Origin of the sequence: Streptomyces caeruleatus (genome assembly GCF_001514235.1) — a bacterium.
GTDB classification, from domain to species: domain Bacteria; phylum Actinomycetota; class Actinomycetes; order Streptomycetales; family Streptomycetaceae; genus Streptomyces; species Streptomyces caeruleatus.
This window is the reverse complement of record NZ_KQ948924.1, coordinates 418,989-476,659: the sequence shown is the minus strand read 5'-3', so window position 1 is coordinate 476,659 and position 57,671 is coordinate 418,989. Positions and strand designations below refer to the sequence as shown.

The following is a 57,671-nucleotide window of genomic DNA, read 5'->3' as shown; positions in this document are numbered from 1 at the left end:
CCGCCGTCATCGCGGGCCACCGCAGCCCGCCCGGACGCGGCTCGACACGCGAGGCATACGGCGCCGGACGGAACTCCGGGTCGTAGAAGCAGCCGGTGCCGTACGTGCGGTCGAACGCCCCGCACGAGGCCGCGACCGACCCGGCCGTCGGCTTCCTGCCCTTGCGCACCCACGAGTCCAGGGCCGCGACAGAGGCGGCGTACTCGGCGTCGCTCAGCTCACTGTGCTCGCTCTCCCGCGTGAACGTCTGCACCAGGTGCCCGTCCCGCCGAGCCCCGCGCACCGTCTCCCGGTAGGCCGCCTCGTGCTCCACGAACGCCGTCGGGTCGTCGATGGCGTGCAGGGTCAGCACCGGGATCGAGACCTTGCCGGTGAGATCGCTGTCGTAGGACAGATCACGTACGGCAGTGGGGTCGGCGGCGAAACGCTCGACGCCGGCGTTGAGCGCCTCGTCGTCATGGGACCCGGAGTAGCGGACACCCTGGTTGCCGAACGGGTTCCGGCCGCCGAGGCGGTCGTGCACGATGTCCCGGAACGTGAACGTCGCGAACCGCAGATGCGACTCCAGCGTGCGCTCCGGGAGCCGCGTGACCGCCAGGATGTCGGCCAGGTTGCGCTGCTGGAGCGCGGTCCGCTCCCGCGGCGCCGACGCGTAGCCCGTGCACTCCTGCAGCCGGGCGCGCAGTCCGGCCGACGTCATGGTCGAGCCGGCCCGCAGGCCCTGCCACAACGGGTACCGCGGCTCGGTCGGGCGGGGGTGGTTGCCGCAGTAGTACTGGTAGACGACGCGCAGGTCGACGCGGTAGTCGTAGCCCCGCGAGCCACCGCCGAGGACCCCGTTGGTGAGCAGCGCCCCGTCGTAGGCCCCCTTCTGCCGGCCATACGTCTCCACGACCTTCGCGGCGACGTTCCCGCCCCACGACTGACCGTGTACATACGTCCGCCGCGGCTCGCCGAACTCCTCGACGAACAGCCGGCGCACGCTCTCCGTGTCCGCCGCCGCCATCCGCGTCCCGTAGCCGCCGCGACGGTACGAGGAACCCGCCCAGGCGTAGCCCTCCTTCACCATCACCGACCAGCGGCCCAGATCGTCGAGGCTGCGGGCGGGGTCGGACTCGGCGCCGAGGTCGGGGCCGCCGTGGGCGTGCACGACGAGGGAGCCGTTCCAGTCGGCGGGCACGGCTATCGCGTAGTAGGCGCCGTCGGTGTCGCGGCCGGTGTAGCAAGTCGCCTTGCCCGCAAGGTCGGTGGGGCATCCGGCGCGCGCCGGTGCGGCCGTCTCCCCGCGGGCGTTCGACGCGCCGACGAGGAAACCGACGGCGAGGGCTCCGGCAAGGACGGCGGTGAGCGTCGTACGCCGCCGTGCGGCCGAGGGGAGAGACCTGCGGATGAGTGTGGGGGTTCTCGTCCAGTCCAAGACGCTGCTCCTCGTCCCTCTCGTCGGCGCGTCGTCGAGCCGTGCGCCGTGATGCTAGGGAGGGACGGGGTGAGGAACCACGATCTGATCGTTGTGTTCATAGTGTTCGCGGGCCGCAGTCCGGAGCCGTTGCCTCAGCGCGGCTCGCTGAGCGCCGGCGCCTTCCCGTGTTCCGGCAGCCCGTTGCTCAGGTCCTCGATTAGGAGACGCTTGGCGATGGTGTGGACGGCGGCGCGCAGGTCGGTGCCCGGCGGGCGGCCGATGTCGTCGTGGACCTGTCGCTCCAGCCAGGTGGCCCACGCCTTGCCGATGACCTGGGCCTCGCGGGTGCCCGCCGCGGTGTGGGAGAGGAGCGACCCGTCGCGGGTCAGAAAACCCTCGGCGGCCATCCGGTCGAAGACCGGCAGCAGCACCTCCGGCGGCATGTGCCGCCGGGCCGCGATCAGACCGAGGCTCGCGTGGCCGACCAGGCGGGTCAGCAGCTCGACCTGCATCACCGCCCAGGCGCCCGCCACGTCGAGTCGGGTGTCCGAGTCCGCGATGATCCGCCGTCCCGTCTCGGGACTCGCACTGCCGATGATCTTGCCGACGGACGCCTCCAGCACCCGCTGCGCGTTGGCGTCGTGCGGCGACGCGAAGCCGTCACCCATGTCGGTGGACGCCATACGCGCACTGTCGCGCAGCGGGACCTGCTTGAGGAACAGGGCGACCACGAAGCCGACGGCCGCGACCGGGACCGTCCACAGGAAGACGGTCTGGAGCGTGTCGGTGTACGCCTCGACGATCGGTGCGGCCGCCTCGGGCGGCAGCCGGTGCAGCCCCTCCGGGTTGGTCGCCGCCCGGGTGAGCGCGGCCGGGTCCAGACCGGTGTCCGTTCGCGCGGCCGCCGCCACGCCGTCCGCGAGCCGGGGGGTGAGCGTGTTCGTGTAGATCGTGCCGAAGACAGCCGTACCGAACGAACTGCCCAGCGTACGGAAGAACGTGACGCCGGAGGTCGCCGTGCCGAGGTCGGCGTAGTCGACGGTGTTCTGCACGGCGATCGTCAGGACCTGCATGCACAGGCCAATGCCGGTGCCGAGCACGAACATGTACAGCGACTCGAGACCGGACCCGGACGACGGCCCCATCAGGGACATCAGATACAGCCCGACCGCCATCACCAGGGAGCCGACGATCGGGAAGATCCGGTACTTGCCGGTCTTGCTGACCACGTTGCCGCTGAACACCGACGCGATAAGCAGCCCCGCCACCATCGGCAGCGTCCGCACCCCGGAGAGCGTGGCCGAGTCGCCGTCGACGTACTGGAGATAGGTCGGCAGATACGTCATCGCGCCGAGCATGGCGAAGCCGACGATGAAGCTGAGGACGGAGCAGACCGCGAAGACGGGGTTGGCGAACAGCCGCATCGGCAGCATGGGTTCCCGCGCCCGTGTCTCCGCCCAGCAGAACAGGCCCAGCGCCACCGCGCCGCCGACGAAGAGCCCGATGACGACGCCGGAGCCCCAGGCGTACTCGTTGCCGCCCCAACTCGTCGCCAGGATCAGCGCGCTGGCGCCGACCGCGACGAGCGCGATGCCCAGGTAGTCGATGACCGGCCGGGCCGCCGACTTCACGACCGGGATGGTCCGGGCGGCCGCGACGACCACCAGGATCGCGATCGGGACGTTGACGTAGAACGCCCAGCGCCAGGTGAGGTGGTCGGTGAACAGGCCGCCGAGCAGCGGCCCGATCACCGTCGCCACGCCGAACACCGCGCCGATCGCGCCCTGGTACTTGCCGCGTTCGCGGAGCGGGATGACGTCCGCGATCAACGCCATCGCCGTCACCATCAGACCGCCGGCGCCCACGCCCTGCATCGCCCGCCAGAGGATCAGCAGCGTCATGTTGGAGGCCAGACCGCACAGGAACGAACCCGTGATGAACACGATCGCGGAGACCTGGAAGACCACCTTGCGGCCGAACATGTCGCCGAACTTGCCGACCAGGACCGTCGCCACGGTCTCCGCCAGCAGATAGGACGTCACCACCCACGACATGTGCTCGGCACCGCCCAGGTCCGACACGATCGTCGGCAGCGCCGTACCCACGATCGTCTGGTCGAGGGCCGCGAGCAGCATCCCCAGCATGATCGTCACGAAGACGACATTGCGCCGACGCCGGTCCAGGACGGGCGGCTGGGAGGCGGCGGACGGGACGGATTCCTCGGCGAGCGTCACGGGGCCACGATCACAGCGGCGGGCCGGTGCCGCATGCGGGAACGGTCCGGCCGGGTGTCGTACGGCCGCGTACGACCGGGTTACGCCGTACCGCCCTGGCCGTACCGGCCCTCGCCGTACCACCCCTCGCCTCAACGGCCTCTCGCCCTACCGGCCCTTCGGCATCACCGGTCCCTCGGATTCCGCCGCAGCAGATACGTGTCCATGATCCAGCCCTTGCGCTCCCGGGCCTCGGCGCGCAGCCGCTCGATACGGGGCGCGGCCTCGGCGATCGGGCCCGAGACGAGGATCTCGTCCGGAGTGCCGACGTAGGCGCCCCAGTAGATGTCGACGTCCTGGTCGGCGTACCGCCGGAAGGTCTGCTGGGCGTCGAGCATCACGACGACGTCGTCCACCCCGTCCGGGAACCCCTCGGCCAGTCGCCGCCCGGTGGTGATCTGCACGGGCCGCGCGACCCGGTTGAGCCCCGTCCGATGCCGGGCGGCCAGCGCGGAGACGCTGCTGATGCCGGGCACGACGTCGTACTCGAACGCCACCGCCCCCCGGTCCAGGACCTCCTCCAGGATCCCGAGCGTGCTGTCGTACAACGCCGGATCGCCCCACACCAGGAACGCGCCGGTCTCGTCCTCGCCCAGCTCCTCGGCGATCAGCCGCTCGTAGATCCCGGCCCGCGCACTGCGCCAGTCCGCCACGGCACCCGCGTACGCCCCACCCCCGGCCGACCGGTCCCGCTCGGGATCCCGTGCCTCGACGACCCGGTACGACCCCTGCGGCAGATGCGTGTCCAGCATGTCCCGGCGCAGCCGCGTGAGGTCCGACTTCACCTCGCCCTTGTCGAGGACGAAGAACACGTCCGTACTCCGCAGCGCCCCGACCGCCTGGAGAGTCAGCTGCTCGGGGTCGCCCGCCCCGATCCCGACGACATGAATCTTTCGCACGCCCCGAGTCTGCCCCACGCCACTGACAACGCCCTAGGGGGTGTTTTGAAGTCCCGCACAGCACCCGCGGCGCCCGGCACGCAGCCTCGCCGCACCGGCCAAAGACCCAAGCGGCTCCGCTACGAGGGCCTAGGCTCCTCCGCGCAGCCTGGGCGCCGACCCCCGCGCGTCCACGGCCTCGCCGCTCTCCTCCACGACCCCGGCCAGCTCTCGCGCCCATCCGACCAGCCCCGCGACATCCATCCCGTACGGCCGTGACGCCCCGGCACCGGACGCCCACTCCTCCACGGCCCCGGCACCCCGCCGCAGCAGCCTCGCCCCACCCGTCACATTGCCCCGGGCCGAGTGCGTGAGGCCCACCGCGAGCTGGGCCAGCCCGCGCCACAGCGCCCGCTCCCGCTCCGGCCCCGACTTCCAGGCGTCCTCGAAGACCTCGTGAGCGTGGAACGGCTTCCCCGCGTCCAGCAGCTCCTGCGCCTCGGTGACGCTCTGCTCCGGGGTGCGCAGGACGCCCTCGGGCTGGCGGTCGACGCCGTCCGCGCCGTACGGCAACGGGCGCCCGAGGCCGTCCCGGGGTCGCGCGTTGCGCGCCCGCCCCTCGCTGTCGCGGTCCCGTGCGTCGGTCTGCCGTCCTGACGATGCGTTGCCCATACACCGATTGTCCATCGCCCCGTCCCTCGCCGGACGCCCCCCTCGGAGCGGTCGTCGCCGTGAGGTAAAGTGCTCTTCGCGTGATCACGCGGTTCACCGCGTGAGTCGCATCGGGACGTGGCGCAGCTTGGTAGCGCACTTGACTGGGGGTCAAGGGGTCGCAGGTTCAAATCCTGTCGTCCCGACTGGAGACAGTCGCAGGTCAGGGCCGGTTTCGGAGGTGTCCGAAACCGGCCCTTGATCATTCCTGGGGACCAGTTGGGGACCGGCGCCCTTGACCCAGGTCAGCGGGTCACGACGATCGGGCTCGGCAGCGAGCGTGGTGCGCGGAGCACGCTGAGGTGTGCGGAGAGCGCCGCCCCGGCGGCCGTGATCTTGTGTACGTCCGGGTGCAGGTAGCGCTGGGTGGTGGTCAGGGAGCCGTGGCCGGCGATGCGTCGCAGGACGTGTACCTGGACTCCGGCGTCGGCGAACCAGGTCAGTCCGGTGTGCCGGAGGTCGTGGCGGCGTAGGTGCTCGTAGCCGAGGTTGGTGACCACGTCGTCCCAGTGTGTGGCGTCGCGTAGGACGGCGGTGGAGATGCGTCCGCCGCGCGGGCCGGTGAACAGGCGGGGCATCGGGATTCGGGCCGGCGGACAGGACGCGCTGGGCGACGAGGGGACGGATCTCCTCGACGATGGGGACTTTGCGGGCCCGCTTGCCCTTGGTGCCCTTGTCGGTCAGCCCGCCGGGTGCGGGAGTGGTCTGGCGCCGCACGGTCCAGATCCACTGGGTGGTGTCGATGTCCCCGACACGGCAGCCTGAGACCTCGCCGATCCGTGCGGCGGTGCACGCGGCGAAGACGACCACGTCTCCCCAGCCGCGGTACTGGTCGTGGGAGGCAGTAACGAGCGCATTGGCCAGGACGACGAGGGTCTCCCAGTCGGGCAGGGCCAGCGCTCGTGGGTCGAGGAGTTCGTCCTCGGCCTGCTTGTAGAGCTTCTGCCAGCCGGTCACCCGGGCGGGGTTGACCTTGATGATGCCGTCACGGACTGCCTGCTCCATGACGCGGACCAGGACGGCGATGGTGTTCTTCACCGTGGAGCGGCTGTGCTCGTCGGCGATCCAGTTCTGCACGGTGCGGTCGACGACACCATTGGTGATCATCCGCACCGCGAGGTGGCCCAGGGCGGGGACCACGCGCATCCGCCACCCCGCCAGGTAGGGGTCCAGCGTTTTCAACTCCAGGCCGCGCAGGGCGAGTGCCATGTTCGCTTCGCCGTATTCGGCGAGCTTCATGGTGGCCAGCGACGGGCTCAGGCCGGCCTGTGCGGCCTCGATGATGGTCTGGAGCCATTCCTGAGCCTCTTCTTCGCTGTCCTTTCCCTCGGACAGTGACTGGCGGCGCTTGCTGGTCGGATCGGTCCACCGCACACGCGCCCGATACGGAGTGGGGCGGTCAGGACGGTACTCGATATCGGTCGAGAGTCGGACACCGACAGGAATGTTGATCTTATCGGCCATTAAGTCCCTTGCTCGGGACGGTACGTCGGTGGCGCAGCCATTCCTCGACGTCAAGGGCGCTGTACATGACGACGCGTTCCGAGACCGTGACGAACGGTGGCCCCTGGGGTGGCTGGGTGGTGCGCCAGCGGCGCAGGGTAGAGGCGTCGACTCTCAGGCAGGCAGCGAGGTCACTGGTTGAATACCAGGCGCTGGTGAGGAGAAGCGCTTGGATATCAGGTGAGACGGCGTGATTGTGAGCGGCTGCAGGGTTCGCTGGTGCCTCCTTCTCGCGATGCGGTTCGGCGTTGGCAATGGCGGCTATTGGTTCATTGGGCAAGTGCGGCTGTTCTCCGGGGAGTACGGAACACTAGACGGATCTGCGGAAGAGTCCAGAGACGGACAGCACAGTTCGCGAACGGAGAACGCGCGGCGAAATTTCGGCAGGCAGCGGCGACGCGCCTTCATCATCGCTTCGATCTGTGGTTGTGCTCGGGTGCGGACGTTGGTGCATTAATCGTCTCTGGAAACGCCGGTTTGGCTAACCGGCGTTTCCGGGCTATGTTGCCGCCGCGTCGGATGGCAGTAGACGGGACTTCCGTCACACCAAAAAGCCGAGGTCACGGACCCACTGCGGGCTTGACGAGCCCGGCCCTCATGGGTGCGGTGATGTTGCTGGGAACGCCTCTTGCCTTGGCTGATCCGTCTTTCTGGGCCTTTCACGCTCGCGCCCGCTTACGCAGTCGATTCGCCCCACCCGCTCCCCAGTGCTGCTCATACTCCCCAGATTCTCCCCAGGGAATGGTCCCGAGCGTGGTCGGTGGGGCGTGCTAAAGGTTGTCCCGCAATTGATCTCCGGCCTCAGCATCGATCGGGCAGGCGGGCATCGGTGTCCACTCTGCGGACCTGCGGTGGCCTGCGAGAGCGGATCGTTGCCATGATCACCTGGTGAACGATGACGAGCGCACTTACCCCTCGAAGGTGGCCGACGACCGTGCGTCGCTCACCTCGTTCCTCGACTACCAGCGGGCGACCCTGGCCCTGAAGTGCGCGGGCCTGACCAGCGAGCAGCTGAAGCAGAAGGCGATCCCGACCTCGGGGCTCACGCTCCTGGGCCTGGTGCGGCACGTGGCCTCCGTTGAGCGGAGCTGGTTCCGCTGGATCATGAACGTCGAGGACGTCAAGATGCCTTGGCCCGGCAAGATCGACGGCACGTTCGCCGAGTTTCATGTCGAGGACGCCGACGTCGGTGAGGCGTTCACGGTCTGGCGCGAGGAGTGCGCCCGTGCCCGCGCTGTCGCCTCATCCTTCAACTCCCTCGACGACACCGTCGAATTCCGTGGCGAGATCATCTCGCTCCGCTACGTCCTCACCCACATGATCGAGGAGTACGCACGCCACAACGGCCACGCTGACCTGCTGCGCGAAGCGATCGACGGAACCGTCGGCGAGTAGTCAGGGGAGCGTCACGGGCCCCACCTCACGAGCACCACGAGATGATCACATCATGGTTGCTGTGATCACGGCGTCGGAGCCCTCCTGGATAGCTCCGTTCGCCGGGCTGAGTCCGCGTCAGTTCGGCAAGCTCGTCACCGCGTTGTGGCGCGAAGGTGCGGACCCGGTGCACAAGGGCCGGCCGTGCAGCCTGCCGCTGGAGGACCGGGTCCTGCTGGTCGCCGCGTACTGGCGTACCAACCTCACACTGCGGCAGCTGGCACCGCTGTTCGGGGTGTCGAAGTCGGCCGCTGACCGCATCGTCGACCACCTCGGCCCCGCGCTCGCGCTCCAGCAGTGAAAGCGGTTCCGCAAGGGCACCGTGTTGATCGTGGACGGCACCCTGGTCCCCACCCGTGACCACACTATCGCCGAGCAGTCGAAGACATCTCATGTCGTTGAGAGGTCAAGTCCGCGCTCAGGCGGCGAGGGGCAAGGGGCTGGGAAGGCTCGGTCGGGGTCGTATGTCGTTCGGTTCTGCAGGCAGTGGTAGAGGCAGCCCAGGAGCTTGTTGAACAGGTTCCGCAGTGCGGCGGTGTGGCGTTCTCCACCAGCTCGTCGCCTGTCGTAATGGGCGCGTGGAGCGTCAGTGCGGAGTGTGGCAAAGGCCCACATGTAGCCAACGCCGGCAAGTCGTTGGTTCTTGACGGTCCGGGCCACGACGACGTGGCTGCGGCCTGACGCCCGTGTCACGGGTGCCGCGCCGGCGTATGCCTTGACCGCCCTCGCGTCCGCGAACCGGGAGCGGTCGTCGCCGATCTCGGCCAACACTCGAGCCCCGGAGAGCACGGACAGACCCGGGAAGCTGGTGATGATGTCGGCGTCCGGGTGCGCGAGGAACGCTTCCTCTGTCGCCGCCGCGAGGTCGGTGCCACTGCTGCAGGCAGCGTTGACCTGCTGAATGAGTGCCGATGTCTGGTGCCCCATGGCCTTTTCGACCAGGGGCAGTTGGTGGAGGTGTTCCGCGCGGAAGATCTCCCGGAGCCGTTCAACCTCCGTATCAATGCCGCGACGCAGGCGACCCGCTCGTGTGAGGAGTGCGCGCAGCTGGCTGCGGGTGAGTCTGGCCGCGGCGGCCGGGGTGGGGGCGGCCGCAAGAACCGCGCGTGCGTGTGCGGAGTCGAGTCCCACTTTGCCCGATCCGTGGAAGGCGGTGAGGGCGGCCGGGTAGTACTCGCGCAGGTGGGAGCGGAGCCGGTTGACCATCTGCTGTCGATCCCAGATCGCGTCCTGGTGGGCGCGGGCGAGGACGGCGATGGCCTGCCCGGCTTCGCTGTCTGTGGGCAGTGGGCAGTGGGCGATGGGCGTGCCGGTCGGTGCGGAGAATGTTGGCCAGTACCCGCGCGTCAGCGGCGTCGGACTTGGCCCGGGAGACGCTGCCGCGGTCGCGGTAGCGCGCGGCGGCCAAGGGGTTGATCGCATAGACCTTGCGGCCGGTGGCTCGCAGAGAGGCGACCAGCAGCCCACGGGGAGTCTCGATGGCGATCGGGATCAGGTTCTCGACGTTGTCGCCATGGCGGGCCAGTAGTTCCAGCAGGGCGTGGAAGCCGGCGCAGTCGTCGCTGATCCGCAACTTGGCCAACTGGCTGCCGTCCTGGTCGACCAGGGCTATGTCGTGGTGCCCCTCCGCCCAGTCGATGCCGCAGAAAATCGCGCTCAACCTTTCTACCTCCGTCTCGTCGTACACGTCGCTTCCGGGCGGAGCACGCGGCGCTCCCATAGAAATGCTCGGGGCACGCCATCTCATGAGCCGTTCGTGTCTCCAGCGACCGGCAGGGACCTCGGTCTGCTGGAGAGCTCTGGGCTCGCGAACTGCTGAGAGGTCGGCCCCTGCCGGCGGGCTGGCACATGAAACCTGATCCGCTCCTGCCGGGCGGGACCGGTCTTAGACAAGAGATCAAAGGTCCCGGAACTACCGAAGGTCTCCGCCCGGTAGGGCAGGCGCGAGGCAGAGCCGGTCTGACCACGGGGATCTCGTCCCGGAAGTGAGGCAGGCTTCCACCTCGCTCGGCAGCCCTTGCGCTCACGCGCGCAGGCTCACCGATGAGCTATTAGAACTACCGGTACTCGACCAATCACCAGGTGGTCATGGATGCCGACACCCGTCTGGTCGTCGCCGTCGGCCGACCGCTACCCGGCAACCGCAACGACTGCAAGGCATGGGAACTGTCCGGGGCGAAAGCCGCCGCCGGCATGACCACCGTCATCCCGGACGGCGGCTACCGGGGCACTGGCCTGGTCATCCCACACCGCCGAGAGAAGGGCCAGAGCGAACTCCCGGCCTGGAAGGAGGAACACAACGCCTCCCACCGCAAAGTCCGCGCCCGCGTCGAGCACGCCTGTGGTGTGGAAGAAGCCTCAACTTCCGGATTAGGGACGGTATTTGCTCTGCCTGCGCAGAGCCGGACCGGGTGGCCCCGGCCCCTGGGGTCCCCGCGGGAGGCGGCCATGGCGTGGCGGCCGGAAAGCTGGACACGGCATTGCGCACAGCTCGGCAGGGCTCGTACGGCCCGGCCTTCGCGGGCGGGCTCTGGTAAGCCGGGTAGCTTTCCGGTCTGCCGGAAGGCTCGTAGCCGCATGGCACGATTCGGGCCATGCCCCGCAGCAACAACGACAAATACCCTCTGTTTTACGTGGCCGACGGATCCTGGCCCGAGGTGGTCCTCGCGCCCACCGCCCCGCTGAGCGCACACTGCGGCCTGCTGCTCGCCCGTGACCTGGACCGGACGATGCGATCGTGCGAGCTGTCCCTGCGGGGCCTCGCCGAGGTGGCGCATGTCGCCCACTCCACCGTCGCCCGCGTCCTCAACGGCGAGGTCCTCCCGGACATCGGCACCCTCACCCGCCTGGAGGACGCCCTCGACTCACAACTCTGGCCGGGACCAGTCGCAGTCCGGGCGGCCGCTGCGGGCGGGACGGCGTTTTCGGGGACGCCGTGACCGTCTGTGCCGTGCGGACAGGGCTTGCAGCCAGGGCGATGCGGAGGGCGGTGCGAACCCGCCTGGGACGTCCCGGCCGGAGGGGGCGCGGGGAAGTCACCGGGAAGGGGTGCCGTAGTGGACGGCTCCGGTGGCCGGCTGCCTGTGACCACCCCCGAGGCCGTGGATCCGGGAAAGCTCTGAGGCAGCCGTTCGCCGCGAGCGTCGGCGAAATACCGGTGTCCAGGAGCGTCAAGGAGGTGGCTTTGCAGATGGTTCCACACGCTGTCCGTGGTCGTTTCCCACGTTCCTGATCAACAGCTGGATCATGCTTGGAGGCTGGGAATACCTGGGGGCCCCTGGCTCAGGGCTGCGTGACGCCGCGGCCATGGTCGGTGGCGTACTCGGCGAACACTTCCGCCGGTGACCCTCCCGTATGGAGGAAACGCTGGTCAAGGATCGTGGAGAGGTCTTTCAGTGCGCCGGCCAGCAGGTCACCAGCCAGTCGTACCTCGGCCAGTGATGCTGCCTGTCCGTGCTCGGCGAGTACGGCGGCGTAACCGACGATGGCAGCCAGTGACGAGTTGTCGTCGCCGTCATGGAAGTAGTACGCCTCGGCGTACTGGGTGAAGTCGATGCGGACGCGTACGACCTCAGTGGCCAGGCTGTCCAGTAGCAGGGCTCCCGCCGTGGAGTCGAGCTGACCGGGCGTCGGATCCGCGTCGCGCAGCAGCGCCAGCCGGATGGCGAGGACTCTCCTGCGGGTCAGCGCCGGGTAGATCTCCAGTACCCAGGACACCGTGGCCGTCAGCAGGGCGAAGCCGACAAGGGCTTCCAGCGGTGAGATCAGGCGGAGCCAGCCCTCGCCGGGTGCGATGTCTCCCAGGCCCAGGGTGGCCACGGTGACGAGCGAGAGGTACAGGGAGTCGAGCAGCGCCGGCTCCTGTGCCGCCTCGGAACCGGGTGAGAAAGCGAACGACTCCGGCATGTGCGGCCAGTAGACGACGGCCCAGCCGATGACGACGGTCCCGGCCCACATGCCCACCACCGTCACCATGGCGAGCGGTCCGACGAGCCCGACCACTCGCCTGCGCCCACGAAAGCGCCGGGCCAGCCGCCACAGCGCCGTCATCACGAGGCGGCTCAGACCGCCGTGGCGGGTGGGGTGCCAGAGCGTGTGGAACAGGTCCCGCAAGCTGACCATGACGAGCCCGGCACCGAACAGCGAGACCAACCACTCCATGCACGTCTCCCACAGCACTGACACCCGGCGCGGAGCCCCGCTCTCGGAGCCCAGGCCCAAACTGACGGATCACGCGGCAGACGCGGGGCCCGGCACGCCCATCCGCGCGGATCATCCCGCCGGCATCACGAGCGTGCGGGTCTCCCTGCGAGCGAGGGCGACGGCCCGGTCGGTCGGAGCTACGGGGATCGGTGACCCCCCTGCGCCGGGCCCACTGATCTCCGCTGTACGCGCCGACGCTGTGCGTCGACACCCCCCCCGGACCTGGTCCAACGTGGTCTGACGGGACTGGGGACACGCGAGGACGTTACCGGCCACTGGCGAGCCGACCGGGACCGGGCCATGGCCGCTGCAGAAGCGATGGAAGTCCGGCCCGTGATGCGAAGCCTCAGACCTGCCGGGGGATGACGGCGACCGGGCACTCTGAGTGGTGCAGCAAGGCGTGGGCGACCCTGCCGAGTTGCAGACCGAAGTGGCCGTGCCGGCGCAGGGCGCCGACGACGATCAGATCGGCATCGGACGATGACTTCAGCAGGACGCGGTGGGCGGGGCCTTCGACGGGCCGACGGTGTACTTCGACCTCGGGGTGCTCCCGTACGGTTTCACGGAGCGCGTCGGCGAGGCGGTCGGAAGCCTGCTCCTCATGCGCTCCCGAGGCGTCGTCCGCGATGAGAGGGTGTTCCACGTGCTCGTGAGCCGGGCTGCGCCAGGCCCGTACGGCGGTGAGGGCACAGCCGCGCGCCTTTGCCTCGCGGGCGGCGAATCGTACGGCGCCCTCGCCGTCGGTCGAGTCGCCGACGCCCACCACGACCCGGCCGAAGGATCCTCGAAGGTTCCGCTCCGAGCCACGGACCACGATGACCGGGCACACCGCGCGAGCTGCCACCGAGAGGCTGACCGACCCCAGCAGCAGCCCGGAGACCTCGCCGCGCCCGCGGGAGCCCGTGACCAGGGCGAACGCCTCATGCCCTGCTCCCAGCAGTACAGACACGGCATCGTCGGGCAGTACCTCGCCCGATGCCTTCACCTCGGGATTGCGCAACCGGGCACGTTCCGTACAGGAGGCGATGATGTGCTGCGTCATGACCTCCTCAGCAGGGCGATCGGTACTGAGGGACGGCCGGCCTCCTTCGTAACGCTCCCAGAGGGAGGCGTAGAGCAGGCGTACCGGCAGCCCGTGGCGGGCCGCTTCGTCCACCGCCCAGTCGACCGCCAGCAGACTGGAGTCCGATCCGTCGACGCCCACGACCACCGGGAGTTCCATCGCCGCCACCGCCTTGTCCGTCCGGCTGCTGTAAGGCCCCCTGTGACTACCGTCGCACCGCCTGCGGACCGCCGCGACATGCGACTGGTTCTCGGTTCGGGTGGTCTTCGGCCGGTTTGCGGTACGCCGGGTCGGGGCGATGCTGGAGAGATAGGGATACAGCCGAACCCCTCCTCTTGTGCACCCCTGAAGGACCCGGGACATGCCTGACACTCCGCACATCGTGGGCGATGTGATGACCCTGCCCGTGGTGGCCGTCGGTCGCGACGCGCGGTTCAAGGAGATCGTGCGGGCCATGGAGCAGTGGAAGGTCAGTGCCGTACCGGTTCTGGAGGGCGACGGGCGGGTCATCGGTGTGGTCTCCGAGGCGGACGTGCTGCCCAAGGAGGAGTTCCGGGACCGCGACCTCCCTCGCTCCGAGCAGATCCGGCGCCTGTCCGATCTTGCCAAGGCGGGTGCGTTGACCGCCGAGGAACTCATGAGCACTCCCGCGGTCACGGTCCATCCCGACGTCACCCTGGCCCAAGCAGCTCGGATCATGGCCGTGAAGCACCTCAAACGGCTGCCCGTGGTCGATGACGAGGACCGGCTACAGGGCATCGTCAGCCGTGCCGACCTGCTGAAGGTCTTCCTGCGGTCGGACGAGGACATCGAGGAGGAAGTCCGGCGCACCGTGGTGTCCTACCTGTTCCCGGCACTCAGTCACACCATCCACGTGTCCGTGCACGACGGGGTCGTCACGCTGCGCGGAGGGGTCCAGGACACCTCGCTGGTCTGGGTCGCCGAGCGCCTCGTCCGGGCCGTTGAGGGCGTGGTGGGCGTCGAATCCCGGCTTGGCGGCGAGGACACGGACCCGGACCGGCCGGAGGCCGCGCGGTGACCTGAGCAGGCGGTCTGAGCAGGTGGTCTGGGTGGGTCAGGGCCGGATGTCGAGTACCTCCGTCACCGGGCGGCGCGGTGTGCGGGGGCCTTTGGGCCCGTATCCGAGGCGCAGCAGCAACTGCTGGTAGCCCGTCCCGGTCGCCGGGTCGCGCAGCGGCCAACGCAGGTCTGTCCATTCGAAGGGCTGGGTGGCGAAGGAGGTGGACAGGCCCTTCAGGGTGGCCAGCAGCAGGACGCGTTGCATGGCCTGCCCGGCGCGGAGCCAGTCCTCCGGGCGGTCGTGAACCGTGCTGACCAGGGCCAGTTGAGGGTTGCGTTCGAAGTCCGCGGCGTCCCGTCCCGCCACCTGCCGGGCGCCGGCGAAGTCGCGCATGGGAGCCCTGCCCCCGCGCTTGCGCGGACCGAAGGCGTACTGCGGGACGCCGTCGTCGTCCGTGGTCGCCGAGTGGGCATCGAGCTGGGTCCACTGCGCCAGGTCCTGGTCGCGGTCGGGGGCGGTGACGTTGCGCGCCTCGGCCTCCTGGATCAGTTCCAGCACGTCCCGCAGATGCCAGGAGGTGGGGAACGACAGGGTCGCTCCCTCCCCGCGAGCCGCCGCGCCGAGAGCTTCCCGCACGGCCTCGGGGATCTGCGTCTCCTCGAACGGGTAGCGGCTGCTGTGCCGTTGATGGATCGCCGGATACAGCGCGGCGAGATCGCTCTCGCCGCCCGCGGAGCCGGTCAACCGCACGCTCGCGAGCATCGCCGGGTCGGTGGGGTCGGGCAGCAGCCTGGTCTCCGGGTGCCGGCCCTCATGGATCACGGCGACCCTAAGGTTCAGCAGGGCAGCGCCACAGCCGAGATGAAGGCCGCGGGTGTCGGGGTCGGAGTGCGGCATGGCGCGGTCGAAGTCCGCCAGCAACTCGAACGTGCGGGTGCCCCGGAAATAGCGGAAGTGCCAGGGCTGAGCGTTGTGCATCGACGGTGCGGCCACGGCGTCGTGGACCAGGGACGTCAGTTCTTCGTCGGACGGTGCGTGCGGGCTCACTTGTCGGCTCACCGGAGCCTCCCCTCACGAGTCGGCGGCACGCCGGAACGGGGCCACAGCCCCCGGCCGCCTACTGATCGGCCGGAGTGATGCGGCGTCCTGTGAGACTCGTGGGCCGGATCGACACCCACATCTCGCGTTGACCGCCCGGCCACGGCGTGGTGTGGGCGTGCCGGGCGAGGCTGCGCACGGCGTCGGGCTCCGTCACAACGCTTGCCGGGCCGACCGCGAGCACACTCCAGCCCTGGCTCAGAGCCTCGTCGACGTGGTCGACCTCGAAGGCGACGTCCGTTCCGACGGCCGCCGCGGGCAAGGTGTCGGGCGCGGTCCGGAACACGATGGCGTCGTCGACGAACTCGTAGTTGACCGGGGCGACCGCCGGGCGGCCGTCGGAGGTCGACACCGCGATACGGCCCACCCCGTGCGTGGAGAGCAGGGTGCGGCATTCCTCCGGGCCGAGGTCGCGCAGCTGAGGGTGCAGCAGCGCGTGGCCTTGACCGGGCGGGAGGTCGAACCCTCCGCCGCGCAGGGCGGTGACGGTGGTGCCCAGCGCGTCGGCCAGCCTGATGAGCGTCGCCACAGTCGGGTCGGCGGGCCGTTCCTCCAGGTAGGCCAGATACTCGGGCGACATTCGTGCGCGGCGGGCTGTTTCCCCCCGGCTGAGCTTCTGCCTCCGGCGTTCGACGGCCACGCGCCGGCCGATGTCGCCGGGGTTGAGTGTTCCGGTCGGCCGGGCGGCCGGGGTACCGGCCTCCGCCGAACCCGTCCGCGGCCGGGAAGGCTCGTGGGCGGTGCCGGGCTGTCCGTGCTCGGCATGGTGGACGTGCGCGTCGGGGCCGGGGAACACGAGCGTCACTTCGTCCGTGTCCGACCAGTGCACGTCGTAGGGAGGTGTTCCGTCCTCGTGGTGGAGTCCGACGATCTCACCGTCGCGCCTGCTGGCGCCGGTCGCCGGGCTTTCGATGACGAGATGGTCGCCGAGGTGAGCTCGCATGATCGCCGCCCTCTCCGCAGAATGGTGCTGTATCCAACGTGCCACGCTCGACACCTCGCCGCATGGGGCCGAAAGCCCCATCTGCATGAGGCGGGCGGCCCGTATCCGGGAGGCAACATGCACCACCGAACGGTCGCGGAACTCATGACCCGGGACGTCGTCCGGGCCCGGCGTGACACGCCGTTCAAGGAGATCGTCAGGCTGTTGACGGAGAACGACGTCACCGCCGTACCCGTGGTCGACGATCGCGACCATCCCGTCGGCGTGGTGTCGGAGGCCGACCTGCTGCGCAAGAGCGCCGATCAGACCGACCCGTCGGGCAGAGCCCCGGTGCCGCATCTGGAGGCGTGGGAGCGAGCCAAGGCCGAGGGGGCCAGCGCCGAGGAACTGATGTCGGCACCGGCGGTCTGCGCCCGTCCGGAGTGGAACGTGGTCGAGGCCGCCCGGCTGATGGAAACCCACCACGTCAAGCGGCTGCCCGTGGTGGACGAGACGGACCGGCTTCTGGGTATCGTCAGCCGCGGTGACCTGCTGCGGGTCTTCCTTCGCCGTGACGACGCCATCCGAGACGAGATCGCCGTCGACGTGCTGCGCCAGACGCTGGGGCTCGATCCCTCGGACGTGACGGTCGAGGTGCACGAAGGCCAGGTCAGCCTAGGTGGCACCGTGGAGTTCAGGAGCCTGATCCCCGTCGTCGCGCGGCTGTGCCGGAGTGTCGACGGCGTGGTGTCGGTCGGCGAGCACATCGCGTACAGGACGGACGACACCGGAACTTCGCCCGCCGTCTGAGGGACTGTCCGCGTGGGCGGCTGAGAGACCTGCGGCACCGTGGGCGCACACGGAAGGCCGGCGGTGAGGGCACCGTCGGCCCTTCGAGGCAACGGGCACCGACCGGCCGAACCCGCTGAGCAGGAGGGCACGGACCAGGACGTCCGCACCCGGCTCAGCCGCCGGTGATCTCGACGCGCTGCGACTTCCCCCTCTCGGTCTTGGGAACACGCACCGTGAGCACCCCGTTGGTCAGATCAGCGCTGACGTGCTCCGTGTCGGCGTTGGGGGGCAGGGTGGCCCGGTAGTCGAACTGTCCGATGCGGCGGGTGTGCCTGCGGACCACTCCGGTGCGTTCCCTTTCCTTGATCTCTCCGTGGACATCCAGTTCGCCTTCGACGACCTCCACGGTGATCTGGTCCTTGTCCACGCCGGGGAGCTCCAGCTCTACCAGGTAGGCGTCCTCGCGGTCCTCGACGTCGGTCAGCGGCGCCCATGCCTCGGCGGTGTCGAACTCGGGGAATCCGGTGATGGGGAAGGTCGCGTGCATGAGCCGGTCCATGCGGGTGCGAAGATCCTCGATCTCACGGAAGGGATCCCACGCGGGATGGGCACCCGTGCTGCGTCGTACGGGATGTGTCATGGCTGTTCCTCCTTGCCTCCGGTCCCGGCGTTCACATGGGCCGTCCAGTGACCTGACCGGGACACGCCCAGGCCTTCGATGTCACGCTCGGCGACGTTCAGCAGCTTTTGGGCGAGGTCGTTCATGGCCCTGCTCGCCGCCAGCTCGTCGCCGATCTCGGGCACGTTCATGTCCGCCGGATTGCAGTGCGCGGCCCCCTGGCCGGTGAGCGTCGTGGTACCGGTGTCCAGCACCACACGTGCCTTCGTCGTCCTCTCGTCGCCCTCGAAAAGGTGGAGACGAACCTTCCATTCCGCCGTGTGCGGCATAGCTCTCCTCCTCACCTCGGCATGAACCGATGTGATCCGGGCGCGCTTCGTTCTGCGTCCGGTCGCCGTGGGGCGGGGGCCGGACGCCCCCTCGTCGATACGGCGTCGTACTCCGGCAGTGAGTGCGCGCAGCCGCTCGGACGTCGTCGCGTGAGGCGGGTCCGGTTTGCGCATACGACGGGCTGCCGTCGGCAGTCCTTCCAGGTCCGCGGTGAATCTCGCCCGGCACTCGTCGAGCGTGGGCCCGTCGCCGGTGCGCCGCCCGTTCCGCATCACCGTCTCCAGCAACGACCCGCTGCCGTCAGGAGGCTGCTCGTCGGCCAGGCCGATCACGTCGGCGTATCCGGAGCGGCGGAAGACCTGCTTGGGGCCGGGTGCCGTGACCTTCGCGGAGGACAGCTTCATCACCGGTCGGCCTTCGTACTCCACCATCTTGTAGGCGGAGTCCAGGAACGGGGCGTCGGCCGAGACCCCGACGCGGGTGCCGACGGCGTACGTGTCTATCGGCGCGCCGGAGCGGACCAGGTCGTCCACGGCGTACTCGTCGAGACCACCGCTGGCGATGATCCGGACGTCCGGCAGGCCCGCGCCGTCGAGGACGGCCCGTGCCCGGGCCGCCAGCGCCCCGAGATCGCCGCTGTCCAGCCGTACGGCCGAGCCCGGCCCGCGGTCCAGGTCCCGCAGGACGCGCGCCGCGACGCGGACGCCCTCCTCGGTGTCGTAGGTGTCCACCAGCAAGGTCACCGGCCCGGGGTGGGACCGCGCGAAGGCGCGGAACGCGCCTTCCTCGGTGGCGAACGCCTCCACGAAGGAATGCGCCATGGTACCGACGGCAGGGATGCCGGTAGCGGTGGCCGCGGCCACGTTGCTGGTCCCGGCGAAGCCGACCATCGCACCGAGGCGGGCGGCCTGGAACCCGGACTGCGTGCCGTGGGCCCGCCGCAGTGAGAAGTCCACGACCGGATGCCCGGCCGCGGCGAGCACGCAGCGTGCGGCCTTCGAGGCGAGCGCGGTCTGATGGTTGAGCTGGTTGAGCACATACGTCTCAGCCAACTGCGCCTGCGGAAGCGGTGCGGTCACCTCCAGCAGCGGCTCTCCCGCCAGCACGATCCGCCCTTCCGGCACGGCCCGCACGTCGCCCGTGAACTCCAGGCCCAGCAGGGCACGGAGGTCCCGGGGCGGCCGGTGAAGGGCCGAGGCGAAGGCGTCGACGTCCTCGCGGCCGACATGCAGTCCCGACAGGTAGTCCAGAGCCGACTCCAGCCCTGCCGCGACCAGGAAGCCCCGTTGAGGAGGCAGGTCGCGGACGAAGAGGCTGAAGGTCGCCGGGCCGGTCATGCCCTCCCGTAGATAGGACATGGCCATCGTGACTTCGTACAGATCGGTGGTCATGGCATCCGACATGGGCGTCATCTCCCTGGCCGTCGCCCGGTCTCTCCGTCCGTCACTTGTGGAAGCGCGCTGACCACTGGGGTTCCACCAGGTCCCATTCGGCGTCCCAGTGCGCGTACCTTCTGCGGTCCAGCACACGGCGTGTACCTGCCCGCGCCGCGAAGAACCCGGCGGTCACGCCGCCCGCCGCCATGGCGCCCACGAGCCAGCCAGTGGTCGTGGCGTTGAGTGTGCTCATCGGCGGATCGGTGATGGTTCCGTCCCGGCTCACCCACACTCGCACGGCCGCGCCCTTGAGCGTCCCCGGCTCCACCAGGGCGCTTCCCGTCCGCGCCAAGCCGTTGACGTCGGTCCAGCGGACCTGCGCCAGCCGCTTCGCGTCCTCGGCACCGCCGTTGACGTCCGATGTCAGCCGGGCGGTGACCTCGTGCCGCTGCTCCGACTGGGACTGCACGGCGCGCATCGAAGACTCGTACGCGGTCAGTCCCGCGCTGAGCGCGGCCGCCGGCAGTCCGAGGACGAAGACGAGCAGCAAGATACGGAGGCACCAGGATTCGATCCTGTCGGTCGTACGGCTCAGGGGATTCGATCCCTTCGAGCTGGGCTCCTGGCGCGGTGGGGGCGGGCCGGACGCGGACGGTGATCCTTGTGCACTCATGAGTCGGCCTCCAGCGGGTTGCTGGTCCGTTCCCTCGTGTCTCCGTCTCACCATCGAACGGCGACCGGAGCCCGGTCACTGGGCCGAAAGTCCCTGCGGAGCCGACGTCCGGCCCCACAAGGGCTGCCGCCGCCGTGATCTGACCCTGCCAGGCCCCAGCGCGGTCATGTCCGGGGAGACCACGACCGGGTACGGCGCGTGATGCAGTACCGCGTGATTGATCAGTCCCAGCTGCAAACCCAGGTGCCCTGTCGCCTGCGGGCGCCGACGACCAGCAGGTCCGCCCGTGACGCCGTCTCCAACAGTGCCTGGCGTGTCGGTACCTCGATCAGGCTTCCGCTCACCGGGGCGTCCCCGTAGACCTCCGCCGTAGCACGCAGGGCTTCGTCGAGCACCTGGGCCGGTGGCCGCCGACGGGCCGCCAGGGCGTACGACGGCGGGGCCTGAGGTGCGGCGAAGGCGCCGAACGGTGCGCTTCCGGCGTGCACGGCCACCAGCCGGCAGCGCCGCACGTGGGCCTCACGGAACGCGAACTGGACAGCCGTGCCGCTGCCCTGCCCGCCCTCGACACCGACCACGACACTCCCGAACCGGGTGCTCCGCCGCGCCGCGCCGCGCACCGCCACGACGGGGCAGTCGGCCCGTGCCGCCACGGTCAGGCTGACCGAGCCCAGGAGCTTCCCGGCGAGATCGCCGAGCCCTCGGGAGCCCAGCACCAGCGCGAAGGCGTTGCACCCTTTGTTGACCAAGGCGGAGGCCGCATCCTCAAGCCGAACCTCGGATGTCTCGTGATCACTTGCCCCGGCGTGCAGGAGGTGGAGCGGCACCTCGTGCCGTACCGTCTCGTCGGCGGCCCAGTCCACCGCCTCCAGGCTCGCCTTGGACCCGTCGACGCCGACCACCAGGGGAATCGACACCGCCCCGGCTCCTCTCGTGCCGGACTCCACGTCCGCGGCGCTCTCCTTCACAGGTCCACATGCGCCGCGGACGAGATTGGGGTAATCCTCGAAGGAAAGAGCACCCACGCACGGCATGTCGGGGCGGTCCGGACCATCCACACCATCGGACTCGGTCACCGTCATTCACCGTCCATTCCAGCTTCGTACGAGACGGAGGCCGCCGCCATGCAACCAGCCGTCACCGTGGGCCTCGACGGCTCACCCGAGAGCATCGCCGCCGCCCGCTGGGCCGCCGATGAGGCCGAGAAGCGGGGGCTCACCCTGCGTCTGCTGCACGCGTGGCCACTGCTGGCACCGGAACCGACCCGCGTCCCCTCGGAAGTCGATCAGAACTACTGGGCGAAGCGCCTCGTCCACACCGCGCAGGCGGAGCTCCAAGCACGCCACCCGGGCCTGTCCATCGTGGGGAACCTGGTCGCCGAAGACGCCCAGAAGGCGCTGCTCCAAGCCGCGTCGGAGTCCGAGATGACGGTGCTCGGTTCCCGAGGGCTGGAGCCCGTCGAGAGCTACTTCCTGGGCGACGTCAGCATGCCTGTCGTGGCACGGGCCGAGCGGCCGGTCGTGCTGGTCCGCGCCGAGACCCCGCAGGGGGCGGCACCCGTGGCATCGGTGAGCCGCGTGGTCGTGGCACTGAAGCTGCACGGGTCCTCCGACGACCTGCTCGACTTCGCCTTCCACAGCTCCGCGGCCAGGGGCGTTCCCCTGCTGGCCGTCCACGGACGCAGCGTGCCGCTCCACGCCCGCGTGCCGTGGGGTGTGGACCACAACATCACCGAAGAGTTGAAGCGGGACGCACAGAAGGAACTGAGCAAGGCGCTCCGCCTCTGGCATGAGAAGTACCCGCGGGTGGAGGTGGTCGACAGCATCCGCCTCGAAAGCCCGGCCAAGGCCGTCGTACGAGCCGCAGAGGGCGCCGCCCTGCTGGTTGTCGGCCGACGTGCACACCGGCACGGCCTGGCACCGCACCTGGGCCCCGTGGCCCAAGCCGCCATCCATCACGGGAGTTGCCCCGTCGCTGTCGTTCCTCATGACTGAGCCGGATCCATACGACCGGGCCGGCCCGCGGGACGCGGCAACCGTGTTGCCCGGGAGTCCGGCCCGCGTGACCGTGGAGGTGACGGAACGAGGGAGTGAGTACCGTGCGAGCGCTCGTCTACCACGGCCCGGAACAGATCTCCTGGGACACCGCACCGGACCCCGCGATCGAGGAGGCGACCGACGCGATCGTGCGTGTCGACGCCACCACCGTCTGCGGCAGTGATCTGCATATCCTGCGAGGAGATCTCCCCGAGGTGAAACCCGGGACGATTCTCGGCCACGAGGCCGTGGGCGAGGTTGTGGAGGTCGGCAGCGATGTCCACGATCTGCGTCCCGGGAGTCAGGTGATCGTGTCGTCCGTTTCGGCCTGTGGCCGCTGCCGGGCGTGCCGCGACAACATGGGCGGGCAATGCCGCGGGGGTGGTGGCTGGATCCTGGGGAGTCTGATCAACGGGACGCAGGCCGAGTTCGTGCGGGTGCCGTTCGCGGAATACTCCACCCACCGACGGCCCTCGGCCCTCCCGTTGAGCGATGCCGTCCTGCTCGCCGAAGTCCTCCCCACCGCCTATGAGGTCGGCGTGCGGAACGGACATGTCAGCCCGGGGGATGTGGTGGTCGTCGTGGGAGCCGGCCCCGTCGGTCTCGCCGCGGTCGTCATCGCGCGTCTCTACTCGCCCCGCCGGATCATCGTCGTGGACCTGTCCGCCGCCCGGCTGGAAGCCGCCGCCCGTCTGGGCGCAGATGCCGCCGAACTGCCGGGCAGGATGATCGCCGAGCTGTCCGAGGAGCCGGGAGCGGACGTGGTCATCGAGGCATCGGGAGAGCCGGACGGCTTCGTCCTGGGCACACGTGCCGTCCGCACAGGAGGGCATATCGCCAACGTCGGCACGCACGGCAAACCGGTCACGCTGCATCTCGAATCCCTCTGGCGCAAGAACGTGACGATCAGCACCGGCCAGGTGGACACCTCCTCGACCCCCTGGCTGCTGGAGCTGGTGAGGTTCGGACGCCTGCCCGTCTCCCAGCTGGTCACCCACACCCTTGCCCTCGACCGGATGGAGGAGGCCTACGAGGTGTTCTCGCAGGGCACCACCACGGGCGCCCTCAAAGTCGTGCTGCACCGCGAGTGAATCCCCCGGTCCGAAAGCGGCCCCCGGGCCGATCGGACCCCCGTTCAAGGCCGTCCGGCCCTACAAGTCGCCGGCGAGTGGCGGTGCCATGGAATTGAGCCGAGGGCTACAGCGAGACGCGGAGTAGCGGAACAGGGGCCGCGCACCGTGTGATTCGGGCCCAGAAGTGGGCGGCCCTCGGCTCCGGACACGCCCGCCTCATACCGCAGCCCGACCGAATCCGGCCGTGTCCTGCGGCCGAGGTGCAGACAGAGCCGGGCTCGGCGACTCTGGAGACCGGGGGCAGTGCCGGGAGGAGCAGCCCATGCACTTGGCACCCTGAAGAACACCAGCGTGCTCTGCCCGCTCTTCTCCGCCTTCGGCCCGGACCCGGTGGAACAGCGGCTGCGGCTCGGCGACGCTCAGGTCCTGGTCACCACCGCGGCCCTCTACCGACGCAAGGTCGCCGAGCGCCGGTCAGCGGTTCCCGGACTGAAGCACGTCCTGATCGTCGGCCCCGGTGCCGGGGAGCTGCCCGGCACAGTCTCCTTCGACGACCTGATGTCCGCCGCCACCGCCCCGTACGCCCTCGATCTGCACCCCGAGGACGTGTACTGGTGCACCGCCGACCCCGGCTGGGTCACCGGCATGTCGTACGGCATCATCGCCCCGCTCGTCCACGGCGTGACGGTGGTCGTGGACGAGGGCGACTACGACGCCCGCCGCTGGTACCGGATCCTCGGCGAGCAGCGGGTCACGGTCTGGTACACGGCCCCCACGGCCCTGCGCATGCTCATGCGCGCCACTCCGCGCCAGGGCCCGTACGACCTGCCGCGCTCCTATGACCTGTCGGCCCTGCGCTTCATCGCCTCCGTCGGTGAACCTCTCAACCCGGAGGCCGTCGTGTGGGGCCGGGACGTGCTGGGCCTGCCGGTGCACGACAACTGGTGGCAGACGGAGACCGGTTGCATCATGATCGCGAACTTCGCGGCCTGCGAGATCCGGCCCGGCTCGATGGGACGTCCGCTGCCCGGTGTCGACGCGGCCGTGCTGGAGCAGGGCGAGGACGGCCGGGCTCTGGTCATCGATGGCAGGGTCTCGGAGGTGCCAAGCCCCGACGTCGAGGGCGAGCTGGCGCTGAGGCCGGGCTGGCCGTCGATGTTCCGCGGCTATCTGCACGACAAGGAGCGCTACGACGCCGCGTTCGCGGACGGCTGGTACCTGACCGGAGACCTTGTCAGACGGGATGCGGAGGGCTGGTACTGGTTCGTGGGCCGCGCGGACGATGTCATCAAGTCGGCGGGGCATCTGATAGGCCCGTTCGAGGTGGAGAGCGCGCTGATGGAGCACCCGTCGGTGGCCGAGGCTGGGGTGATCGGACGGCCGGACCCGGTGGCCGGGAACGTGGTCAAGGCGTTCGTGTCGCTACGGCCCGGTGTCGGGCCGACCCCGGATCTCGAGCGCGAGACGCTCGACCAGGCCGACCTGGCCCTGGAGCAGGCCGAACACGAGGACGGCGTGCGGCGGCGCTGGGCGGCTCGGACGACTCGGAGCTGACCGCTCGGCGGCTCCGGATCCGGGCGGTTCACTGGAACGCGGCGTGGATCTCCTGCTCGGTCGCGGAGTGCGACACGAGCAGGAGTTCATCCCCGGCCGCGAGCCGGATCGCCGGATCCGGCACGGTGGGCTGTCCCTCGCGGACGATCGTGGCGACGACCGTCCCTTCGGGCAGCCGGATGTCGCCCAGAACCCTGCCCACCGCCTTGGACTGCGGCGTGATGGCCGTCTCGATGACGTCGACGCCGGCCTTGCTGAGCCGCAGCAGGGCGACCGTGTCGGTGGCCCCGGTGGCCTCCTCGATGAGGGAGATGAGCGGGGTGGCGGCGGGGACGGCGACATCGACGCCCCAGCGTTCGTCGAAAAGCCAGGCGTTGTCGGCATCGTTGACCCGGGCGGCCACGCGGGGCACCGAGAACTGCCGCTTGGCGAGCAGGCTGATGACGAGGTTGTCCTCGTCGTCACCGGTCGTGGCGATGACGAGGTCGGCGGTCAGGGCACCGGCCTGTTCGAGGAGGGCCGGTTCGCAGGCGTCGCCCGTCACCAGCCGCACCTGGATCCGGCCTTCCAGTTCGGCCAGGCGGTCGTCGTCGATGTCGATCAGCGTGACCTCGTCGCGGGCCGCGGAGAGCACCTGGGCGATCTGGGTGCCCAGGCGTCCCGCGCCGGTGATGAGCACGTTCACGTCCCCAGCTCCTTGTCGAGAAAGGCACGCAGTCTGCCCAGCGCGGTGGCGGCGACGGAGAAGGTGACCAGGTCGCCCGCCTGCGCGGGCGTGCCGTGCGAGGGGATCATGGAGCGGCCGGCGCGGGTGACCTCGACGACGCGGATCTCGCCGTCGACGTCGAACTGGGTCAGCCGCCGCCCGACGAGGTAGCCGGGCACCTCGGAGCGCACGAGCAGCGTCTCTCCGTTGCCGAAGCTGAGTTCAGGGCTCAGATGGCGGTGCAGCAGCATCTGGTGGATCTGGTGCACGGTCCAGCGGACGCTGGCGATGGTGGGGATCCCGAGTTCGCGGTAGATGTCGGCCCGCCGGGGGTCGTAGATGCGGGCCAGGACGATCGGCACCCGATAGGTCTCCTTCGCCGTGCGCGCGCTGACGATGTTGCTGTTGTCGCCGGAGGTGACGGCCACGAACGCGTCCGCGTGCTCGATCCCGGCGGTCCGGAGCACGGCGCGGCTGTAGCCGTTGCCTTCGCGGAAGCGGATGCGGGGGTGGTCGGGCAGCCGTCGGGCCGCCTTGGGACGCCGGTCGACGACAGCCACGTCGTGCCCTTCCACGGCGAGCAGACCGGCGAGGGTTGAGCCCACCCGTCCGCAGCCGACGACGATCACCTTCATCGCGGAGCTCCTTTCCGGCGTTCGGCGCGTCGGCGCAGCCACGCCTTACGGGCCTCGTCCGCGAGCAGGGGCATGATGCCCAGCCCGGCCAGTACCGCCCAGTCGGCGGCGTTGAGCGGGGCGGTGTTGAAGACGGCCTGCAGTGGCGGCAGATAGCTGATCACGGCCATGAGGGAGACTCCGAGACCTCCCGCCGCCAGCAAGGCGCGATTGGACAGGAGTCCGGCCTTCAGAATGCTCTGCCGTTCGGTGCGCACGGCGAGGGAGACGAAGAACTGGCTGAGCACGATCGAACCCTGGGCCAGCGTGACGGCCTTCTGGTACACGGCACTGTCCTCGGTGAAGTCGTCGAACGGGATGCCGGAGGAATGGATGTGCCAGAAGAACACCGCGCACACGCCGAGCGCCTGGATGCCGCCGAGAAACAGGATGCGGCCCACCACCGCCAGCGAGAACAGCCGCTCGTGGCGGGAGCGCGGCGGGCGGTCCATCACGTCGGGCTCGGGTCGTTCCGCGCCCAGCGCCAAGGCGGGCATCACATCGGAGCCCAGGTCGATCGCCAGGATCTGCACCGCGCTGATGGGCACCAGTGGGAACCCGGCGAACGCCGCCGCCAGGATCGGGCCGAGCTCGCCGATGTTGCTGCTGAAAACGTAGACGAGGAACTTGCGGATGTTCTGGTAGACGGATCTGCCGAGCCGTACGGCTGTCGCGATGGAGGCGAACGAGTCGTCCAGCAGCACTATCGAGGCAGCCTCCCGGGCCACGTCGGTCCCCGACGCTCCCATGGCCACGCCGATGTCCGCGTGCTTGAGGGCAGGGGCGTCGTTCGCCCCGTCGCCGGTGACCGCCACCACCTCGCCGCGCCGCTGGAAGGCGGTGACCACACGCATCTTGTGCTCCGGGCTGACCCGGCACAGCAGCAGTTCCGACGGCTCGGCGAGCAGCGCGTCGAGCGCCTCGTCGTCCATCGTGTCGAGCCGGGTGCCCGTCACCACGAGCGGATCCGGCCGCCGTACGATCCCTACGCGGCGCGCCACCGCTTCCCCGGTGAGGGGGTGGTCGCCGGTGACCATGACGATCCGGATGCCTGCACCGCGGCAGGCGGCGACCGCGTCGGTGACCTCCGGACGTGGTGGGTCCAGCATGCCGACCAGGCCCAGCAGCGTGAGTCCGGACTCGGCCTCGTCCTGCGTGGGGCGGGGTCCGTCCAGCTCCCGCCGCGCGACGGCCAGCACCCGCAGCCCCTGCGACGCCAGCGCGTCACTCGCCCCGACGACTGCCGCCCGTTCCTGCCCGGTCAGCGGCCCGCGCCGCCCTTCCCACTCCACGTCGGTGCACCGCGCCAGCAGCTCCACGGGCGCTCCCTTGACGCACGCCTGGTAGCGAGCCCCGCTCTTGTGCACCGTGGTCATCAGCTTGCGGGTCGAGTCGAAGGGGAACTCGGTCACACGCGGGGCCGCCGACTCCTCCGTGTCCAGGTCGAGCCCGGCCTTGGCGGCGACGACGAGCAGCGCCCCCTCGGTGGTGTCACCGAGCACCCGCCAGTGCTCCCGACCCTCCGGGCCGGCGGGCGGCACCAGCCGTGCGTTGCAGCACAGGCCCGCTACTCGCAGCAGCTCGCGCACCGGCGCAGCGTCGGCGACCTCGCCGTCAGGCGCGTACCCCACACCGCTCACGGGGTGCGGCGCACCCCCGGCCCAGACCTGGGTGACGGTCATCTCCGCCTGGGTGAGGGTCCCGGTCTTGTCGGTGCAGACGACGGTGGTCGACCCGAGTGCCTCCACCGCCAGCAGTTGTTTGATCAGGGCGTGGCGGCGCGCCATCCGCCGTACGCCGATCGCGAGGGACACCGAGAGGGTGGCGGGGAGCCCTTCCGGTACCAGCGCCACCATCACCCCCAGCGCGAACACGAACGAGGTCACCACGGACTCCCCGGCGGGCAGCCGTACAGCGAACATCAGGGCACCGATCGCCAGGGCCGCCCCCGCCACCCGTCGCGCCATCAAGGCCACCTGGAGCTGCAGCGGGGTCTTCTGCCGTGGCGCAGCCGCGGCCAGCCGGTAGATCCGCCCGAACTCGGTCGTGGGACCGGTGGCGAAGACCACGGCCCGCCCGGACCCGGCGACGACGTCGGTCCCCATGAACACGCAGTTGCGGGCCTGAAGCGGTGGTCCGGCGGCCACCGCGTCGGCCGTACGGCCCACCGCGTTGCTCTCCCCGGTCAACGGGGCGTTGTTCACCGCGAGTTCGTGCGCCTCGACCACCCGGCAGTCCGCCGACACCGCATCGCCGGCCTCCAGCAGCACCACGTCACCCGGCACCAGCTCCCGGGCCGGCAGCTCCAGCCGTTCGCCGCCGCGCAGCACCCTGCAGGTGTGGGGCACCATCGCCTCCAGCGCCTGGGCCGTCCGCTCGGCCGAGTACTCCTGCGCGAAGCCGATGACGGCGTTCAGCACCACCACGCCCAGGATCGCCACCGCCAGTTGCAGGGTGCCCACGTCACGCGGCTCCTGAAGGCCGTACGCCAGGAAAGTGATCCCCGAGGCGACGATCAGCACCACCGCGAAGAGGTCCGTGAACTGCGCCATCAGCGGCCGCCACATGGCGCGGCGTCCCGCACGCGGCAGTTCGTTGGCCCCGTACTGCTCCAGCCTCGCCCGGGCCCGATCCGCCGCCAGGCCGCGCCGTGACGTGTCCAATGCGGCAAAGACCTCACCGGCGGCGATCTCCCGCACCGCAGGACGCGAACCGGAACCGGACGTGGTCCCGGCCGTCCCGCCCGTCCCGCCTCCCGGTACCAGCGGGTCCGTACTGGTGCGCATCATCCGATCCCGTACGGCGACGAGGTCCTCGGCACCGGTGGAATCGGCCGGATCGGGCGGAGGAACGGGGCTGAGAATGGCATCGCGGACTCCAGGGAAGTCGGCTGACGTCTCGCCGGTTCGCCACCCATGAACGGCGGCGCTCTCTCATCGTGTGCCGGGTCCGCCGACATCACCAGGGCCGTTCGGGGCAGAGCCGCCGTGCCAGGGGAGCCATGGGCGACTCCGCGGTGCGGCTCCACGTCCGGGTACGTCGCGGTGCGGCCCGCGACCGTCTGTCATGGCTGCCTCCAGAGGATCTCCCCGGTAGCAGCCCGTCCGCTGTCCTTCCAGCCTCGCCCCTGCAGCCGAGCGCTGCCACGCCATGGCCTCCCGGGTGCGTGACCGTAGCGTGCCGCCCGGCCCTGTGTGGGTGGGGGCACTTTGCTGGAAAGGCCGGGGCGCTCGCATTACGGGCGCCAGGGCGAACGTCAGTCCCGATAGCCGAGGACGGCCATCATCCCGGCCTCCGCGTGGTAGGCGTTGTGGCAGTGGAGCATCCACTGCCCTGGGTTGTCGGCGTCGAAGACGACGGACAGCGTCTTCTTCGGCAGCACGATGGCCGTGTCCTTGCGCGGGCCGTCGGCGCCGAGTTCGTAGGTGTGGCCGTGCAGGTGCATCGGGTGCCACATCGTGCTGCGATTGACGAAGTCCAGCTGGACCCGCTCACCGGCTTCGACGATCAGCGGGTGCGCGGCCGGATCGCTCATGTCCAACCGCACGCCGTTGATGGCCCAGTTGTAGTGATGCATGCCGCCGGTCAGCTCGACACGGTGGACGCGATCGGGCTTCTTCGAGGTCAGCCGGACGTCGTCGGTCGCGCGCAGCTGCGCGGCGGTGACGATCTTCCCGTCCAGTTCCTTGGGCCGCACGCTCGGGCTCGGGGCGGAACCGGCACCGGTGCGAACCAGCGCCATGCCGGCGGCGCCCTTGCCTTCGGCCAGCGAGACGAGGGGGAAGACGCCGTCGCCGAGGGTGACCAGGACGTCGTACCGCTCACCCATGCCGATCAGCAGCGCATCGACTTCCCGGTGCTCGACGGGATACCCGTCGGTGTGGGTGACGGTCATCCGGTGGCCGCCCAGCGCCACCCGATAGGCCGTGTCCCCGCCCGCGTTGATGATGCGCAGGCGGACCCGATCGCCGGGCCTTCCCCTGTGGACGACGGGGGCGGCGGGGATCCGGCCGTTGACCAGGTGGTACGGGTACTTCACGTCGCCGGCGTCGCCACCGAGCAGGTCGCTCGTGGCGCCCATCGGCATCAACCCGTCCCTGTGCATGCCTGCGCCCATCCCCTGCCGAAGTTCGGCGTAGACCTCGTCGGGGGTGCCGGTGACGCCGTCGATCCAGTCGTCCAGGACCACGACCCATTCGTCGTCATAGGACAGCGGTTCGTCGGGGTCCTCGACGATCAACGGGGCGTACAGACCGCGGTCGAGCTGGACGCCGATGTGGGGGTGGACGAAGTACGTCCCGGGAGTGCCGGTGATGAAGCGGTAGGTGAACGTGGAACCCGCCTGCACGGCAGGCTGGGTGACCGGGGGTGCGCCGTCCATGTCATTGCGCAGGGCGATGCCATGCCAGTGGAGGGACGTGGTGGTTCTGTCCGGTAGCTGGTTGGAGAGCTCGGCGGCCAGGGTGTCGCCGGCGGAGACGCGGATCTCCCCGCCCGGGGTCTGGCCGCTGAACGCCCAGCTCTCGGCGGTGAGCCCGCCGCCGAGGTCTAGTACGGCCGGAGCGGCGGTGAGGTTCATGTTGCGTACCGTGCCTCTTCCGGCGCGCTTCTTCTCGGCGGCCGTGACCGCCGGGCCGGAGGGGCTGACCAGGGTGGGTGCGCTGCCGGAGCCGCTGGCGCAGGCGGCGAGCGCGCCGGCTCCCGCGGCGCCGAGCGCGGCCAGCAGGACGGAGCGGCGGCTGATGTCGTTCATGGTGTGACTCTCTACGCCTACATACGCACGACGGGGCTTGGCCCACACCCATCCGACCACGACCCTGTGCTGGGAGCCAGCGGTCAGCCACCGTCACGGGTTCGCCTCCGACTGGAACTCGCGGAACGCGGCGAAGGCACGGGGCCCGTACACGGTGCCCGGCCCGCCGTTCATCAGGATCGCGACCCCGATCGCCTCGGCCGCCTCCTGCTCGGTGGCGTCCTGCCGGACCGCGGCGTGGGCATGGGCGGCGATGCAGCCGTCGCACTCCTTGCTCACCGCGATGGCCAGCGCGATCAGTTCCTTGGTCTTGGCATCCAGCGCGCCGGCGGTCAGCGCGCTGTCGTGCAGCTGCCGGTACCCCTCGTACACCTGCGGGATTGCTTTTCGCAGGTCTCGGGCGGGTGCCCGCAGCTCGCCTCGCACCTGTGTGCCGTAGGTCATGGTTCTGCTCCTTCCTTGGTTCGGCGGACGCCCGTGTCCGTCTCGGCGCTGCTCAACGGTCGGCATGGCCACTTCCCGTATGCCGCGTTTTCTCCATTGACGCGCCGCGGTGGAGCGGAGTGGAGGGGCCGGACGGCTCTTTCGCCGGGACCTTCGGGGCCTGCCGTGGAACAGTGGAGGAAGGGGCGAAGGAGTCGCTGGCTTCTCCTGCGGACGGATGCGCACACGGCCGGTGAAGGAGGACGCGATGGGGCACCCGGTGCTGGCGGGTATCGACGGATCCGAACCGAGCCTGGCCGCAGCCGACTGGGCCGCGCGGGAGGCGCAGCTGCGCGGGGTTCCGCTGCGGCTCGTGCACGCCGTTCCACCGCTTCCGGGCGATCCCGTCCCGGTCCAGGCCGCCGAAACGCTGCACCACGTGGGTGAGCGCATGCTCCAGCGGGTGATCGCCGACCTCGGCGCCCGCTACCCGGACCTCCAGGTGTGGGGCGAGCAGGCCGCCGACGCTCCGGCCGTGGCACTTCTCGGCGCGGCCGGCGACGCCGGCCTTCTGGTGGTCGGAGCACGAGGCTCCGGTGGCTTCGACGGACTCGCGGTCGGTTCGGTGGCCCAACGCGTCGCGGCGGCAGCCGAATGTCCCGTGGTGCTCGTGCCCGAACGGCCGGTCGGGGGCTTCGGAGACGGGACGCGGGTGGCAGGCGGCGTGGCTCAGGTGGTGGTGGGTTTCGACGCGCACCGTCCGGTCGGTGAGGTGGCGGACTTCGCGTTCGCGGCGGCTGAGGCGCGCGGTGCGCTTCTGCGGGTCGTTCAGGCATGGGCGCTTCCCGCCGAGGCCGTGTCTCCTCAGAAGCTGTTCGTGACCGAGGAGGACCGCGCCACCTGGGAGGACCAAGAGGTCCTGCGACTGTCCGACGCGCTGCGTACGCGGCAGGACAAGTACCCGCAAGTTGCAACCCGCACGGATGTCGTCCTGCTGCACCCCGCAGAGGCCCTCCTGAACGCGTCCCGGGGAGCGGACCTGCTGGTCGTGGGCCGCCGCTCCGACCCGCAGGCGCCCGAGGGCCAACTGGGGCCGGTGACCCACGCCGTACTGCACCACACCCGCTGCCCGGTGGCGGTCGTGCCACACGCCGGGTGACGCCGACAGGGAGTGGATCAGCCGAAGAACACCTCGAACTCGTCGTACAGCGACGGGTCCACCAGCTTGGTCTTCGCCCTGGTGCCGTCGAGAGGGATGCGGATGATCCGGGTGCCGCGCAGGGCGACCAACTTGCCGTAGTCACCGTCCTTGACCGCGTCGACGGCATGCAGCCCGAAGCGCGTGGCCAGCCACCGGTCGAAGGCGCTCGGAGTGCCGCCGCGCTGGACGTGGCCGAGGACAGTCGTACGGGCATCCGTGCCGGTGCGCTCCTCGATCTCCTGGGCGAGCCACTCGCCGATGCCCGACAGCCGCACGTGTCCGAACTCGTCCAGGGTCCGGTCCTTGAGGATCATCTGCCCCTCGATGGGGACCGCTCCCTCGGCGGCGACGACGATCGGCGCATAGTGGATCTTGAATCGGTTCTTCACCCACGCACAGACCTGATCGATGTCGAACGGCCGCTCCGGGATGAGGATCACGTTGGCGCCGCCCGCCACGCCGGCGTGCAGGGCGATCCACCCGGAGTGCCTCCCCATCACCTCCACCACCAGGGTGCGCATGTGCGACTCGGCGGTGGTGTGGAGGCGGTCGATGGCCTCCGTCGCGATGCCTACGGCCGTGTCGAAGCCGAAGGTGTAGTCGGTGCCGGACACGTCGTTGTCGATGGTCTTCGGCACGCCGACCAGATTGACCCCCTGTTGGCTCAGGTTGGCGGCCACACCGAGCGTGTCCTCGCCGCCGATCACGATGAGCGCGTCCACCTGGTGCGCGGCAAGGGTGTCCTTGACGCGCTGCACCGCGTCCTCATGTTTGAACGGGTTCGTACGGGAGGAACCGAGGATGGTTCCGCCGCGTGGCAGGATCCCCCGCACGCTGGAGATGTCCAGCGGCACCACATCGCCCTGAAGGGCACCGAGCCAGCCGTCCCGCAGGCCGACGAAATCGAAGCCGTACTCCTGGATGCCCTTGCGGACGACGCTGCGGATCACGGCGTTGAGGCCGGGGCAGTCGCCGCCACCGGTCAGCACTCCGACCTTCATGGCCTCCTCCCTTCTCTGCGCGTGACGTCGGCCGGCTCGCAACCGCCGGCTGTGCCTCGGGGATGATGACGGTGAGGAGGCCGTCGGCGAGAGCGGCAGGCCCGTCATCGGCCTTCACCTCGCGGGCAGCAGCGCCCGGGTCACCTCCGCTGATGTGAACTCGAAGAGCCAGGTGACTCTCCTTTCAGCATGAGCGACAGCGGCCCCGTCGGCGACCCGCCTCGCGGCCCCGCCGCCGAGGACCTCCGGCCCTGTGACCGGGCCTTTGGCCGAAGGCGCTGCTGCCCGCGATCGCCACCGTGGCGCTCATGCGCCGGTGGGGGACGTCCGGCAGGCGTCGATCCCGGTCGGGTTGTCGAGCGCACACGGAGGCACGCCATGCCTGCCCGGACTCACGTCTTGTGTCCCCACCGAGGCCCCACCAGGTCCCACTCCCGGCCCCACTGGTCAATGCGCCGCCGGTCGAGCCGCCACCGGACGAGGGCCCCGGCGCCGAACGCCGTGCCGGCCAGTCCGAGCGCGGCGGCCGTGCCCAGGACGCCGGACTCGATGGCGGCCTCCGTGGGGCTCGGCGGCTCGGTGGCGAGGTCGCCCCGGCCGTCCAGCCAGGCCACGACCTCGGCACCGGCCTTCTGCCCCGTGTCCACCAGGGTCTTGTCGGTTTGCGTCGTGCCGTCGGAGGCTGTCCAGCTAATTCCCGCCAGGGCATGTGTTCCACCTCCTTTGGTGGCCGAGACAGGGACGTCGGCGAGGACCACGGCCCGCACGGAGTGCCGTTCGGCACGCTGCCGGGCGAACACCTCGTCGGCGGCGTGGGCCGTCAGCAGGCCGACGAGCGTGCCGCCCGCGAGGACGACCGCCCAGACGGCCAGCACGATCCAGGCCTCCATGATGTCCTCACGCCGTCGCAAGGGGTTGCCGCGCCACCGCCACAACCGCTTCATCGTGCAGGCGCCGTCGCTCATCGGTCCGCACCTCCTGCGCGTCTTCGTTGTCCTGACCGTGCCGGTCGGCGTCCCGCGCCGGCCTGGGCCGATCAGGCGGCCTCAGAGGACCGATGGGGACCAACTTTCGCCCTGGGGCGGGACGTTCAGCCCTGATCGGCCCGGCTCCCCGCAGAGAACGCATGGCCCGCAGGGTCCTCACGAAGGTCCATCGAGAGCCGCCGGTGGGTGCGCGGAGACCCGCACGCGCAGGCCGACACCGGCCCGCCGCGGGTGGCGCCGGGCCCGCAGGACGCCACGGCGATGACGGGGGCGATTCGTAGACGCGTGCGGGGAGCCGGTCGGGACGACGTCGGGCGGTGAAGTCGCGCAAGGGGAGCCGCTCACGTTCCTGACCACCCAGCACGACCGCCGCACTGACTGGTCGCGCGCCGGGAAGGCTTTCGAACACGTCCTGTCAGGGCCCGTCAGCCTGTAGGAACGCTGATGACGTTCGCCTCCATGGACGCGGGCAAGTCGGGGGTGATCTCGAACACGCCCGCCAGACCGGTGATGCGCAGGAGGCGCAGGAAGCAGGCGTTCTGGGTGACCAGACGGATCCGACCGTGCCGGTCCAGAACACGGTTGCGGGCCCGGCACAGGACGCCGAGCCCTGTGCAGTCGATGAAGGACACGGCACGCAGGTCGACCACCAGATCGGGGCACTCCCCGGCGGTCAGCGCGTCCAGCCGTTCCGCCAGGAACGGTGCCGTGAGGAGGTCGATGTCGCCGTGCAGCTCCACCACGGTCGTACCAGCGACGACGCGCGCCGGGAGGGACGGCGAGTACCTGGTGGGGTTCTCGTACATGGGCCAAGCGAATCTCGTACGCCGGGGCCGGCGGAAGGGCCGATCGGCCCTTCCTGCCAGCTTCCGTGCGGCCGACCGGACCGACGGCGCTCGCAGCCCCGTCCGGCCGGGAGATCGGGGCCGACCGGCCCAAGCCTGAACGCCCTGGCGGGGGACAAGCTGGACCAGCGGGGCAATACAGGCGCCGCTATGGCCCCGGGCTCAGGCCGGGTTCTCCGGCCAGGGGCTGCCGAGGAAGGAAGGATCGTCATGAAGGGCTTCGTCTTCCATGGTCCCGGACACTCCGCCTGGGAGGACGTCCCGGATCCCGGCCTCAAGGACCCCACCGACGCGATCGTGCGCGTCGACACGGTCACCATCTGCGGCACCGACCTCCACATCCTCAAGGGCGACGTGCCCGAGGTGCGCCCCGGCACGGTGCTCGGGCACGAGGCGGTCGGCGAGGTCGTGGAGACCGGCGCCGACGTGCGCACCGTACGGCCTGGGGACCGGGTCCTGGTCTCCTGCATCACCGCCTGCGGCCGTTGTGCGTACTGCCGCAAGGCCATGTACGGCCAGTGCGGGGGTGGCGGAGGCTGGATCCTCGGCCATCTGATCGACGGCACCCAGGCCGAGTACGTGCGCGTACCGCACGCCGACCTGTCCGTCCACGCGCTGCCCGGCACCCTGGGAGGCAAGGACGCCGTCCTGCTCGCCGACATCTTCCCCACCGCCTACGAAGTGGGTGTGCTGAACGGGCAGGTGCGGCCCGGCGACACCGTCGCCGTCGTCGGCGCCGGCCCCATCGGACTCGCGGCCATCGCCACGGCCCGGCTGTTCGCGCCCGAGCGGATCGTCGCCGTGGACCTGGCCCCCGCCCGGCTTGAGGCAGCCAGGCAGCTCGGCGCCGACGCCGTGGCCGACGCCCGTGAGGCCCCCGAGCAGCTGATCGCCGACCTCACCGACGGGCTGGGCGCCGACGTGGTCATCGAGGCTGTCGGAGTGCCCGAGAGCTTCGAGATGTGCACGCGCATGGTCCGGCCCGGCGGGCACGTCGCCAACATCGGCGTGCACGGCAGGCCGGCGACCCTGCACCTCGAAGACCTGTGGATCAAGAACGTGACCATCACCACCGGTCTCGTCGACACCCACTCCACACCGACCCTGCTGCGCATGGCGGCGGCCGGCCGACTGCCCACCTCGCAGCTGGTCACCCACACCTTCCCGCTCGACCTCATGGAGGAGGCGTACGACGTCTTCGGCCGGGCCGCCGACACCGGCGCCCTCAAGGTCGTCCTCGGCGGGGAGCCGCACGACGTGGTCGCCCTCCCGGCGGCCTGACGAGAGGAAGTGACGTGCCATGCCACTGCCGAACGGGCAGCCCGGGAGGCACGCCTGCGGGCGGTCCCGCTGTGTGTCGTGCACGCCGGGAACAACAGCCGAGGCCACCACGCCGTACCGCGATGCCGTAATCGGCCTGATTGGGCTGTGGTGACTGCCGGGGCGTTCCGCTGATGCGGTTCTCGAGTTCGCGTTCGACGCGGCCGCGTGTCGTGCCACCGGCCCGTGGGGCGTGCACGGCTGGAACGCGATGCCCTACCGGTGGGTGGGAAAGGGGCGCGAGTGGGCCGTACGGCCGGAGGGGATTCTGACCGAGAATCTGCACCTGCGACGGGAGAAGTCTCCCGGCGTCCAGGGCCTGTTGTCTGGATCAGGCCGGCTGTGAGGTGCGGTGCATTCCAGCCGACCAGAGTGGGGCGTGCCGCCACCGGCAGGCCGGGCGCGCATCTGGCGGACGCCTCACGGGGCGCGTCGCTGGTCGTCCTGGGGCGCAGGTGCCGCCATGCCTGGGTCGGACCGCACCTCGGTCCCATCGAAGGGGGCGAGCAGGACTCCGGTGACCAGGTCGGGGCGGATGCGGACCGCATAGTCCATGGCTCGACCCACCCAGGGTTGGAGCATGTTCTGACAGCGGGCCAGATCGCGGGCGTCGGTCACGAGGCGGGCGTAGCCGGTGACGACCACGCTCCAGCCGATGTGCTTGTCCGGGTCGATGGCGTCTGCCTCGTACGCCACCACGACCCCTGGTGCTCCCGCCTGCCGGGCCCGTGATGTCAGGGAGGCTCCCTCGTGGGTGCGGATGACGATGTCACCGTCGTCCAGGACATGGTTGACAGGGCGGACCGTCGGCAGAGCGTGCTGGGTGAAGACGATCCGCCCGAAGGACACGCTGCCCAGGAGCCGCAGCGCCTCGGCGCTGTCGAGTTCGATGCTCTGGCGAGGTCCCGGGGCGATCGGCAGGGCATTGTCGCAGGCCATGGCGGGCTTTCGTAGCTGTTCGTCTCTCACTGCTGCAGGTCTCCGACCGGCTCACCGGTTCCGTCAGGCGGCGCGGGACTGTGTGGCCGCAGGGTGGGTGGGGCGGCTTCTTGTGTGGCTCTCTTCCGATCAGATCATTCGAACCACGGCCGCCCGGCCGACGCTAGGGCCGTTCGGCCCTCGCCGGTGACCGGGCGGCCTGTTCGCGTTCTCTCGACCCGTTCGGGCTGCCTGTACCCGCGGCTCCGCGGCCGACGGCCGCGCCTGCGCGTCGCATCCGTACCGTCCCCTGCCTCGGACCGTTACCGTGGCACTTGACCGCAACGGTTGGCTTCGGGCGGGTCGAGGGGACGTGGAGGAGCACCGGTGGAGAGCCATGAGCAGGCTGGTCAGGCCCGCGTACGGCTGCCGCAGCTGAAGCTGGACGAACTGCTGGAGGAGCTGCAGGCCCGCCTCGACGCGGCCCGCGGCACGCGCGACCGGGTGCACAGCCTCCTGGAGGCGGTGCTCTCGGTCGGCCGGGAACTGGATCTGGAGCAGGCCCTGCACAGCATCGTGGAGGCCGCCGCGGTGCTGGTCGACGCCGAGTACGCGGCCCTGGGCGTGATCGGGCCGGACGGCAAGCGGCTGTCCGCCTTCCACACCGTCGGCGTCTCCGAGGAACAGATCGCCCGCATCGGCCCCTTCCCGGAGGGCCACGGAATCCTCGGCGAGCTGATCAGTCACCCCGAGGCGCTGCGGCTCACGAAGATCTCCGAACATCCCGCCTCGTACGGCTTCCCTGCGCACCACCCGCCGATGAACACGTTCCTCGGCGTCCCGATCCGGGTGCGCGACCAGGTCTTCGGCAACCTGTATCTGACCGAGAAGAGGGGCGGGGCTCAGTTCGACGAGGAGGACGAGTCCGTCCTGTCGACGCTGGCCGTCGCGGCGGGCGTCGCCATCGACAACGCCCGCCTGTATGAGGAGTCCCGGCTGCGGGAGCGCTGGCTGCAGGCCAACGCGGAACTCACCCACAGCCTGATGTCCGGCGGCGAGCGCGGCGAGGCCCTCGGCCTGATCGCCGAACGCGCCAGGGAGATCACCGGCGCGGGCCTGGCCGTCGTCGCCATGCCCCTGGAGGACACCGACGTGCTGGAGGTGGAACTGGCCGTCGGGCAGGGCGCCGAGGCTCACCGCGGGCTCGTGCTGCCCGTGGACGGCAGCCTCATCGGTCAGGCATTCTCCACCGCCACCCCGGTCACCAGCCCGGACGTGACCTGCGACGAGCGTGTGCCGGCCGCCTCACCCCGCTTCGACGGGCTCGCGGCTGCCGTGGCCGTTCCCATCGGCGCGGGCGACGGCGTACGCGGCGTTGTGCTGCTGGTGCGGGAGGCGGGGCGCCCGCCGTTCTCCGAGAAGGAGATCGCGCCGCTGAGAGGCTTTGCCTCCCAGGCGGCGATCGCGATGGAGCTGGCCGAGCGCCGCCAGGACGCGGAGCAGATCGCCCTGTTGCAGGACCGCGACCGGATCGCCCGGGACCTGCATGACCTCGCGATCCAGCGGCTGTTCGCGACGGGCATGACGTTGCAGAGCGCCGGCCGGTTCATCGAGCACAAGGAGGCCTCGGAGCGCGTGGGGCGGGCGGTGGAGGACCTGGACGAGACCATCAAGATCATCCGGTCGACGATCTTCGGTCTGCGTGCCCGCGACGGTGCCTCCGGGAGCGGGCTGCGCGCTCGCGTGGTCCGGGTGGCCGGCGAGGCGGCTCCCGTGCTGGGCTTCGCGCCCAGCGTGCGCATGGAGGGCCTGCTGGACACCGACGTACCCCGGGAGGTCGCCGACCATGTGGAGGCCGTGCTGTCCGAGGCCCTGACCAATGTCGGCCGTCACGCCCGCGCCGACCGTGCCGATGTCGCGCTGGAGACCGACGGCCGCGAGGTGCGGCTGACCGTGTCCGACAACGGGGTGGGCATCCCGGCCGACGGGCGCCGCAGCGGCTTGGCCAACATTGCGGAGCGAGCTCGACAGTTGGGCGGCGAGCTGAAGGTGATCACTCCCGAGGGCGGCGGCAGCACACTGGTGTGGCGCGTGCCGCTGACGGCGCAAGAGCGGTAGAGGGCGCCGGAGCCAGGACCGGTCGGGCCGACGGGCACGCACGCGCTCCCTGGCGGCCGGCTCCCGGTCCGGCCTCTGTCGCCGGGACCGGGAGGGATGGCTCAGTCGTGCGGCACGATCGCGACCGGGCAGCGGATGCGGTGCATCACCGCGTGCGCGACCGGACCGGCGTGCAGGCCGACGTTGGCCAGGTGCCCGCATGCCGACAGGATGCAATGCCTGCGTGGCCATGGCCGGTCCCTTCCAGGAGGGGCGTTGATCACTGGCGGGCCGGGCCGGTGGTCGTCGTTGTTACCGGTTGGAGATCGTCGTTGTCCTCCTCGGGGTGTGCCCGGCCCCGAGTGCCGGGGAAGAAGCGCGGTGGATCTCGGTCCTGACGCCCCCTCCAGGCGGTGACCTCCGGCGTTCACGCCTCACGCAGGCCCTCCCAGGGGCTGTTCGGGCGGGCCACCGGGCCGATCGGCCCTCACCCCCGCGTGCTTGGGGCTGCCCGGGCATCGCTCCCGCACCGGTGCTCCCTTCGGCACACGCGGGTCGGGCCCAACGGACCCGGGTGGGGCCGATCCGCCCCTGCCGCCACCGGTGCCGGAGTGCGACGGTGGAGTGGGACCCGCGCCGCATCCCACTGCGGCCCGACGAAAGGCGGTGGGCGTGATGGAGTTGCCCATGGTCGTAGGTGTCGACGGATCGGAGCCGAGTCTCGGCGCGGTCGACTGGGCCGTGGATGAGGCGGCCCGGCACGGTCTGCCACTGCGTCTGGTGTATGCGTCCCTTTGGGAGCGGTACGAGGGCAATGTGCCCTCCGTCGGAGCGGAACGCCCGCCTGAGCGAATCATGGCGGCGAACATCGTCGGCACCGCTGCCGAACGTGCCCGTCGACGCAACCCCGAGGTGAAGGTCTCGGCCGACGTGGTCCCCGACGAGGCGGCGAACGCGCTTCTGGGCGAGGCCCATCACGCCTTCGCCGTGGTGACCGGATCACGCGGCCGCGGTGAGTTCACCGGCCTGCTCCTGGGATCGGTCGGCCTGGCCGTCGCGGCTCGCGCCCACGGACCGGTGATCGTGGTCCGTGGCGACAAAGCCGGCCTGGCAGGCACCCACGAGCGGATCCTGCTCGGCGCGGCCGCCCCCTCGATCGCCGGTGAGGCCATGCGATTCGCCTTCCGCGAAGCGGAGGCACGCCGATGCGCGCTCGACGTCGTGCGGGCCTGGCGTGTTCCCGCAATCGAGTCGGTCGACCACCACCTGAGCACCGGCGACCCGGCCCACCACCAGAAGGAACAGGCGTCCGCCCTGCTCGACGCCGTGCTCCACGACCCGATGGCCGACCACCCCCGCGTGCCGGTGCGCCGCGACACGGTGGAGGGACCGGCCCACCGGGTGCTCCTGCGCAGGGCGGCGGCAGCCGACCTCGTCGTGATCGGAGCGCGGCGCCGGTCCGGCCACTTCGGGCTCCAGCTGGGCCGGGTGGGGCACACGCTGCTGCACCATGCCCCCTGTCCCGTAGCCGTCGTACCGCAATCGGAGTGACCATGGAGCGCGCCCTCACCCCGACGACGTCCTCGCACGCACTCGCACCTGTCCTACGGGACATCCGTGCCGCCGTCGTGGAGGACGCCCTGGCGGGGATGGAGGCCGGGTGGGTCGGAGGGTTCGCTCTCGTCGTCGGCGTGGACCGGGCCGCCGCCGGGGACTCGGGGGGAGACTGCGGCGGCACGGCACCGACATCGTCGTACGGGATCTGGCGGAACTACTGGTGTGAGGAGCGTCGAAGTGACCGGCTGGACCTGGGAGTACGAGGGCTACGAGCCCGCGCGACAGCGACTCAGGGAATCCCTGTGCACCCTCGGCAACGGCTACTTCGCTACCCGGGGCGCTCTCCCGGAGTGCGCTGCCGACGAGATCCACTACCCGGGCACCTACATCGCGGGCATCCACAACCGGCTCACCTCGTGCGTCGCGGGCCGCCGGGTCGAGAACGAGGACATGGTCAACGTCCCGAACTGGCTGCCGCTGCGCTTCCGCCTGCGTGACGGCCACTGGCTCACTCCCGACACCGCCCCGGTGCTCACACACCGCATGGACCTGCACCTGGCGTCGGGCATGCTCGAACGACGCACCCGCTACGACCTCGGCAAAGGACGGGTGCTGACGGTGCGCCAGCAGCGGATCGTCCACATGGCCGACCCGCATCTGGCGGTGCTGCGCACCGAGTTCACTGCTGAGGGCTTCTCCGGCGAACTCGAGGTCGAGGCGCTGCTCGACGGGGGCGTCACCAATGCCGGTGTCCCGCGCTACCGCGACCTGGACGGCCACCACCTCACCCACGTGCACGCGGGCACGGCCGCCCCGGACACGGTCTGGCTGCGCTGCCGCACCCGGACTTCGGACATCCGGATCGGGATGGCCGCCCGTCTGACCGCCGACCCACCCGTCACGATCCGGAACGAGAGCCCCCGCACCACCCAGCACACCTGTCTGGACCTGGTGGAGGGCCGCACGGCCAGCGTGGACAAGGTCGTCGCCCTCCACACCTCCCGCGATCCCGCCATCAGCGACCCGCTGCACGCCTCCGTCGACCGAGTGGGCCGGGCCCCCGGCTTCGACGCCCTGCTCGAAACCCACATCACGGCATGGGACCAGATCTGGCGCCGAGCAGAACTCGACGTCGCGGGCGACTCGGGCCGCATCCTGCGACTGCACCTCTTCCACGTGCTGCAGACGCTCTCGCCGCACACCGCCGACCTCGATGTCGGCGTGCCCGCGAGGGGGCTGCACGGGGAGGCGTACCGAGGCCACGTCTTCTGGGACGAACTCTTCGTCCTGCCCTACCTCAACCTGCACTTCCCGGAGGTCTCCCGAGCCCTCCTGCGCTACCGTCACCGACGCCTGGAACAGGCCTGCACCTCGGCAAGGGCGGCGGGTCACCGAGGCGCGATGTACCCCTGGCAGAGCGGCAGCGACGGGCGTGAGGAGACCCAGCAGCTCCATCTCAACCCGCGCTCGGGACGCTGGCTGCCCGACCACTCCCGGCTCCAGCACCACGTGGGCTCGGCGATCGCGTACAACGTGTGGCAGTACTGCGAGGCGAGCGGCGACATGGAGTTCCGGCACACCAAGGGCGCCGAGATGCTGTTGCAGATCGCCCGCTTCTGGGCTGACCGGGCCGTCTACGACGGGGGCCTGGGCCGGCATCGCATCAAGGGAGTCGTAGGGCCCGACGAATACCACGACTTCTACCCGGGTGCCGATGTGCCCGGCCTGGACGACAACGCGTACACCAACGTCACCGCGGCCTGGGTGCTGGCCCGCACACTGGAGCTGCTGGACACCCTGCCCGAGCCCCGTCGGCGCGAACTCGCTGAGCGCACCGGTCTGGACGGCGGCGAACTCGAACGGTGGGAGGACGTCTCGCGCACCCTCCATGTCCCCTTCCACGACGGTGTCATCAGCCAGTTCGCGGGCTACGGCGAGCTCGCGGAGCTTCCCTGGGAGGAGTACCGGCAGCGCCACGGTGACATCCGCCGCCTGGACCGGATCCTGGAGGCGGAGGGCGACACCGTCAACCGCTACAAGGCGTCCAAACAGGCCGACGTCCTGATGCTCGGATACCTCTTCGCACCGGCCGAACTGGGGGGCCTATTCCGCCGGTTGGGCTACCGGCTGGACGACGACGTGTGGCGGAGCACCGTCGACTACTACATGCATCGCACCAGCCACGGGTCCACCCTCAGCGGCCTGGTCCACGGCTGGGTCCTGGCCCGTGCCCGGCGTGCCGAGGCGTGGAAGTTCTGCCAGGAGGCCCTCCAGGGCGACATCGCCGACGTCCAGGGCGGCACCACCGGCGAGGGCATCCACCTGGGTGCCATGGCCGGCACCCTGGACCTCGTCCAGCGCGGCCTGACCGGCCTGGAGACCCGGTGCGGCGCCCTGTGGCTCGACCCCGTGCCCCTGCCGGAACTGTCCTCGTACGGCTTCGCCCTGCGCTACCAGGGGCACTGGGGTGTACGGCTGAGCCTGGAACGCGGGCTGCTGGAGATCGCCGTGCCTGCCTCGGACGCGTCCGCGATCGACGTACGGCTGCCGGACCACACGGTCAGCGTCGAGCCCGGGGAGACGGCTCGCCTGGAGCTCCCGGACTGACCGTCGCCCGGCCCTACGGCCGCGACAGGCGCCTCTGTCGAGTGGGCCTTCCCCGGCCCTCAGGCGAAGGCGGCCAGGATCCTCATGCCGGGCGGGATCGCGGCCAGCTCCCCGTTCCGCGACAGCAACATCGTCCACGTGTCGGCGGCCCGGACGCGCCGTGCCGCGTGTCCGGCGCCGCTGCGCCGCAAGTCGGACATGAGGGGCAGGGGCCACACGCAGCCGTTCGGCACGCCGAGGCAGGGGTCTGTCGCGTGCCCTGCTCCGGCGTACGGAGCAGGGCCCCGGGCGGCACACCGGCGCTGGTGCCTATCAGCGCTCCGATGCCGACGATCAGCTTGGACTGCGGGACCGTCGGCAGCAGACAGGCGATCGTCTCACCGAACACCCGGGTGCGGGCGGTGACCGGTGCCCCGAGCGCGTGGGGCGCACACCCCGGTCCGGCGGGTCTGCCCGACGGCCCGACCGGTCCGCCAGAGCGGGACGGGACCCCAGGGGCGCGCTCAGGGCGCGAGCGAGAAGTAGTTCTCCTCCTCCTGCGTGAAGTGCAGCCGCAGCACCGTGTGCAGCCCGTAAAGGCAGGCCCGCAGGTCGTCGAACTGCTCCGGGGCCAGGGCCCCGTCGGGGCCGACCAGAGTGAGGTGGGTGGCGATGCGGTGGGCGAGGCGGTCGATCTCGACGTGGGCGCGGCTCATCGTGGCGGTGGCCTCGGGGCCGCCGAGCGTGGGGGCGAGGGCCGGGTAGAGCTGGTGCTCCTCGGCGTACTCGTGCGGCAGGAGCTGCTCGGTGAGCAGACGGTGCACTTCGCGCACGGCCGCGAGGGCCTGTGGTCCGGGGCTGTCCGCGAGGTGGTCGGCGGCGGAGCGCACGGCCTCCAGGACGTCCTGCAGGTCGTCGTGCTCCGCCGCGAAGCGGTGGATGAGGGCCTGAGTGGACGGCTGGAGCGCCGGGCGTGCCCCGCGGTCGTCGCCCAGCGCGCGCAGGGCGTTGAGGATCACCGCGACGTCGATGCCCTCCTGGAGCAGGGCGCCGACGGCGGGCGGGAGGATACCGAGGGCGGCCGCGGCCATCGCGATCAGCGACAGCGCCATGCCGCAGAGCGCGCTCTGCACGGCGATGCGCCGGGAGCGTACGGCGATGCCGACAGCGTCGGCCAGGCGGTCCACCCGGTCGGTGGTCAGCACGATGTCGGCGGCCTCGGAGGACGCGGTGGAGCCGCGCGCGCCCATCGCCACACCGACGTCGGCGGCGGCGAGGGCGGGAGCGTCGTTCACCCCGTCGCCCACCATCACCGTGACCGCGCGGTCGCGTTCGGCACGCACCGCGGTGACCTTGTCGGCCGGGGAGAGGCCCGCGCGCACGTCGTCGAGTCCGAGCACGGCGCCGACCTCGTGGGCGGGTTCGGGACGGTCACCGGTGAGCATGACGAGCCGTTCGATGCCGGCCGAGCGCAGTCGGCGCAGCGTGCGTGGCGCGTCGTGGCGCAGCGGGTCGCGCAGCAGGACGGCACCGACCGGGTGGCTGTCCACGGTGAGCCAGACGACGGTCGCCCCGTCCAGGACGGCCCGGTTGTCCGCCGAGCGGGCCCAGGCGGGCTTTTCCGCACCGGTATCGAGGCCGCCTACGCCCATTCGGCGCGCCGCGATGGTGCCCCGCGCGCCACGGCCCGGCTCCTCGGACATGTCCGTGGGCACGGACAGCCGCAGTCCTCGCTCGCGGGCCGCGTCGACCAGGGCCCGCGCGAGGACGTGCGGCGAGTACTGGTCGAGCGAGGCGGCCAGCCGCAGGACCTGCGACGGCTGCCAGCCGTGGGCGGCGATCACGTCGAGCACCCGGGGATGGCCGCCGGTGAGGGTGCCGGTCTTGTCCAGGAGCAGCGTGCGGGCCCGGCCGAGGTTCTCCAGCGCTCCGCCGTCGCGGATCACCACGCCCAGGCGCGAGGCCCGCGACAGCCCGGAGACCACGGCCACCGGCGCCGCCAGCAGCAGCGGACAGGGCGTTGCGACCACCAGGACCGCCACCGCCCGCACGGCGGAACCGCTGATCAGCCAGGTCAGCCCCGCCACGGCCACGGTGAGCGGCAGGAACCAGGCCGCGTACCGGTCGGCGAGCCGTACCACGGGCGCCGACTCGGCGGAGGCATCCCGGGCCAGCCGTACGATCCCGGCGTACGTGCTGTCCTGTGCGGTCGCGGTGGCGCGCAGTTCGAAGGCGCCGCCCGCGTTGACCGCGCCACTGCGCACCGACTCGCCCGGCGGGTGCCGTACGGCCAGCGGTTCTCCGGTGAGCACCGACTCGTCGAGTTCGGCCGGGTCGCCGGCCACACTCCCGTCAACGGGGACGACCTCGCCGGGCCCGACGACCAGCAGGTCACCGACGGCGACCTCGGCCAGGGGCACCGTACGCACGGCGGTGCCGGTCCGGCGCCGGGCGGTGCGGGGCGCATGCTCCAGCAGGGCGCGCAGATCGCGCGAGGCCCGCTGCCGCGCGGACGCCTCCAGTGCCCGGCCGGTGGCGAGCATCAGCGCGATCAGGGACCCGGCCAGGTACTCGCCGACGGCGAGCGTGCCACCCAGTGCCAGTACCGCGATCAGGTCGACGCCCGCTTGACCGCGGCGCAACGCGCCCAGCACCCAGCCGACCGCCGGCCCTATGGCGACGACCGTGCCCAGCGCCCAGCACAGGTCGGCGAGGCCGGTGGCGCCCGCGAGCCAGAAGGCACCGCCGACGGTCAGGGCGACGACGCTGTATGCCAGCAGGAGAGATTCGAGCGGCGGCATACGGGAGAGGGCTGCCAGCAGCCGGCGCGACGGCCTCTGAGGAAGGAAACGGTTCATGACGGTCTTCGCCCCGGGCGGCTCAGCTGTGCGGAACGACGGCGACAGGGCACGGGATGTGGTGCAGGGCCGCATGGGCGACTGGCCCGAGCTTCCAGGTCAGGTGCGACGAATGGCGCCTGCGCCCCACGACGGTGAGGCAGCCGCGGTCGGACGCGGTCAGCAGCACCTGCGTGGCGGGGCCCGTGGCCACGTGCTTGGTGACGGCGACGTCGGGGAACTTCTCCCGCCACGGCGCGAGGGCTTCGGCCAGCCGCACGCGCTCCTCGGCCTCGAGGTCCTCGTCGAGCCGGGTGACGAGCGAGGTCAGGGGCAGCGCCCGCACGGCCCGCAGCCGCGCACCGCGTGCCGCGGCCGCGGTGAACGCGAACTCCAGCAGCGGCCGGGCCGCCGCTCCCGGCTCCTGCACGCCGACCACGACCTCGTCCCGGTCTGCCGCCGCGGGGTGGCCCCAGCCCGCCTCGACGGCCGGATCGCCCGCCCGCACGGCGACGGCCGGGCAGGGTGTCAGGCCCAGCACGTGCAGGCTGATGGTGCCGAGCAGGAAGCTCGCCACGGAGGCGTGCCCGCGCGAGCCGAGCACGAGCATCGCCGCGCTCTCGGCGCGCTCCAGGAGGGCGTCTGCTGCAGGAGCCGACACCAGTTCCGTGGTCAGGGCGAGGTCACCGTGGCGATGCAGCAGTTCGGCAGAGGCCCGCTCAAGGACCTCGCGGCCGTAGCGCTGCTTGTTGTGCGCCTCCTGGGCGATGGGCACGTCCAAGGGCTGGGCGGTCCAGGAGTGGAGCAGTACCACGGGCAGATGGCGGTCCACGGCTTCGCGGGCGGCCCACCACGAGGCCGTCACGCTCGCGGGGGAACCGTCGAGTCCGACGACGACAGGACCGGTCATGACGCACCTCCGGTGGGGGCGCGGCGGCTGTTCCTCGCCGCCGCGCATGTGCTCGCTCCCCCTTTCCAGGGTGGGAGCCCGGCCATCACCGGGACGAGGGCCGGATGGGGGCGTTCCCGGGCCCGTACGGCCCTGTGCGGGTCCGATCGGCTGGGCGAGTCCGGGAGGACAGGAGCGACGCGAGGGCGGTCCGGCCGAGATCGCCGGGTCAGGGGCCGTTCGGATGGTGCTGCCTTGCGCGGTCGTGCAGAACCTGGCGGGACCGGCACGGGGACGTCGTACGCAGTCCTTGGATCCCGACTGTAAACGGGGAGCGAGAGGAACGGCCCGCCAGTGGTGGGTGCGGACGGGCTCGCCGTCGAGCAGGGCGGCCGTGGAGGTCGCTGCGCGCGAAGCCGGGCTGCGGCGGCTGGTGCGTGGGCGCAGGACGGTCCAACGGCGCGCCGAGCGGCGCCGCTTCGGCGTGCGCTACGGCCGTGGCTCGCGTCAGCGTGCCGGACGTTCACCCGTCGGCTCGGACCGCTCCAGATGGGTGGCGAGCACGGCGGCCTGGACGCGTCGCTGGACACCCAGCTTGGCCAGCAGCCGGGAGATGTGGTTCTTGACCGTCTTCTCCGACAGGTACAGCCTCTTGCCGATCTCGCGGTTGGTGAGACCGTCCCCGATCAGCGCGAGGATCTCCCGCTCGCGCGGGGAAAGTCCCGCGAGCGCCGGAGCCTCCGCCGGGGCTTGCACGGGCTCGGTGCGCAGGGAACGCATCAGCCGGGCCGTCGTCGCCGGGTCGAGCATCGACTGACCCGAGGCGACCGTGCGCACCGCCGACACCAGGTCCGACCCCTTGATCTGCTTGAGCACATAGCCGGACGCCCCGGCCATGATCGCGTCGAGCAGGGCGTCCTCGTCGTCGAACGACGTCAGCATCAGTACGGCCAGCTCCGGCATCTGGCTGCGCAGCTCACGGCAGACGGTGATGCCGTCGCCGTCGGGGAGACGCACGTCGAGGACGGCCACGTGCGGGCGGACTGCCGGGGCCCGCACCAGGGCATGCTCGGCGTTCCCGGCGTCACCGACGACGGAGATGTCAGGCTCGGTGTCCAGCAGGTCGGACAGCCCGCGTCGGACCACCTCATGGTCGTCCAGCAGGAAGACGCGGATCGGGTCCTGCGCGGTGAAGGTGCGTGACTCGGTCATGTGGACCCCTCGTTCCCCGGGTGCGCGACGGACCTGCGGGCCGTCCCTGACAACGATCATCACGCGTCCGGGCCTCGCTCACTAGGGCCGACCGGCCCAACCCGTTCCTTGACGCGCCCTGACCGGTACCTCACTACTTCCTGTCGGCCCTTGACGTCTGCATGCGGTGAGACCTTGCGACAGTTTTCGTCTTCCATTCTGTCTCTCAGGGGGTACGCCTGATGAGGAACGTCCGGTGCGGAAAGGGCGGCGTCGGTCCCGTGGGGCGTAGGGGAAGGACGGGGAGGCCGCTGCCTGGCGTCCATAACCAAGGCGAAGGGCCTGCGCAGCGCAGGTGTGCCGGGTGTGAGGCGGTGCGCTGCACTGCCTCACACCACTGAGGTGCTCTGCTCATCCAGCTCGAACACCACGTCCACAACCCCTTCGACGGCCCGCACCAGCCGTGCCGCGACCGGTACCAGCGACGTGTCCCGGATCCGGCCGCCCAGGCGCACGACACCGTCGAGGACATCGACCCGCACCGCCGACGCGGGAAGAGGGAAGAGATAGGCCACGACCTCCCGCCGTACCTCCTCCGCGATCTCCTCATCGTCCCGCAGGAACACCTTCAGCAGGTCGACCCGGCTGACGACACCTTCCAGACGTCCCTCAGTGTCGACCACGGGCAAGCGCTTGACCCTGGCCCGTGCCAGGGTCCGGGCGGCCTGGGCGAGCGTCGCGTCCGCGGTGACGGTGAGCGCGGGGCGGGTCATGAGCTCGCCCGCGGTCACCGAGCCGGCCTTCGCCAGGTCGGACAGCCGACGGAGCTGGGTGTACCGGTCGGGGTCGCTGTCGCGGAACTCCTCCTTGGGCAGCAGATCGGCTTCGGAGACGACCCCGAGGACCCGGTCCCCGTCGTCCACCACGGGCAGCGCGCTCACCTTCCGCTCCTGCAGGGTCCGCACGATGTCCTTGAACGCGGCGGCGCGGCCGACGACGGCGACGTCACAGGTCATCACGTCACGCACGATGTGCGGGGTTCCGGTCACGATGACTCCTCCAACTCCTCGATCCGTTCGATCTGCGGCGCAGAGCGCGGTCAGTGCACGGTCCCGCTGCCGTACGGGGCGTACAGATCCAGCAACCGGACACGGGCCGCCTGCAGGCGATGGGCCACGACCTCGCCCACCCACCGGGCGATGCTCCGGCCGAACTCGGGGTCGCTCTGGCACATCGAGCGAACGGCGGCGGCGTCGAACTCGTATGCCCGCAGCGGCGAGGCCGCCTCCGCGCCCAGATGCCAGATGTGCGGCGAGTACAGCCAGGACCAGCCGACGAGTTCGTTGTGGCCGAGCGACTCGATGACGGCGGCCCGGCGGCCGGGTACACGCATGTCGAGTTCGACCGTGCCGGTCCGGATGATCCAGAACCGGTCGGCGTGCCCGCCCTCCTCGAAGATCCGGGCGCCCTGCGGGAAGGACACCTCGCGGGCGATCCCCAGCAGCCGTTCCCGGTGCTCGGCGGGCAGAGCCCGGGGCATGCTCGTCGATACGGGTGCGTTCATGGGATGCCTCCAGGTCGTGCGCACGGAGCTGCCACTTCCAGCGTGAGCACGTGCGACCGTCGGGGCCATGGGCCGCCCGGCCCCGGCACCGGGCCGCCCGGCGACCCGCAGGAGCCCTTCGGCACCCTGTGCGGCCGGGCGGTCCGTCGTGGCCGGCGGAGGACCTGAAGGCGGACTTCCTGCTCGCGTTGACCGACGTACCCACGTCCACGCCGGCTACGGCACCCCCGACCAGCGGCCCGTCCTCGACGTCACGCCGACCGAACCGCGCGCCGCTCTTCCCGACAGCCCCAAAGCCGGAGGACACGGGCCAGCCGGCTGCGATCGTGATCAATACAGCTAGTGCTTCCGGTACGCCGCCACGGCAGTTCGGCCGTGTCGGGAAGACGAGCTCCCCTCTCGTGGAGACGATGGATGCCCGGTGGGTGGGTTCGGAGGCCGACAGGGCCCATGAATGGGGCCGTTCAGCCCTGGGGACACGGACCTTCGGCATCCGGCGACGGCATGTCCGCGCCACGAGAGTGGACGGCGTCAACAACGAATCGGCCCGAGGGGGATGACGACGATGGCAGTTCACGATCAACCGCACCGGCACCTGGGATTCCGCCTCCCGTCCCTGCGTACGGCCAGGGCGGCCGAGGCGGTGGCCGACACCACCGCGACGAGCGCTTATGTCTTCGCCGGGCTGCGTCTGCTGACCGGGTTCATCTTCCTGTGGGCGTTCCTCGACAAGACGTTCGGCTTCGGATACGCCACCCGTTCCGGCAACGGCTGGATCGACGGCGGCTCGCCCACCAAGGGCTTCCTCAGCGGGGTCGCGGCCGGTCCGATGGAGTCGACGTTCCACGACTGGGCCGGGGACGCCTGGGCGGACTGGCTGTTCATGCTCGGCCTGCTCGGCGTCGGTGTGGCACTGATCCTCGGCATCGGACTGCGCCTGGCCGCGATCGCGGGCACGTCGATGATGGCGCTGATGTGGATCGCGGAGTGGCCGCCCGCCAAGCATCTCTCCGACGGCTCGCCGAGCATGTCGGCCAACCCGTTCGCCGAGTACCACGCTGTGTACGCGGTCGTCCTGATCGCTCTGGCCGCCGTGGGTGCCGGCGCTGTCTGGGGACTCGGCAGGGCATGGGCCCGGTTGTCGCTCGTCAGCCGCAACCCCTGGCTGCGGTGAAACCCGGGGCCGCTGGGCCGGTCGGTCCCGGCCGGGGACCAGCGGCCCCTGCAACGGCGACACCGCAGAGCCGACGCTGGTAAGAGATCCTCGATCAGGAGGCAGAATCATGGTCCGCACCGTTGTCGTAGGTCTTGATGGTTCGTCCGAAAGCCGGGCCGCGGCCGAGTGGGCAGCCCGCGAGGCCAAGCTGCGCGGCCTGCCATTGAAGATCGTCCATGTCTGGGAGCCCGTCCCGGAACCCATGGCGCAGGCCCCGCTGCTCGGTGCCGAAACCCAGGCACACTGGACCGCACGTGTTCCCCGGGAGGCCGCCGAGGGAATCCGGCTGCGCCACGCCGGCGTCGAGGTGACCACCGAGCAGCGGACCGGTGGGGCGGCCGATGCCCTCACCGAGGCCGCCGCGGATGCGGAACTGCTGGTCCTCGGCTCGCGTGGGCTGAGTGGGGTGGGCGGGTTCATGGTCGGCTCTGTCGGCCTCTCCGTCGTGGCCCACGCCGAGCGGCCCGTCGTACTCGTCCGCCCGGGGGAACAGGCCGCCGACGAGCACGAGGCGGACCCGGCGGGCGTCCCCTCGGCCGCCACGCCCTACCGCCCCGTCGTCCTCGGCCTCGATGCGATGAGCCCCGACGACTCGGTGATCGAGTTCGCCTTCGAGGAGGCCGCCCGCCGAGAGACCGGCCTGCGGGTGATCCACGGCTGGAACCTGCCCCCGTACTACGTCTACGGCCTCGCCGCCGACCCCCAGTTCCATGACGAGATCGCCCGGCAGCAGGCCGCCGTCCTGGCGGAAGCAGTGCAGCCCTGGCGGAAGAAGTACCCGAACGTCGAGGTCACCGAGCAGACACCGTCCGGCAGCCCCGGCATCCGACTGGTGGACGCTTCCCGCGAGGCCTCCCTGGTGGTCGTCGGCCGCCGCATCCGTCGCAGCCCGCTCGGCGCCCACATCGGGCCCGTCACCCACGCGGTCCTGCACCATGCCACGGCCCCCGTCGCGGTCGTCGCCCACAACTGACCACCATCCTTGAGGAGTTGACCCCATGAAGGCAGCGGTCGTCCGAGCCTTCGGCGAGCCCCTGATCATCGAGGACCGCCCCGACCCCGAGCCCGCCCCCGGCCAGGTCCGCATCCGGGTCGAGGCTTCCGGGCTGTGCCACACCGACATCCACGCCGCCCGGGGCGACTGGCCGGTCAAGCCGAACCCGCCCTTCGTACCCGGCCACGAGGGCGTCGGCCTCGTCGAGAAGCTCGGCGACGGCGTCACCCACCTGGCCGTCGGACAGCGGGTCGCCGTGCCCTGGCTGGGTAAGGCCTGCGGGCGGTGCGAGCACTGCCTGTCCGGCTGGGAGACGCTGTGCGAGCAGCAGATCAACACCGGCTACGGCTGCGATGGTGGCTACGCGGAGAAGATGCTGGCCTGGGCCGACTTCGCCCAACCGGTACCCGAGGGGATCAGCGCGGTCGACGCGGCCCCGCTGACCTGCGCCGGTGTGACGACGTACAAGGCGCTGAAGGTCGCCGGCGTCAAGCCGACCCAGCTGGTGGCGGTCTCGGGCGTCGGGGGTCTCGGTCATCTGGCCGTCCAGTACGCGAAGATCACCGGAGCGACCGTCGCCGCCATCGACGTCACCGACGAGAAGCTCGCACTCGCCGCCGAACTGGGCGCCGACCTCGTCATCGATGCCCGCAAACAGGACGTGGGCGAGGTCCTGAAGCGGCACGGCGGCGCCCACGCGGCCATCGCCCTGGCCGTCGACGAAGCCGCCTTCGCCGCTGTCAACTCCGGGCTGCGGCGTGGCGGCAAGCTCGTCATGGTCGCCCTGCCCGCGCACGGCACCGTCCAGGTCCCGATCTTCGACACCGTCCTGAACGGCACCTCGGTGATCGGCTCGATCGTCGGCACCCGGCAGGACCTTGCCGAGGTCTTCCAGCTGCACGCGGCCGGCCGTACCAGGGTCATCAGTGAGACCCGGCCGCTCGACTCCGTCAACGAGTCCATCGACGAGGTGCTGCGCGGCCAGGTCAAGGCGCGGATCGTCTTCGACCTCGGCGCGGGGAGGTGAACGCCGTGGACCTGCCTCTGGTCGTCGGTGTGGACGGATCCGAGCCGAGCCTGCGCGCCGTCGACTGGGCATCCGACGAGGCCGAACTGCGTGGCGTGCCGCTCCAGGTGGTTTACGCCTGCCTGTGGGAGCGATACGAAGGCGCCGCACTCGCCAGGGACCTCGGCAAGCCCTCCGCGCAGCCGCTCCCCCAGGAGATCACCGGCGCCGCCGTCCGACGGGCCCATGCCCGCCACCCGGACCTGAAGGTGACCGCCGACGCGGTGTTCGAGGAGCCCGAGTACGCCCTGGTGCGAGAGAGCCGGAACGCCTCCGCTCTCGTTGTCGGCAGCCGCGGCCGCAGCGGCCTGGCCGAGGCGTTGCTGGGCTCCGTCAGCCTGACGGTTACCGCACATGCCCATTGCCCGGTCGTCGTGCTGCGCGGCAGCCACGACAACCAGGTGACACCCCCGGTTCACGGACGCGTCGTCGTGGCCGTCGGCGAGAACGCCGAGGACTCGGCGGCCGTGCGCTTCGCCTACGAAGAGGCGCGGCGGCGGGGGGTCCCCCTGGAGGCCGTACGGGCCTGGCGGTGCCCCTCTCACGAGACCACCGACCACCCCCTACTGGCCGATACCCCTGCCCGGCTGCACGAGCGACACGCCGAGGAGACCCTCACCGAGGCCCTGCGGGACGCCCCGCCGGACGTGGAGCTGCACCGCCGTACCGTCGAGGGTCACGCCCGCCGCGTGCTGGTGGATGCCTCGTACGACGCCGATCTCCTGATCGTCGGGGCCAAGCGCCGCACCGGCCATCTCGGCCTTCAGCTCGGCCGCGTCGCCCACGGGGCACTGCATCACTCAGCCTGTCCGGTCGCCGTGGTACCGCAGCCGGCGTGAACACCGTGACCGGCTCAGACGCTCGCCGCGTGGTCCGGAACACAGGTCTGAGGCGGGCGGTGCTGAGGGCCTCCAGGGCGGTGAACGCCGCCACCCACGGATTGAGGTACCCGCTGACCCGCTTGACGGTGCCGCCCTTGCCCGCCGCATCCCGCCTCTCGAAGATGAGAACGAGTGGGCGCCCTCGGCGCGCGCCCGATCCTGCGGCTTCGCGACGCCCGCGGGCGCAGCAGTTTCCTCTCGTACGTCTTGACGAAGCCCTCGACGACTTACGGAGTCACCGATGCCCGAGCTCGAGCACCAGGACAGGACCGTTCTGACCGACGACGAGCTGAGCACGCTCGACGCTCACTGGCGGGCCGCCAACTACCTGGCCGCCGGACAGATCTATCTGCTGGCCAACCCGCTGCTGCGCGAGCCGCTCACCCCCGAGCACATCAAGCCGCGGCTCCTGGGCCACTGGGGCACCTCGCCGGGGCTGAACCTCGTCTACACCCACCTCAACCGCGTCATCAAGGCGCGCGGACTGGACGCCCTGTGCGTGTGGGGCCCGGGGCACGGCGGCCCGTCCGTGCTGGCCGGCTCCTGGCTGGACGGCAGCTACAGCGAGACGTATCCGGATGTGTCGCGGGACGCGCGAGGGATGGAGCGGCTGTTCCGGCAGTTCTCCTTCCCGGGCGGTGTGCCGAGCCATGTGGCTCCGGAGGTCCCGGGGTCCATCCACGAGGGCGGCGAGCTCGGCTACTCGCTCGCTCACGCCTATGGTGCCGCCTTCGACAACCCGGACCTGGTGGTCGCGTGTGTGATCGGCGACGGTGAGGCGGAGACCGGACCGCTGGCCGCGTCCTGGCATTCCGACAAGTTCCTCGACCCGGTGCACGACGGCGCCGTCCTGCCGATCCTGCACCTCAACGGCTACAAGATCGCCAACCCGACCGTGCTGTCCCGCCTGCCCGAACACGAACTCGACGCCCTGCTGCGCGGCTACGGCCACGAGCCGATCCACGTCACCGGCGACGACCCGGCCACCGTCCACCGCGCTATGGCCCGTGCCCTCGACGACGCGCTCGACCGGATCGCCCTGCTGCAGCGCACGGCCCGCGAGGAGGGCATCGGCGAGCGCGCGCACTGGCCCGTGATCGTCCTGCGCACGCCGAAGGGCTGGACCGGCCCCGCCGAGGTCGACGGCCTGCCCGTGGAGGGCACTTGGCGCGCCCACCAGGTCCCGCTCGCCGGCGTACGGGAGAACCCGGAACACCTGCGACAGCTGGAGACCTGGCTGCGTTCGTACCGGCCCGATGAGCTGTTCGACGCCGACGGCCGGCCTGTCGCCGATGTCCTCGCCTGCGTCCCCGACGGTTCCAGGCGACTGGGCGCCACCCCCCATGCCAACGGCGGGCTCCTTCTGCGTGAGCTGCCGCTGCCGCCCCTCGATCGCTTCGCCGTACCGGCCGAGAAACCGGGCACGACCCTGCACGAGCCGACCCGCGTCCTCGGCGATCTCCTGGAACAGGTCATGAAGGACACCGCGGCCCGCCGTGACTTCCGGGTCGTCGGCCCGGACGAGACCGCCTCGAACCGTCTCCAGGCCGTCTTCGACGCCAGCGGCAAGGCATGGCAGGCGCAGACCCTCCCGGTCGACGAGCACCTGGACCGGCACGGCCGCGTCATGGAGATCCTCTCCGAGCACACCTGCCAGGGCTGGCTGGAGGGCTACCTCCTCACCGGCCGGCACGGACTCTTCTCCTGCTACGAGGCGTTCGTCCACATCGTCGACTCGATGGTCAACCAGCACATCAAGTGGCTGAAGACGTCCAGAGAGCTGCCCTGGCGCGCCCCCATCGCCTCCCTCAACTACCTGCTGACCTCCCACGTCTGGCGCCAGGACCACAACGGCTTCTCCCACCAGGACCCCGGCTTCGTCGACCACGTCCTCAACAAGAGCCCCGCGGTCGTCCGGGTCTACCTGCCGCCGGACGCCAACACGCTCCTCTCCGTCGCCGACCACGCCCTGCGCAGCCGCGACTACGTCAATGTGATCGTCGCCGGCAAGCAGCCCTGCTTCGACTGGCTGTCCATGGACGCCGCCCGCGCCCACTGCGCACGCGGCGCCGGCATCTGGGACTGGGCCGGCACGGAGAACGGCAGCGAACCGGACGTCGTCCTCGCCTGCGCCGGTGACGTCCCCACCCAGGAGGTGCTGGCCGCCGCCCAGCTGCTCCGGCACCAGCTACCCCAGCTCGCCGTCCGCGTGGTCAACGTCGTCGACATGACCAGGCTGATGCCGCGCGAGGAGCACCCGCACGGGATGACCGACTTCGAGTACGACGGTCTGTTCACCACGGACAAGCCGGTGATTTTCGCCTACCACGGCTACCCGTGGCTGATCCACCGCCTGGCCTACCGCCGCGCCGGTCACCCGAACATGCATGTGCGCGGCTACAAGGAGTCCGGCACCACGACCACGCCGTTCGACATGGTCGTCCGCAACGACCTCGACCGCTACCGCCTGGTCATGGACGTCATCGACCGCGTCCCCGGCCTCGCGGTCCGCGCAGCCGCCGTACGGCAGTCGATGGCCGACACCCGCACCCGCCACCACGCCTGGATCCGAGAACACGGCACCGACCTGCCCGAGATCGCGGAGTGGACCTGGAACGTCTGACCGTGCCTTTGCCGGGTGGCCCGCAGCGCCCGAGATCCGGCCTTCCTATGAGGGCCGACCGGCCCACCCTCACCGCCCGGACAGCCCATGGGGTCTCTGCCCGTTCCGCTGGACGCTCGAAGTGCCGAGGAAAAGCCGAGGAACACCGAGGAGACCGCGATGACGGACGGCAAGCTCAGTCGGCCCACAGTTCACGCTCTGCTCGCGGACGGCACCACGGTGTGCATCCGTCCGGTGCGGCGGGACGACCACGATCAGGTGCAGGGACTGTACGAGGAGATGTCCTCGGAAAACCTGCGCCTGCGGTTCTTCGCCGCCAGTCGGCGCTCCGCGGGGCAGGCCGCCGACCGGGCCTGTGCCGAGCCGCGCCCCGGGTACCGGGTGC

44 protein-coding genes, 1 tRNA gene and 7 pseudogenes (2 of these 52 cut by a window edge) are annotated in these 57,671 nt (G+C 70.8%); 21 read left to right on the top strand and 31 right to left on the bottom strand.

Annotated elements, in window-relative coordinates:
* From AQJ67_RS02130 to AQJ67_RS02115, 4 genes are all read right to left on the bottom strand, one after another.
* Positions 1-1,417 carry the 5' portion of a hypothetical protein gene (locus AQJ67_RS02130; RefSeq protein ID WP_208614888.1) on the bottom strand. Its footprint begins 50 nt before the window's first position, so the window shows 1,417 of its 1,467 coding nt (coding positions 1-1,417); its start codon is at positions 1,415-1,417; the stop codon falls past the left edge of the window.
* A gap of 134 nt (positions 1,418-1,551) precedes the next feature.
* Entirely contained in the window at positions 1,552-3,633 is a 2,082-nt protein-coding gene (locus AQJ67_RS02125; protein ID WP_062716215.1) for an MDR family MFS transporter, read from the bottom strand.
* A gap of 164 nt (positions 3,634-3,797) precedes the next feature.
* A complete protein-coding gene (gene cobF, locus AQJ67_RS02120) occupies positions 3,798-4,571 on the bottom strand; it encodes a precorrin-6A synthase (deacetylating) (RefSeq protein ID WP_062716214.1) in 774 nt (257 codons plus the stop codon).
* Between the two features lie 129 nt (positions 4,572-4,700).
* Positions 4,701-5,222, bottom strand: a complete 522-nt coding sequence (locus AQJ67_RS02115; RefSeq protein ID WP_062716213.1) for a DUF309 domain-containing protein — start codon at positions 5,220-5,222, stop codon at positions 4,701-4,703.
* A gap of 111 nt (positions 5,223-5,333) precedes the next feature.
* Between AQJ67_RS02115 and AQJ67_RS02110 the strand changes: the two genes are divergently transcribed.
* Positions 5,334-5,407 (top strand) — tRNA-Pro (locus AQJ67_RS02110).
* On the opposite strand, the gene AQJ67_RS50590 is transcribed toward AQJ67_RS02110, so the two are convergent.
* Complete coding sequence (locus AQJ67_RS50590; protein WP_425264133.1) at positions 5,373-6,779, bottom strand: site-specific integrase; 1,407 nt, start codon at positions 6,777-6,779, stop codon at positions 5,373-5,375. The genes AQJ67_RS02110 and AQJ67_RS50590 overlap by 35 nt on opposite strands.
* Positions 6,780-7,652: 873 nt before the next feature.
* On the opposite strand from AQJ67_RS50590, the gene AQJ67_RS02100 reads away from it, so the two are divergent.
* A complete protein-coding gene (locus AQJ67_RS02100) occupies positions 7,653-8,159 on the top strand; it encodes a DinB family protein (protein ID WP_062716212.1) in 507 nt (168 codons plus the stop codon).
* A 52-nt stretch (positions 8,160-8,211) separates the two neighbouring features.
* Positions 8,212-8,583: pseudogene (locus AQJ67_RS02095) on the top strand (transposase family protein); the annotation flags it as partial.
* 5 nt (positions 8,584-8,588) lie between these two features.
* Here AQJ67_RS02095 and AQJ67_RS02090 read toward each other — a convergent pair.
* Positions 8,589-9,858: pseudogene (locus tag AQJ67_RS02090) on the bottom strand (IS110 family RNA-guided transposase).
* 395 nt (positions 9,859-10,253) lie between these two features.
* Between AQJ67_RS02090 and AQJ67_RS44625 the strand changes: the two are divergent.
* Positions 10,254-10,535: pseudogene (locus AQJ67_RS44625) on the top strand (transposase); the annotation flags it as partial.
* Positions 10,536-10,831: 296 nt separating this feature from the next.
* Positions 10,832-11,137 (top strand): helix-turn-helix domain-containing protein, encoded by a 306-nt coding sequence (locus AQJ67_RS02085; RefSeq protein ID WP_159058701.1) that lies wholly within the window; start codon positions 10,832-10,834, stop codon positions 11,135-11,137.
* Between the two features lie 343 nt (positions 11,138-11,480).
* Here the strand turns inward: AQJ67_RS02085 and AQJ67_RS02080 are convergent, their stop codons facing one another.
* On the bottom strand, positions 11,481-12,359 hold the full coding sequence (locus AQJ67_RS02080; protein ID WP_062716210.1) for a potassium channel family protein: 879 nt from the start codon (positions 12,357-12,359) through the stop codon (positions 11,481-11,483).
* Between the two features lie 388 nt (positions 12,360-12,747).
* The gene (locus AQJ67_RS02075) at positions 12,748-13,623 is read right to left on the bottom strand and encodes a universal stress protein (RefSeq protein ID WP_062716762.1); all 876 of its coding nucleotides are present in this window, start codon (positions 13,621-13,623) and stop codon (positions 12,748-12,750) included.
* 202 nt (positions 13,624-13,825) lie between these two features.
* Here AQJ67_RS02075 and AQJ67_RS02070 point away from each other — a divergent pair, with 202 nt between their 5' ends.
* Positions 13,826-14,503 (top strand): CBS domain-containing protein, encoded by a 678-nt coding sequence (locus tag AQJ67_RS02070; protein ID WP_208614887.1) that lies wholly within the window; start codon positions 13,826-13,828, stop codon positions 14,501-14,503.
* A 36-nt stretch (positions 14,504-14,539) separates the two neighbouring features.
* On the opposite strand, the gene AQJ67_RS02065 is transcribed toward AQJ67_RS02070, so the two are convergent.
* Together AQJ67_RS02065 and AQJ67_RS02060 are read right to left on the bottom strand one after the other, a co-directional pair.
* Complete coding sequence (locus AQJ67_RS02065) at positions 14,540-15,544, bottom strand: Acg family FMN-binding oxidoreductase (RefSeq protein WP_425264132.1); 1,005 nt, start codon at positions 15,542-15,544, stop codon at positions 14,540-14,542.
* A gap of 58 nt (positions 15,545-15,602) precedes the next feature.
* Positions 15,603-16,526 carry a pyridoxamine 5'-phosphate oxidase family protein gene (locus AQJ67_RS02060; protein ID WP_062716208.1) on the bottom strand — a complete coding sequence of 308 codons (924 nt, stop codon included), beginning with the start codon at positions 16,524-16,526 and terminating at the stop codon, positions 15,603-15,605.
* 117 nt (positions 16,527-16,643) lie between these two features.
* Here AQJ67_RS02060 and AQJ67_RS02055 point away from each other — a divergent pair, with 117 nt between their 5' ends.
* Complete coding sequence (locus AQJ67_RS02055) at positions 16,644-17,315, top strand: CBS domain-containing protein (protein WP_062716207.1); 672 nt, start codon at positions 16,644-16,646, stop codon at positions 17,313-17,315.
* Positions 17,316-17,469: 154 nt separating this feature from the next.
* Here the strand turns inward: AQJ67_RS02055 and AQJ67_RS02050 are convergent, their stop codons facing one another.
* From AQJ67_RS02050 to AQJ67_RS02035, 5 genes and pseudogenes are all read right to left on the bottom strand, one after another.
* Positions 17,470-17,937 carry an Hsp20/alpha crystallin family protein gene (locus AQJ67_RS02050; RefSeq protein WP_062716206.1) on the bottom strand — a complete coding sequence of 156 codons (468 nt, stop codon included), beginning with the start codon at positions 17,935-17,937 and terminating at the stop codon, positions 17,470-17,472.
* Entirely contained in the window at positions 17,934-18,245 is a 312-nt protein-coding gene (locus tag AQJ67_RS48875) for a dsRBD fold-containing protein (protein ID WP_167366187.1), read from the bottom strand. The genes AQJ67_RS02050 and AQJ67_RS48875 overlap by 4 nt, the downstream gene beginning before the upstream one ends.
* A gap of 75 nt (positions 18,246-18,320) precedes the next feature.
* A pseudogene (locus AQJ67_RS02045) lies at positions 18,321-19,649 on the bottom strand (nicotinate phosphoribosyltransferase); the annotation flags it as partial.
* Between the two features lie 40 nt (positions 19,650-19,689).
* On the bottom strand, positions 19,690-20,295 hold the full coding sequence (locus AQJ67_RS02040) for an Rv1733c family protein (RefSeq protein WP_062716205.1): 606 nt from the start codon (positions 20,293-20,295) through the stop codon (positions 19,690-19,692).
* A gap of 75 nt (positions 20,296-20,370) precedes the next feature.
* Positions 20,371-21,212, bottom strand: a pseudogene (locus tag AQJ67_RS02035) (universal stress protein).
* 207 nt (positions 21,213-21,419) lie between these two features.
* On the opposite strand from AQJ67_RS02035, the gene AQJ67_RS02030 reads away from it, so the two are divergent.
* The 3 genes and pseudogenes from AQJ67_RS02030 to AQJ67_RS02020 form a co-directional block, all read left to right on the top strand.
* Entirely contained in the window at positions 21,420-22,289 is an 870-nt protein-coding gene (locus AQJ67_RS02030; RefSeq protein ID WP_062716204.1) for a universal stress protein, read from the top strand.
* 104 nt (positions 22,290-22,393) lie between these two features.
* Complete coding sequence (locus AQJ67_RS02025; protein ID WP_062716203.1) at positions 22,394-23,422, top strand: alcohol dehydrogenase catalytic domain-containing protein; 1,029 nt, start codon at positions 22,394-22,396, stop codon at positions 23,420-23,422.
* A 306-nt stretch (positions 23,423-23,728) separates the two neighbouring features.
* A pseudogene (locus tag AQJ67_RS02020) lies at positions 23,729-24,958 on the top strand (AMP-binding protein); the annotation flags it as partial.
* A 28-nt stretch (positions 24,959-24,986) separates the two neighbouring features.
* On the opposite strand, the gene AQJ67_RS02015 reads toward AQJ67_RS02020, so the two are convergent.
* From AQJ67_RS02015 to AQJ67_RS01995, 5 genes are all read right to left on the bottom strand, one after another.
* The gene (locus AQJ67_RS02015; RefSeq protein WP_062716202.1) at positions 24,987-25,643 is read right to left on the bottom strand and encodes a potassium channel family protein; all 657 of its coding nucleotides are present in this window, start codon (positions 25,641-25,643) and stop codon (positions 24,987-24,989) included.
* A complete protein-coding gene (locus AQJ67_RS02010; protein WP_062716201.1) occupies positions 25,640-26,299 on the bottom strand; it encodes a potassium channel family protein in 660 nt (219 codons plus the stop codon). Before AQJ67_RS02010 ends, AQJ67_RS02015 begins: the two co-directional genes overlap by 4 nt.
* Positions 26,296-29,127 carry a cation-translocating P-type ATPase gene (locus AQJ67_RS02005; RefSeq protein WP_107122761.1) on the bottom strand — a complete coding sequence of 944 codons (2,832 nt, stop codon included), beginning with the start codon at positions 29,125-29,127 and terminating at the stop codon, positions 26,296-26,298. Before AQJ67_RS02005 ends, AQJ67_RS02010 begins: the two co-directional genes overlap by 4 nt.
* Before the next feature lie 467 nt (positions 29,128-29,594).
* Complete coding sequence (locus AQJ67_RS02000; protein ID WP_062716200.1) at positions 29,595-31,091, bottom strand: multicopper oxidase family protein; 1,497 nt, start codon at positions 31,089-31,091, stop codon at positions 29,595-29,597.
* Positions 31,092-31,184: 93 nt separating this feature from the next.
* Entirely contained in the window at positions 31,185-31,535 is a 351-nt protein-coding gene (locus AQJ67_RS01995) for a carboxymuconolactone decarboxylase family protein (protein ID WP_062716199.1), read from the bottom strand.
* A gap of 247 nt (positions 31,536-31,782) precedes the next feature.
* On the opposite strand from AQJ67_RS01995, the gene AQJ67_RS01990 reads away from it, so the two are divergent.
* Positions 31,783-32,673: a universal stress protein gene (locus tag AQJ67_RS01990; RefSeq protein ID WP_062716759.1), complete on the top strand. Its 891-nt coding sequence runs from the start codon at positions 31,783-31,785 to the stop codon at positions 32,671-32,673.
* A 17-nt stretch (positions 32,674-32,690) separates the two neighbouring features.
* On the opposite strand, the gene AQJ67_RS01985 is transcribed toward AQJ67_RS01990, so the two are convergent.
* The 3 genes from AQJ67_RS01985 to AQJ67_RS01975 form a co-directional block, all read right to left on the bottom strand.
* A complete protein-coding gene (locus tag AQJ67_RS01985; protein ID WP_062716198.1) occupies positions 32,691-33,716 on the bottom strand; it encodes a 6-phosphofructokinase in 1,026 nt (341 codons plus the stop codon).
* 392 nt (positions 33,717-34,108) lie between these two features.
* Entirely contained in the window at positions 34,109-34,681 is a 573-nt protein-coding gene (locus tag AQJ67_RS01980) for an Rv1733c family protein (RefSeq protein WP_062716197.1), read from the bottom strand.
* A gap of 446 nt (positions 34,682-35,127) precedes the next feature.
* Positions 35,128-35,508: an STAS domain-containing protein gene (locus AQJ67_RS01975; protein WP_062716196.1), complete on the bottom strand. Its 381-nt coding sequence runs from the start codon at positions 35,506-35,508 to the stop codon at positions 35,128-35,130.
* A 249-nt stretch (positions 35,509-35,757) separates the two neighbouring features.
* On the opposite strand from AQJ67_RS01975, the gene AQJ67_RS01970 reads away from it, so the two are divergent.
* A complete protein-coding gene (locus tag AQJ67_RS01970; RefSeq protein ID WP_062716195.1) occupies positions 35,758-36,828 on the top strand; it encodes a zinc-dependent alcohol dehydrogenase family protein in 1,071 nt (356 codons plus the stop codon).
* Positions 36,829-37,287: 459 nt separating this feature from the next.
* On the opposite strand, the gene AQJ67_RS01965 is transcribed toward AQJ67_RS01970, so the two are convergent.
* Positions 37,288-37,806, bottom strand: coding sequence for a pyridoxamine 5'-phosphate oxidase family protein (locus AQJ67_RS01965; protein ID WP_208614885.1), 519 nt, complete (start codon positions 37,804-37,806; stop codon positions 37,288-37,290).
* A gap of 366 nt (positions 37,807-38,172) precedes the next feature.
* Between AQJ67_RS01965 and AQJ67_RS01960 the strand changes: the two genes are divergently transcribed.
* The 3 genes from AQJ67_RS01960 to AQJ67_RS01950 all read left to right on the top strand — a co-directional run bounded on the left by AQJ67_RS01960 (position 38,173) and on the right by AQJ67_RS01950 (position 44,046).
* The gene (locus tag AQJ67_RS01960; RefSeq protein ID WP_062716193.1) at positions 38,173-39,903 is read left to right on the top strand and encodes a GAF domain-containing sensor histidine kinase; all 1,731 of its coding nucleotides are present in this window, start codon (positions 38,173-38,175) and stop codon (positions 39,901-39,903) included.
* A 654-nt stretch (positions 39,904-40,557) separates the two neighbouring features.
* Entirely contained in the window at positions 40,558-41,433 is an 876-nt protein-coding gene (locus AQJ67_RS01955; RefSeq protein WP_079055770.1) for a universal stress protein, read from the top strand.
* 243 nt (positions 41,434-41,676) lie between these two features.
* Positions 41,677-44,046 (top strand): glycoside hydrolase family 65 protein, encoded by a 2,370-nt coding sequence (locus AQJ67_RS01950; protein WP_062716191.1) that lies wholly within the window; start codon positions 41,677-41,679, stop codon positions 44,044-44,046.
* Positions 44,047-44,105: 59 nt separating this feature from the next.
* Here AQJ67_RS01950 and AQJ67_RS47445 read toward each other — a convergent pair whose 3' ends face one another.
* The 6 genes from AQJ67_RS47445 to AQJ67_RS01925 form a co-directional block, all read right to left on the bottom strand.
* Positions 44,106-44,246: a hypothetical protein gene (locus tag AQJ67_RS47445; protein WP_159058700.1), complete on the bottom strand. Its 141-nt coding sequence runs from the start codon at positions 44,244-44,246 to the stop codon at positions 44,106-44,108.
* 303 nt (positions 44,247-44,549) lie between these two features.
* Positions 44,550-46,883 (bottom strand): heavy metal translocating P-type ATPase, encoded by a 2,334-nt coding sequence (locus AQJ67_RS01945; RefSeq protein WP_208614884.1) that lies wholly within the window; start codon positions 46,881-46,883, stop codon positions 44,550-44,552.
* 22 nt (positions 46,884-46,905) lie between these two features.
* Positions 46,906-47,772 (bottom strand): universal stress protein, encoded by an 867-nt coding sequence (locus AQJ67_RS01940; protein ID WP_062716190.1) that lies wholly within the window; start codon positions 47,770-47,772, stop codon positions 46,906-46,908.
* 486 nt (positions 47,773-48,258) lie between these two features.
* Entirely contained in the window at positions 48,259-48,963 is a 705-nt protein-coding gene (locus AQJ67_RS01935; RefSeq protein WP_062716189.1) for a response regulator, read from the bottom strand.
* Between the two features lie 368 nt (positions 48,964-49,331).
* On the bottom strand, positions 49,332-49,991 hold the full coding sequence (locus AQJ67_RS01930) for a CBS domain-containing protein (RefSeq protein ID WP_062716188.1): 660 nt from the start codon (positions 49,989-49,991) through the stop codon (positions 49,332-49,334).
* 50 nt (positions 49,992-50,041) lie between these two features.
* Positions 50,042-50,506, bottom strand: a complete 465-nt coding sequence (locus AQJ67_RS01925; protein WP_062716187.1) for a Crp/Fnr family transcriptional regulator — start codon at positions 50,504-50,506, stop codon at positions 50,042-50,044.
* Between the two features lie 565 nt (positions 50,507-51,071).
* On the opposite strand from AQJ67_RS01925, the gene AQJ67_RS01920 reads away from it, so the two are divergent.
* From AQJ67_RS01920 to AQJ67_RS01905, 4 genes are all read left to right on the top strand, one after another.
* The gene (locus tag AQJ67_RS01920) at positions 51,072-51,680 is read left to right on the top strand and encodes a DoxX family membrane protein (protein ID WP_062716757.1); all 609 of its coding nucleotides are present in this window, start codon (positions 51,072-51,074) and stop codon (positions 51,678-51,680) included.
* A 109-nt stretch (positions 51,681-51,789) separates the two neighbouring features.
* On the top strand, positions 51,790-52,695 hold the full coding sequence (locus tag AQJ67_RS01915; RefSeq protein ID WP_062716186.1) for a universal stress protein: 906 nt from the start codon (positions 51,790-51,792) through the stop codon (positions 52,693-52,695).
* A gap of 25 nt (positions 52,696-52,720) precedes the next feature.
* Positions 52,721-53,743, top strand: a complete 1,023-nt coding sequence (locus AQJ67_RS01910) for a zinc-dependent alcohol dehydrogenase (RefSeq protein WP_062716185.1) — start codon at positions 52,721-52,723, stop codon at positions 53,741-53,743.
* Positions 53,740-54,621 carry a universal stress protein gene (locus tag AQJ67_RS01905; protein WP_107122760.1) on the top strand — a complete coding sequence of 294 codons (882 nt, stop codon included), beginning with the start codon at positions 53,740-53,742 and terminating at the stop codon, positions 54,619-54,621. Before AQJ67_RS01910 ends, AQJ67_RS01905 begins: the two co-directional genes overlap by 4 nt.
* A gap of 73 nt (positions 54,622-54,694) precedes the next feature.
* Here AQJ67_RS01905 and AQJ67_RS44620 read toward each other — a convergent pair.
* A pseudogene (locus AQJ67_RS44620) lies at positions 54,695-54,825 on the bottom strand (polyphosphate kinase 2); the annotation flags it as partial.
* Between the two features lie 79 nt (positions 54,826-54,904).
* On the opposite strand from AQJ67_RS44620, the gene AQJ67_RS01900 reads away from it, so the two are divergent.
* Together AQJ67_RS01900 and AQJ67_RS46515 are read left to right on the top strand one after the other, a co-directional pair.
* The gene (locus AQJ67_RS01900) at positions 54,905-57,286 is read left to right on the top strand and encodes a phosphoketolase family protein (protein ID WP_062716184.1); all 2,382 of its coding nucleotides are present in this window, start codon (positions 54,905-54,907) and stop codon (positions 57,284-57,286) included.
* A 159-nt stretch (positions 57,287-57,445) separates the two neighbouring features.
* A protein-coding gene (locus tag AQJ67_RS46515) for a bifunctional acetate--CoA ligase family protein/GNAT family N-acetyltransferase (protein ID WP_062716183.1) crosses the window boundary here: on the top strand, positions 57,446-57,671 show its 5' end (the start). It continues 2,525 nt past the right edge of the window; the window shows 226 of its 2,751 coding nt (coding positions 1-226); the start codon lies at positions 57,446-57,448; the stop codon falls past the right edge of the window.

Bases quoted from the DNA above. Each gene is read 5' to 3' on its own strand.
- AQJ67_RS02115 (WP_062716213.1), bottom strand. From the start codon at position 5,222: ATGGGCAACGCATCGTCAGGACGGCAGACCGACGCACGGGACCGCGAC.
- AQJ67_RS02080 (WP_062716210.1), bottom strand. From the start codon at position 12,359: ATGGAGTGGTTGGTCTCGCTGTTCGGTGCCGGGCTCGTCATGGTCAGC.
- AQJ67_RS02075 (WP_062716762.1), bottom strand. From the start codon at position 13,623: ATGGAACTCCCGGTGGTCGTGGGCGTCGACGGATCGGACTCCAGTCTG.
- AQJ67_RS02070 (WP_208614887.1), top strand. From the start codon at position 13,826: ATGCCTGACACTCCGCACATCGTGGGCGATGTGATGACCCTGCCCGTG.
- AQJ67_RS02060 (WP_062716208.1), bottom strand. From the start codon at position 16,526: ATGCGAGCTCACCTCGGCGACCATCTCGTCATCGAAAGCCCGGCGACC.
- AQJ67_RS02055 (WP_062716207.1), top strand. From the start codon at position 16,644: ATGCACCACCGAACGGTCGCGGAACTCATGACCCGGGACGTCGTCCGG.
- AQJ67_RS02050 (WP_062716206.1), bottom strand. From the start codon at position 17,937: ATGACACATCCCGTACGACGCAGCACGGGTGCCCATCCCGCGTGGGAT.
- AQJ67_RS48875 (WP_167366187.1), bottom strand. From the start codon at position 18,245: ATGCCGCACACGGCGGAATGGAAGGTTCGTCTCCACCTTTTCGAGGGC.
- AQJ67_RS02040 (WP_062716205.1), bottom strand. From the start codon at position 20,295: ATGAGTGCACAAGGATCACCGTCCGCGTCCGGCCCGCCCCCACCGCGC.
- AQJ67_RS02030 (WP_062716204.1), top strand. From the start codon at position 21,420: ATGCAACCAGCCGTCACCGTGGGCCTCGACGGCTCACCCGAGAGCATC.
- AQJ67_RS02010 (WP_062716201.1), bottom strand. From the start codon at position 26,299: ATGAAGGTGATCGTCGTCGGCTGCGGACGGGTGGGCTCAACCCTCGCC.
- AQJ67_RS02005 (WP_107122761.1), bottom strand. From the start codon at position 29,127: ATGATGCGCACCAGTACGGACCCGCTGGTACCGGGAGGCGGGACGGGC.
- AQJ67_RS02000 (WP_062716200.1), bottom strand. From the start codon at position 31,091: ATGAACGACATCAGCCGCCGCTCCGTCCTGCTGGCCGCGCTCGGCGCC.
- AQJ67_RS01995 (WP_062716199.1), bottom strand. From the start codon at position 31,535: ATGACCTACGGCACACAGGTGCGAGGCGAGCTGCGGGCACCCGCCCGA.
- AQJ67_RS01990 (WP_062716759.1), top strand. From the start codon at position 31,783: ATGGGGCACCCGGTGCTGGCGGGTATCGACGGATCCGAACCGAGCCTG.
- AQJ67_RS01985 (WP_062716198.1), bottom strand. From the start codon at position 33,716: ATGAAGGTCGGAGTGCTGACCGGTGGCGGCGACTGCCCCGGCCTCAAC.
- AQJ67_RS01980 (WP_062716197.1), bottom strand. From the start codon at position 34,681: ATGAGCGACGGCGCCTGCACGATGAAGCGGTTGTGGCGGTGGCGCGGC.
- AQJ67_RS01975 (WP_062716196.1), bottom strand. From the start codon at position 35,508: ATGTACGAGAACCCCACCAGGTACTCGCCGTCCCTCCCGGCGCGCGTC.
- AQJ67_RS01970 (WP_062716195.1), top strand. From the start codon at position 35,758: ATGAAGGGCTTCGTCTTCCATGGTCCCGGACACTCCGCCTGGGAGGAC.
- AQJ67_RS01965 (WP_208614885.1), bottom strand. From the start codon at position 37,806: ATGGCCTGCGACAATGCCCTGCCGATCGCCCCGGGACCTCGCCAGAGC.
- AQJ67_RS01955 (WP_079055770.1), top strand. From the start codon at position 40,558: ATGGAGTTGCCCATGGTCGTAGGTGTCGACGGATCGGAGCCGAGTCTC.
- AQJ67_RS47445 (WP_159058700.1), bottom strand. From the start codon at position 44,246: ATGTCCGACTTGCGGCGCAGCGGCGCCGGACACGCGGCACGGCGCGTC.
- AQJ67_RS01945 (WP_208614884.1), bottom strand. From the start codon at position 46,883: ATGAACCGTTTCCTTCCTCAGAGGCCGTCGCGCCGGCTGCTGGCAGCC.
- AQJ67_RS01940 (WP_062716190.1), bottom strand. From the start codon at position 47,772: ATGACCGGTCCTGTCGTCGTCGGACTCGACGGTTCCCCCGCGAGCGTG.
- AQJ67_RS01935 (WP_062716189.1), bottom strand. From the start codon at position 48,963: ATGACCGAGTCACGCACCTTCACCGCGCAGGACCCGATCCGCGTCTTC.
- AQJ67_RS01925 (WP_062716187.1), bottom strand. From the start codon at position 50,506: ATGAACGCACCCGTATCGACGAGCATGCCCCGGGCTCTGCCCGCCGAG.
- AQJ67_RS01920 (WP_062716757.1), top strand. From the start codon at position 51,072: ATGGCAGTTCACGATCAACCGCACCGGCACCTGGGATTCCGCCTCCCG.
- AQJ67_RS01915 (WP_062716186.1), top strand. From the start codon at position 51,790: ATGGTCCGCACCGTTGTCGTAGGTCTTGATGGTTCGTCCGAAAGCCGG.
- AQJ67_RS01910 (WP_062716185.1), top strand. From the start codon at position 52,721: ATGAAGGCAGCGGTCGTCCGAGCCTTCGGCGAGCCCCTGATCATCGAG.
- AQJ67_RS01900 (WP_062716184.1), top strand. From the start codon at position 54,905: ATGCCCGAGCTCGAGCACCAGGACAGGACCGTTCTGACCGACGACGAG.